The following is a 57,671-nucleotide window of genomic DNA, read 5'->3' on the forward strand; positions in this document are numbered from 1 at the left end:
TTGAAGCCATCCGCCAAATGAAAGAGAGGGTGTCCCGAAAGCAACGGGGACACCCTCTCTCTATTTGCACCGAACACTTCCACAGATCTGATATCGGAGACCTTTCCCGCGGTTTATAAAAAGACGCGCTTCACTTTATCCCAGAACGAATTGTCTTTCAGCCGTACGGTTTTGATGACCCGATCGCTCAGGCGGATGTCGATTTGTTCGATATGTTGGATGCTAAGCGCCTCGTTGTCGAGGCCGATGATCGGAAAATGGCTCGTTTCTTCCGACATTTTCAGCGTCAGTTTCCGCTCGCCGCTTAAAATGAACGGCGAACCGAGCGTCCGGTAGCGGTTACTGTTGAGCGAAGCGAGCTCGCTCACTTGGAAACACGGCAAGAGCGGATCAACCACTGCTCCGTGCACCGACTTATTGTAGCCGGTGCTGCCGGTTGGGGTCGAGACAATAATGCCATCGCCGCGGAAGGTTTCAAAATGCAAGTCGTCAATAAAGACATCGATGGCCATCGTTTTAATGATTTGCGAACGAATGGAACATTCGTTTAGGCAGAAAAAGGAGGCGGTGCCATCGATCGTCACTTCGATGATTGGGTAACGCCGTACTTCTAATTTCCAGTTTCTCGCCGCTTCAACGATATAATCGATATGATCAATTTGGAAATCACAATAAAATCCGCGTGTCGGTAACGTTGACACACCGACGTATAAACGGTCGGGGTGAAACCCGGTTTGCCGGACCGCCTGCAAAAACGCTCCATCATCGCCGATGCTGACGATAATATTCGCTTCTTGAGCGTCGTCGACCACGACAAACGGCCCGCGTTCCGCCCGTTCAATGAGCGGCTTTACCCGTTCGACCAACTCGTCATCCCGCTTATAAAAAAAATAAAGGCGATTACGTTCCATGTCCATCTTTGCGCCCTCCTATTGGCATCATGCTTAAACCGATGTACAATGAATATTGTACCACGTTTTCCATGATTATAAAAATATGGACAGTCCATGCAAAGGGGGAAGAAAATGAATCGAAAACGGTGGACGGCATTGGCGATTGCTGCCGCGTTATTTATTATTTCTGTGCTTGTTAATGCCGTTGGTATCTTGCTGTCTGATAAGTCCGAAACATGGTCGAAAAATTGGTTGTCGCTTATGGAAGATTCATTTAGCGAGGAAGTGATCGAAGACGGCGATCCGTTGAAAAAAATCGTTGTCTTGGAGGTGAACGGTGTCATTGAAGATACGGGCGAAGCGGAAACGTTCTTTTCCTCGTCGTTTTATAATCATCAAGCGTTTTTGAAAATGATTAAACAGGTGAAAGAAGATGACAGCGTCAAGGCGATCGTATTGCGCATCAACTCGCCGGGCGGCGGAGTCGTTGAAAGCGCGGAAGTTCATAACCAGCTGTTGAAATTGAAAAAAGAGACGAAGAAGCCTATTTATGTGTCGATGGGAGCGATGGCAGCCTCCGGTGGCTATTACATCGCCACAGCGGGTGATAAACTTTTTGCCAGCCCGGAGACGATCACGGGTTCGATCGGCGTCATTATGCAGAGCATCAATTACGAAGGGTTGGCGAAAAAATACGGCGTCGAACTCGTCACGATCAAAAGCGGCCCATACAAAGACATCATGAATCCAGCGCGCAAAATGACGGATGCGGAGCAGGAGATTTTGCAACGGCTGATCAACCAATCGTATGAGGGGTTTGTCGATGTCATTGTTGAAGGAAGAAAGTTGTCGGAAGAAGCGGTGCGCAAACTGGCTGATGGCCGCATTTACGACGGCCGCCAAGCGAAAGCGCTCCAGTTGATTGATGAGTTTGGCTATTTGGATGATACCATTGCAGCACTGAAAAAAGAACATCGGCTTTCCGGTGCTCAAGTCGTGAAATATGTCAGTGATACTCCGTGGAGTTCATTGTTTGGCGTGATATCGAACAATGCTAAGCCAGAAACGGAAGCGTCCGAGCTCATTCGCTTGTTGTCGCGTCCGTCATCGCCACGGCTTATGTATTTATTTAGTGAGTAAAGGAAGTGGGAAGATGACTGATACGCAAGCCATGGCGCCGTCTGCAGCCGAAAGCCTGCCGGTGGAAACAGCCCCCCGCTACGGCGGGTTTTGGCTTCGCTTTTGGGCATATTTGCTTGACATCATCGTCGTTTCAAGCATCAACCGGCTGATCGTTTGGCCGCTGTTTCGCTTGTTCGACTGGCCGTTAGAGAGAGATCATTTGTTTGCGCCGGCTGCGGTGGTGGCGGCGATCATTTTTTACGCTTATTTTGTCTTAATGACGAAAACGTTCGGACAGACGCTTGGCAAAATGGTGTTCGGCTTAAAAGTCGTCGATGAGCGGGGCGTGCCGCTTACATGGCTGACGGTGCTGTTCCGCGAAGTGGTTGGCAAGTTTATTTCGAAAAAACTGTTGTTCATCGGTTTTTTGTTTGTCGCTTTTTCGGAAAAGAAAAAAGGGATGCATGATCAGTTTGCCGATACGATCGTCATTCGCGATTGACGGTCTTTGGTTTGTATCGGCTGATCATCAATGATATCGACCTGCCGCTCCGGCAGGTTTATTTTTTTTCCATATGGTGACAATGATATGGTGAAAGGAAGTGCGGACATTGAGAGGAATAATCATAGCTGTCGTGGTGGTTGCTCTTTTTCTCCTTCTTGTCGCATGGATGAAAGTCGCGGTGACGGTTGTCTTCCGCCATGCTAAAGACGATGATGAGTATAAAATTGTTGTGCGCACGCTATTTGGTCTCATTCGTTACACGATTCGCATTCCGCTCATCAAGCTCGAAACCGAATCGGAGTCGCCCGGTGTGACGTTTGTCCATAAAGAAGGTGTTGGGGGGACGCGAACGAAAAAGGAGAAGAAAAGCAAATGGACACCGAGAGACATTGCTCATTTCTTTCGTCAAGTCAAGCAATTTCTCAAGCAAGTCGTCGACTTGCATGAAATTATGAAACAGTTTTACCGTCATGTAACGATTACCAAATGGGAATGGAGAACAACGATCGGCACCGGCGATGCAGCGTCAACCGGATTGATCGCCGGGCTTGGTTGGTCGTTGAAATACACCATCATTGGTGTGGTGAGCCGCTACACGAAGATGAAAACGGTACCAGTGATTATGATCGTTCCTTCGTATGACCGAGCGGTTTCGGAAACAGCGTTTTTATGTATGTTTCAGTTTCGAATCGGGCATGCTATGTTAGCAGGATTGCGAGTGGTCAAACATTGGAACGGACGACGCTTGCCGAAACGAAAGCCGCTTGCGGCCAAACAGGCAAATGAAGGCTATTAGGAGGAATGAGCATGACGAACCATCCAATCCAAGGGTTAATGACAACAGCGATGGAAAACTTAAAACAAATGATTGACGTCAATACGATTATCGGCGATCCGGTCGAAACGCCTGATGGCAGCGTTATTTTAACCGTGTCGAAAGTCGGGTTTGGGTTTGCTGCCGGCGGCAGCGAGTTTATGCTCGACGGCCAGCAAAACGGCCAAGGAGCTCAAGCTGGCGCAAACGGGCAAAGCGGGCAAAACGGACAAGCCCAAGGGAGCGGGCATCCGTTTGGCGGCGGCAGCGGCGGTGGTGTCTCCATTACCCCGATTGCGTTTCTTGTCGTCAATTCGTCAGGGGTCAAACTTCTCCATTTGGATGAAAGCACGCACTTATACGAGAAACTACTTGATGTCGCCCCGCAGGCGTTTGAGAAAATTCAAGCGATGTTGAAGAAAAACAAGAAAGACGAGGCATCCTCTGCTTCGGCAAATGACTTTGACATTTAGCTGGGCGCTGGACACGTTTTTGTCCGGCGCTTTTTCTAAGTTGTGGAAACCGAAAACAACAGTCTCTGTTGTTTCATCAGATGCTACAAACTATTTTTTGAATGTTCATTCAAATTAACTTTCTAGCGAAGGCAAAACGATTGCAAAAATCTTTTCCGTGTTCTAATATGGAAATAGTACATATTTTTTCTTAAGGGGAGAGAAATGATGGCTAATGTGACGTTTAAAGGAAATCCGGTCACGCTCGTCGGAAACGAAGTGAACGTCGGTGACAAGGCGCCGGATTTTACGGTGCTTGACCAAAACTTGCAAGAAGTAACGCTCGCCGATACGAAAGGACACGTCCGCTTAATCAGCGTCGTTCCGTCGCTTGACACTGGGGTTTGTGATGCGCAGACGCGCCGATTTAACGAAGAAGCGGCGAAGCTTGACAATGTGAAAGTGTTAACCATCAGCGTCGATTTGCCGTTTGCACAAAAACGGTGGTGCGGCGCTGCCGGCATTGACAACGTCCAAGTATTGTCCGACCATCGCGACGTTTCGTTCGGACAAGCGTACGGCGTCTTGATCAAAGAACTGCGCTTGCTCGCCCGCGCGGTGTTTGTCATCGACAGCAATGATACGGTGACGTACGTAGAATACGTGCCGGAAGTGACGAACCATCCGAACTACGAAGCCGCGATTGAAGCAGCAAAAGCAGCGAAATAATGGAAAAAGGCCCCGATCCGTTCGGGGTCTTTTCTTTCCTGCCGACGCTTTTCTTGCCGCACAGGGGGAATCCGGCGTACAATAGCAAAAGGAAATGGCCAGAAAGGTGGGATATACGGAATGATGACGCCAGTTGAGCGGCTGTTCACTGTATTGGATGAAACAGCTCATATTTTGCAGGAAGAATTGCAATGCACGTATTTAGAAGCGGTCGCCGAAACAGGAGAAAATTTGTTTCACGGCGACGTGTTGCAAGACGAAGTGAGTGAATTAAATGCTAAACGGTTGAAAAAACAATATCGCGAACTCATGCTCGACCGGTTTCAAAATGAGGAAATCCGCAAGGCGTTCCAGCTCGCCGTCTTAAAAGGGATGCGCCAACATATCCAGCCGCACCACCAAATGACCCCGGATGCGGTCAGTTTATTTTTGGCGTATTTAGTCCGTCGGTTTACACGCCCGCATTTGGCGCTTACCATCCTTGACCCGGCCGTTGGCACGGCGAATTTATTGACGGCGGTGCTCAACGGTCTTAGTGGCAAACAGGTGAAAAGTTATGGCGTCGATGTGGACGACTTGCTCGTCAAACTCGCGTATGTCAACGCGAACTTGCAAAAACACTCGCTGCAGCTGTTTAACCAAGACAGCTTACGCCCTCTTTTTGTCGAACCGGCCGACGTCATCGTCTGTGATTTGCCGGTCGGCTATTACCCGGATGATGACAATGCGTCTCGTTTTGCTCTAAAAGCGGAAGAAGGGCAGTCATACGCGCACCATTTGTTGATTGAACAAAGCTTGCGGTACACAAAAGACGGCGGTTATTTGTTTTTCCTTATTCCTAATACGTTATTTTCGAGCCCGCAAGCAGAACAGCTGAACCAGTTTCTAAAAGAGACGGCCATCGTCCAAGGCGTGCTGCAGTTGCCGTTGTCGATGTTTAAACATGAACAAGCAGCGAAAAGTGTATTTATTTTGCAAAAGAAAGGACCGATGGCCAAGCCGCCAAAAAACGTGCTGCTTGCCGAGCTGCCGCGCTTTTCGAACAAGACGGCGATGCAGGCAATGATGGAAAAAATCGAGGCGTGGATCGCCAACGAGAAGGGAAGTTGACGGCCTCCAAAAAGGGAGGCCGTTTTCATTTTTCGCAACATAAAAACTTTTTGTTGCAACCGATTACTGAAGGGGGAAGCGCTTGAAAGAAAAACAAGGGGGGCATACAATGAAAAAGGCATAGTGAAATAGCGCCCAAGCGCGCACACTAAAGATAGGTGCGATCGGATTTCGTAAAAAGGAGCTGTTTGGATATATGGCGAAAGTGTTAGCCATTAACGCAGGTAGTTCATCGTTGAAATTCCAATTGTTTGAGATGCCGGCGGAAACGGTGTTGACGAAAGGGGTCGTCGAGCGCATCGGTTTTGACGACGCGATTTTCACCATTGTTGTGAACGGGGAAAAACAACAGGAAGTGACCGCCATCCCGAACCATGCCGTGGCGGTGAAAATGCTGTTGGATAAATTGATTCGCTACGGCATTATTCGGTCGTTTGAGGAAATCGACGGCATTGGCCATCGTGTCGTTCACGGCGGGGAGAAGTTCAGCGACTCCGTGTTAATTACCGATGAAGTCATGAAACAAATCGAGGAAGTTTCCGAGCTCGCCCCGCTCCATAACCCGGCCAACCTCGTTGGCATTCGGGCGTTCCAGGAAGTGTTGCCGAACGTGCCGGCGGTGGCCGTGTTTGATACGGCGTTCCACCAAACGATGCCGGAACAATCATTTTTGTATAGCTTGCCGTATGAGTATTATACGAAATTCGGTATTCGAAAATATGGATTCCACGGCACGTCGCATAAATACGTCACCCATCGTGCCGCCGAATTGCTCGGCCGGCCGATCGAACAGCTGCGCCTCATCTCGTGCCATTTAGGAAACGGCGCGAGCATCGCGGCGGTGGAAGCAGGAAAATCGATTGACACGTCGATGGGCTTCACTCCATTAGCGGGCGTAGCGATGGGAACGCGTTCTGGTAACATCGACCCGGCGCTCATCCCGTATATTATGGAGAAAACGGGAATGACGGCGGATGAAGTGATTGAAGTGCTGAACAAACGAAGCGGCATGCTCGGCTTGTCCGGCCTTTCAAGCGACTTGCGCGACCTCGAAAAAGCGGCATCGGAAGGGAATGAACGGGCAGAGCTGGCGCTTGAAGTATTTGCTAGCCGAATTCATAAATATATCGGTTCGTATGCTGCGCGCATGTGCGGTGTCGACGCCATCATTTTCACCGCCGGCATCGGCGAAAACAGTGATGTCGTGCGCGCGAAAGTGTTGCGCGGTCTCGAATTCATGGGGGTTTACTGGGATCCGGCATTAAACAAAGTGCGCGGCAAAGAAGCGTTCATCAGCTACCCGCACTCGCCGGTGAAAGTGCTCGTCATCCCGACGAACGAAGAGGTTATGATTGCCCGTGATGTGATGCGGTTGGCGCATTTGTAATAGAGCCGGATAGCGCAAAATAAAATGAAGCGGCTCTCTCCTAGCTTCTAGGAGGGAGCCGCTTTTTCGTTGGTCGAAGCGTTTGGCAGGATACCTGCTGTTTTTTGCTATACTTATGGATGAAGACGATAAGCGAAGGAGAGACGAACGATGAGCACGATCGAACATAAGCAAGAAGCCCCGAAAACCGTCCGCTGCAAAGTCGTGACGATCAGCGATACGAGAACGGAAGAAACCGACCGGAGCGGCCGGCTGATGATCGAGTTGCTGACCGAGGCGGGGCATGACGTTGTTGGCTATGACATTGTGAAAGATGAGGAAGCCGCCATTCGCGAGGCGGTGCTCGACGGCTGCCGTCGCACTGATGTCGACGCAGTGCTCACAAACGGCGGCACTGGCATCGCCAAGCGCGACGTGACGATCGAAACGGTGAGTGCGCTGCTCGAGAAGGAGATCGTCGGCTTTGGCGAATTGTTCCGCTTTTTAAGTTATACGGAAGACATTGGCTCGGCGGCGATGCTGTCGCGCGCCATCGCCGGTGTGGCGATGGATACCGCCATCTTTTGCACTCCTGGTTCAACCGGAGCGGTGCGCCTTGCGATGATGAAGCTCATCTTGCCGGAACTTGGACATGTCATGAGGGAGATTCGAAAAGACCGGTAAAGGAAAACGTGTCCGTTCGGTAAGAACGGACACGAAGTTTGATCACACGTTTTTCTGTTTTTCCCTTTCTTGATTGCGAAGGATAAACCGCTGGATTTTTCCGCTCGGCGTTTTCGGAAGTTCGGTGACAAATTCGACTTCGCGCGGGTATTCGTGCTTCGATAAGCGTGTTTTGACGAACAATGACAGCTCTTCGGCCAGCTCGTCCGATGGAGCATAGCCCTCTTTCAGCACGACAAACGCTTTGACGATTTCCCCTTTAATAGGATCCGGTTTGCCGACGGCGGCTGCTTCGACGACGGCTGGATGCTCAAGGAGGCAGCTTTCAATTTCGAACGGTCCGATGCGGTAGCCGGCGCTTGAGATGATATCGTCAGCCCGCCCTTGGAACCAAAAATACCCGTCTTCGTCTTTGTTCGCCAAGTCACCGGTCAAAAACCACCGGCCGACAAGCCGTTCGGCTGTCTTTTCAGGATCTTTCCAATATCCTTTAAAGACGTTCGGAATGGAATCGATGTTAAAGGCAATTTGCCCAACTTCGCCGTCAGCGACCGGGGTTCCATCTTCACCGAGCAAGGCGATGTCAAAGCCCGGAAGCGGGCACCCCATCGAGCCCGGGCGGATGTCCATCGCAGCAGCGTTGAGATTTCCAATCAGCATCAACGTTTCCGATAAGCCATAATGGTCGTGGATCGTGACACCTAAGTGCTCTTGGAAAAAGCGAATGACTTCCGGATTGAGCGGCTCGCCGGCTGAGCTCATCGCGCGCACTTTCAGGTGATAGCGGCCGATGACATCGGCACCGGCTGCGGCCATCGCCCGGTAGGCGGTCGGAGCGTACGCAAAGTTCGTGACGCCGTATTTTTCCATCAGTGAATAGCATGTTTCTGGTTTAAACGGTCCCTCATAAAAGACGATTGGCACCCCAAACGCCATCGGGGCAAAGGTGCAGAAAATCAACCCGTACGCCCAACCTGGGTCGGCCCCACCGAAAAAGACATCATCATCCCGCAAATCGATGGCATAGCGCATGTATGGATAAATATTGATCAGCACGTTATGCGGCCACATGGTGCCTTTTGGCATTCCAGTCGATCCGGACGTATATTGGATGGCAAGCAGATCATCGGCCGTCGTTTCTTCGAGCGAGTGCTCGGTCGATTCTTTCGAAAGCGTTTTCCAAAATGGGGAATCTTGGCTATCTTCGCGCTCATCATCGACGACAAAAATGTGTTCGAGCGTCGGCATTTTTTCCTTTGCCGGTAGTTTGGCGCGTTGTTCCTTGTTCGTCAAAATCACTTTCGCCTCGGCATGGTTGATGCGATATTCGATCGCCTGTGGGCCAAACGCGGTAAAGAGCGGCACGTACACGGCGCCGACTTTCCAAGCTGCCAAAATATAAACGACAAGCGCAGGGTTTTTCGGCATGAGCGCGCAGACGCGATCCCCTTTTTTCACTCCTAGTTTGCGGAACACATTCGCCATTTGGTTGGACCAATCGCGTAATTGTCGATACGTGATCGTTTTCTGCTCTCCTAAAGCGTTTTCATAAAAGAGCGCAATGCGATTCGGATCATTGGCATAGCGGTCGCATACTTCATGGGCGACGTTGAATCGGCTGTGGGGATCTCCATCATAATGAGCAAATACGTGATCCCAGGAAAACGATTGGATGAGTGAGACTGGTGATACGTTGTTAACCATCTTGATCCCTCCGTTGTTTGAAAAAGACTTAAATTAATAATAATAGAAAAATGTATAAAATTCAATATATTATTGTTAGATAACACCGATAGTAATAAGAGAATCTGTTTAGGAACAATTTGTGTTAGGGTGCTGAACTTGGCAGAACCAATGAGGGTGGTATTCATTTCTTGGCTGGTGTCCCTAGCGGCTCGTTCCTTTTTTGCATAAGCAACATTTCGAGCGATGATGCTGGAAGCTCCTCCTTTTTGCTTCCTCTTGGATTTCGAGGATAAAAAAATTCTCCGATTTTTATCGGAGGATGCGAAAAGAAAACGGCGTTCTTGCCGATTTGGTAGTGATGAATGGATCAGTCAGGACGTTGGAAGGGAAGTCATCAAGGAAATGATGAGGGATTTGAGCAAGCGATTGTAGCAATCACCGACAATAAGAAAGAATACGTCATCGTTAACGGAGCTAGTATTGCAGGTAGGGAATTAGAAAATGGTGAAGTGAAAGGGAGCGATCAAAACAAATGAAATGGTAGACGAGCAATGATAACCGAATTTTCACACAAAACCGGGCAATGATATAGTAAAATTAGAGAGACGGGGGATGGGGAAATGAGCTTTTTTTGGGTGGGATTTCTATTTTGGTTATTCATCGGAGCCTCAATTTTCCTTCTCATTTGGGGAGGGCTGAGAAAAAGGGCGATTCATTTGGTAAGTAGTGCCTTATTATTTTTACCGATTGCGTATTATTTCAGCGGAGCGGAGAATGCGTTCAAGTGCCTGATGTTTTATCCTATGTTCCCATTGTTGCTTGCTATATTTTTTATACATAAAAGCTCTTGATCCACTAATATGATTGCTATGGAAGGCTGATGAAAATCGCTGTTTCTTGGCGTCATTGATGCTGGAGAACTTCAAATAGTAGAAAGGACTTTGATAGGCTCTTGGCGAGTGGGATAAAAACGCTGAAGAGGAGTTCCCTAATTTGAGCACTCCTCCTCGTCTTTCAGGCATGACTAAAATTTTATTTGTGCCAACGTATTCTCTGTCAGCGCAGCGAAATCCGCTACATCTGTTCACTTCTCTTTCCGTTACGCTTGTCTGCTGTCTTTAAAAGAACACCAAACGGTCTTGGCACTCATTCGTGAGGGCATGTCACCGTTTTTCACCTTGTTTTTCTTCTGTGAGTGATGAAACGGATGGCACGGTGCGATACCAAATCCACAAATCGTTGATAATCGAGGCGAGTTCGGCGATGTCAGCATTGAGCTGGCACGAGCGCGCAAAATCGGCTTCGTGGCTAAGCGCATCTTGTTTTTCATTGATTTGCCGCTCCAGCGTCGCGATGCGGTCAGGGATGGAGCCACGGATGGCTTCCCACTCGAGCAAAATCGCTTCCTGTTCTTCGGCGCTGTAGTCTTCCCAACGTTTGTCCAACTGCGGCACGCGGATGCCGAGCCGTTTGTCATCGATAAATTGGCGGTTCATCTTATCCCCTCCCTGTTTCTATTATACGAAAACATACGACAGCTCGGAGTCGAATTTTTATGCTTTTATTTGAATAAGTATTGAAAAATCATTGGAAAGCTGATAAAGTGATAGTGTATTAGATTGAATATTTATTTATGTTTAAGTATATTTATGTGAAAAAGAAAGGGGAACAACCATGGCAAATCCAAAATTGGTGCTGGCGTATTCCGGCGGTTTAGATACATCGGTGGCGATTAAGTGGTTGCAGGAGCGCGGGTATGATGTGATCGCGTGCTGCTTGGACCTTGGAGAAGGGAAAGATCTCGATTTTGTGAAAGAAAAAGCGCTCAAAGTCGGAGCAATCAAATCGTACGTCATCGACGTCAAAGACGAGTTTGCGAACGAGTACGCGCTCATCGCCTTGCAAGCAAACGCGCTGTATGAAGGAAAATATCCGCTCGTCTCGGCACTGTCCCGCCCGCTCATTGCGAAAAAATTGGTGGAAATCGCCGAGCTTGAAGGCGCGGTGGCAGTGGCTCACGGTTGCACGGGGAAAGGGAACGACCAAGTGCGTTTTGAAGTGTCAATCAAAGCATTGAATCCGGATTTGGACGTGATCGCGCCCGTTCGTGAATGGAGCTGGTCGCGTGAGGAAGAAATCGAATACGCGAAAAAACACGGCATTCCGATCCCGGTTGACCTTGATAGCCCGTTTTCGATCGACCAAAACTTATGGGGACGCAGCAACGAATGCGGCATTTTGGAAGATCCGTGGGCTGCACCACCGGAAGAGGCGTACGAGCTGACAGCTTCGCTTGAGAATGCGCCGGACGTGCCGGATGTTATCGAGATCGGCTTTGAGCAAGGCGTGCCGGTGACGCTAAACGGGAAAGCGTACCCGCTTGCACAGATGATTTTGGAGCTGAACGCCATCGCCGGCAAGCATGGTGTCGGCCGCATCGACCATGTCGAGAATCGCCTTGTTGGCATTAAGTCGCGTGAAGTGTACGAATGCCCAGGCGCCATGACATTGATCAAAGCGCATAAAGAGTTGGAAGACTTGACGCTTGTGCGGGAAGTTGCCCATTTCAAGCCGCTCATCGAGCAAAAAATCGCCGAAGTCATTTACAACGGCCTCTGGTTCTCGCCGCTCAAAGATGCGTTGGTCGCGTTTTTGAAAGAGACGCAGAAAAACGTGACCGGCGTTGTGCGTGTGAAGCTGTTTAAAGGCCATGCGATCGTCGAAGGGCGCAAATCGCCATTCTCGCTCTATGATGAAAAATTGGCAACGTATACTTCAGAAGACGAATTTGATCATCAAGCAGCCGTTGGCTTCATTTCGCTGTACGGCTTGCCGACGAAAGTCAACAGCATTGTGAATAAGCAAAACAAATCATCGGTGTCGACGGGTCAATAAAACATCGGGAAAAGGAAGGAGGAAGTCGCATTCCTCTGCGGCGTGATGTGTGAAAAAGCTTTGGGGTGGACGATTTACAAAAACAGCGGAAGAATGGGTCGATGAGTTTGGCGCATCGATCCCGTTCGACCAAGAGCTCGTTGAAGAAGATATTGAAGGCAGCCTCGCTCATGTGACGATGCTCGGCGAGTGCGGCATTTTGCCGGCCGAGGACGTCGAAAAAATAAAAGACGGGCTTCTGCGCTTGCTCGAAAAAGCGAAGCGGGGAGAGCTGGAGTTTTCGGTCGCGTATGAAGACATTCACTTAAACATCGAAAAAATGTTGATCGATGACATCGGCTCAGTCGGCGGCAAGTTGCATACCGGACGGAGCCGGAACGACCAAGTGGCGACCGATATGCATCTATACTTGCGCAAGCGCGTCAAAGAGATTCTCAGCTTGATCCGCGGGCTGCAGCGGGCGCTTGTGTCTCAAGCCGAGAAGCATGTCGAAACGATCATGCCGGGGTATACGCATTTGCAGCGGGCGCAGCCGATTTCGTTCGCCCATCATCTGCTTGCGTATGTGTGGATGTTAGAACGTGACTATGAGCGCTTTTCCGAGTCGCTGAAACGGATCAACCGCTCGCCGCTTGGCGCCGGGGCGCTCGCCGGCACGACGTTCCCGATCAACCGGCAGCGGACGGCGGAGCTCCTTGGTTTTGAAGGCATTTACGAAAACAGCTTAGATGCTGTAAGCGATCGCGATTTTATCATCGAATTTCTAAGCAACAGCTCGATGCTCATGATGCACTTATCGCGGCTAGCGGAGGAGCTCATCCTTTGGTCAAGCCAAGAGTTTCAGTTCGTTGAGCTTGATGACGCGTTTGCGACCGGCAGCAGCATCATGCCGCAAAAGAAAAACCCGGACATGGCCGAGCTTATCCGCGGCAAAACCGGGCGGGTCTACGGGCACCTAATGGCCTTGTTGACGGTGATGAAAGGGCTGCCGCTTGCCTACAACAAAGATATGCAAGAAGATAAAGAAGGCATGTTCGATACGGTGAAGACGGTCATCGGTTCGTTGAAAATTTTCACCGGCATGATTGAGACGATGAATGTGCGCGTGGATGCGATGGAGAAGGCGACAAAACAAGACTTTTCGAACGCTACGGAGCTCGCCGATTATCTGGCGGCCAAAGGCATGCCGTTCCGCGAAGCGCATGAGGTCGTCGGCAAGCTCGTCTTGCATTGCATCGAACAAGGCGTTTTTTTGGCCGATTTGCCGCTTGAGGTGTATAAGGAAGCGTCGCCGCTGTTTGAAAAAGACATTTATGACGCGTTGAATTCGCGTACGGCGGTCAATCGCCGCAACAGCGCCGGCGGAACCGGTTTTGCGGAAGTGCGCGCGACGCTCGCCAAAGTGAAAGAGAGACTAGGCACCCTGTAACATGACGGGGTGCTCTTTTTTTGGACAGGGCCGGAACATGTGCGGTTTCTTTCTCTCTCTATGTGCATGAGTTTTGTTCGTACCACTATTCTTTTGGTGTCCGAACGACCAACACATCGCATTTTGCATAGCGGACGATGTTTTCCGATACGCTGCCGATTAAGAACCGCTCGACCGCGTTCAGACCCGTCGCCCCGCAAATGATTAAGTCGGCTTTGTATTTGGGAGCGACGTCCTTGGCGATTTTCACTTTCGGCGAGCCAAACTCAATGTCGGTCTCCACGTCGTTGAGTCCTGCGGCGATGACCGCATTTTTATAACGTTCGAGCAGGTCGTTGGCGTACTGCTCCGACCGTTCGGCAAGAGAATAATCATGCGCCTCGACAGTCGTAAAGCCGCGCAAATCGATAATATGGGATAAAATGAGCTTCGCTTTGTTTCGTTTCGCAATTTCGATCGCTTTTTTCAACGCCCATTCTGCTTCTTTCGAGCCGTCAACAGCAACGACAATCGTTTTGTATGTTGTCGTCACGTTCTCCACTCCCCTTGGATATAAATGTTACTTCTATATGTAGTATACCCTCCTCGTTCTAGCGGGAAACTAGACCATATATTTCGATTTTGTGAACAAGGAGGAAAAATGATGGAAAAGCGGTACAACGGCTGGTCATACGATGAGGAGGAAGTACGGACGATTACGCAGCAAATTACTGAGTCGTATGAGAGCGGTATGATTGATGATGACGATGCATCGTATTATGACCCGCGCCGGGAAGTCGGCGAATAACCATAGCGACAACGCGCTATGGTTATTTTTTTATCATCGTGCCCCGGGAAGACCTCACTTCGACCCCATGAGGATAAGTGGGAGATGAATCCGTCATCACCCACTGTGGAGCGCACGAGGCTGGCGTGGTTGACAGCCTGCCGTGGGACGGGTGTTCCCGACACTCTCCTCTCTAAGCGTAAACGTCGGTGGCAGAGCGTTCCAATTCTCTCCTGTTTGTAGTAAAGTAAAAATGAGACAGGCGAATAGCGGCAAGGAGGGAGAACAGTGCGGCACGCCTTAATCACGGCTGGAGCGAAAGGGCTGGGTCGAAAAGTGACGGAGCTGCTGCTGGACAAAGGTTATTCAGTGACGGTTAACTACCGGAGCGATGAACGGGCAGTGCACTTGCTTCAAGAACGGTATAAGGACGCGAGCGATCGTCTCCAATTTGTGCGCGGCGATGTGACCAACAAAGACGATTTGGCGGCATTGGTTGACGCGGCCATGGAACGGTTCGGCCGCATTGATTTCCTCATTAACAACGCGGGACCATACATTTTTGAACGGAAAAAGCTGGCCGATTATACGGAAGATGAATGGTACGAGATGGTGGAAGGCAACTTGAGCTCGGTGTTCCATTTGGTAAGGCGGACGATTCCGATTATGCGGAAACAACGGTTCGGTCGCATCATTACGTATGGGTTCCAAGGAGCGGCCGATGCCCCGGGATGGGTGCATCGTTCGGCCTTTGGCGCTGCGAAGGTCGGGCTTGTGTCATTGACGAAAACGATCGCTCTCGAAGAGGCGGAATACGGCATCACCGCCAACATGGTCTGTCCAGGCAACATCGTTGGCGACATGAAAGAAGCGGACATTCAAGATGCCCGCACCAAGCGTGATGAGGAAACGCCCATCGGACGGCCTGGGACGGGAGAGGATATCGCTCGTGTCATCGCCTTTTTGTGCGAAGACGATTCGGACTTCATCACCGGCGCTGTCATTGATGTCACCGGCGGAGCGAACGTCATCTATCGCCACTTTTTCCGGTGATCGCAATGCCGTCTTCTTTTGCTGTTTGCTTTCCGGTTGAACAGGGAACAATAAAAGAGGAAGTGGCAAGGAAAAAGGAGGAAAATGAACGGTGAAAATTGGCGTTCCAAAAGAAATCAAAAATAATGAAAACCGTGTCGCCATTACACCGGCTGGCGTCATGACGCTTGTGAAAGCCGGGCATGACGTCTATGTTGAAACGAATGCCGGCGCCGGATCGGGCTTTTCAGATGCCGAATATGAACAAGCCGGAGCGGTGATCGTACCGAACGCCGAAGACGCGTGGGCGGCGGAGATGGTGTTGAAAGTGAAAGAACCGCTGCCTGAGGAATTCCGTTATTTTCGGCCTGGGTTGATTTTGTTTACGTATTTGCATTTGGCAGCGGCCGAAGAGCTAACAAAAGCGCTTGTTGAACAAAAAGTCGTCGGCATCGCCTATGAGACGGTGCAGTTGGAGAATGGCTCCCTGCCGCTATTAACCCCGATGAGTGAAGTCGCAGGCCGCATGTCGGTGCAAGTCGGTGCCCAGTTTTTGGAGAAACCGCACGGCGGCAAAGGGATTTTGCTTGGCGGTGTACCCGGAGTGCGACGCGGCAAAGTGACAATCATCGGTGGGGGAACGGCTGGGACGAACGCAGCAAAAATCGCCGTCGGCCTCGGGGCGGACGTGACGATTTTGGACATCAACGCCGATCGGCTGCGTGAGTTGGATGATTTGTTTGGCGACCATGTGACGACGTTAATGTCCAACCCATACCATATCGCGGAATGTGTGCGCGAATCAGATTTGGTCGTCGGCGCGGTCTTGATCCCGGGGGCGAAAGCGCCAAAGCTCGTCACCGAAGAGATGGTTCGCTCGATGGCCCCGGGCTCGGTACTTGTCGATATTGCGATCGACCAAGGGGGCATTTTTGAAACAACCGACCGAGTGACGACGCATGACAACCCGACATACGTCAAGCACGGCATCGTCCATTACGCCGTCGCCAACATGCCGGGCGCTGTCCCGCGCACCTCGACGTTTGCGCTTACGAACGTCACGATCCCATACGCCTTGCAGATCGCCAACAAAGGCTACCGCGCTGCGAGTCTTGACAATCCGGCATTGTTAAAAGGAATCAACACGCTAGACGGGCACATCGTGTACGAAGCGGTAGCGGCGGCTCACAATATGCCGTATACGGATGTTCATCAGGTATTAGGGTAATGAAATGGTGGCGGGGCGCCCAGTGATTCCCGAAAGAGAAGGTGCAAGAAACAAAGCCAATAAACCGCAAAGCTGCCCAACTCGGCCTTGCAGCAGGCCGGCGGGCAGCTTTCGCTGTTTAGACAAGAGAATCAGTTTCTAAACTCCGCACGTTAAACGATGATCAGTTCTTTTGAAAACGATGTCAGCACCTGACCCCCGCTGTCGGTGACAGCGATGTCATCCTCAATGCGCACGCCGCCGATTGCGGGGACGTAAATGCCTGGTTCGATCGTAAACACCATCCCTGGGACAAGAAGCTCTTCGTTTGCGCCATGGAGGGATGGGTGTTCGTGGACCTCAATCCCTAAGCCGTGGCCGACGCGATGGGTGAAGTACGGACCATAGCCGGCCTGTTCGATGACGCTGCGGGCGGCGCGATCGATGGCGCCCAAAGCTGTTTGCGGGCGGCAAGCATCAATCGCCGCTTGTTGGGCGCGCAGGACGGTGTTGTAAATGAGTCGTTGTTCGTCGCTTGCCGTTTGACAGACGACAGTGCGGGTGATGTCCGAACAATAGCCGTCAACGATGACTCCCAAATCGAATAAGACGAAATCGCCCGAAGCGACCGCTGCCGATCCCGGCACGCCGTGCGGATCGGCCGTGCGCGCGCCTGTCAGCACGGTTGTCGGAAACGACATTCCTTCCACGCCGAGCTTTTTCAGTTCATATTCGATCACAGCGACGAGCTCGAGCTCTGTTACGCCGGGGCGGATGGCCGATACGCCGATTTCAATCGCTCGGTCGGCGAGTTCGGCTGCCTGGCGCAACCGTTTCATTTCTTGCTCGTCTTTGATAAGGCGAAGCTGACGCAGTGTTTCTTCAGCGTCGAGCCATTGGACGTTGGGAAACAGCGCCGAAAGCCGCTCGAAACGCGCGAATGACAAATGGCTTTTCTCGACGGCGATGGTGTTTGCTTTAATCGCTCGTCCTTGCAGATGGCGGTGAATTTCTTCCCACGGGTCGGTGCTGTCATCATAGCCGATCACCGCATACCCCCAACCAGCCCGGCGGGCGCGGGCGGTTTCCATTTGCGGGCAGACGAGCACGGGCTCGCCGTCAGGAAAAACGAGAAGCGCGAGCAGCCGCTCGTGCGGGTCGCACCAAAATCCGCTTAAATAAAAGACGTTGGCGCTTGACGTGATGAAGGCAAATGAATCATCATGATGTTGAAGCCATAATGATAACGATTTCAGCCGTTGATTCATCGTTCCATTCCTTCCTTTTTTCGCTATCGTTCATTTTGAGCGTACCAAGAAACGGGCAAATTGTAAATGGATAAGCGGGAAAAGAAGGAAATGAACGCGCGGCGGCGAACCATGTTTAAGTGGAAAGGAGAGATGTGACTATGAAAATCAGCTACCATGGCCATTCAGTTGTTCGCATTGAAACAAACGGAAAAACGATTTTGATCGACCCGTTCATCACCGGCAACACAACGACCGACTTGAACGCAGCCGATGTGAAAGCGGACGTCATTTTGTTGACGCACGGGCACGGCGACCATGTGGGTGATACGGTCGAGATTGCGAAGCGGAACAATGCGCTCGTCGTAGCGACGTTCGAGCTGGCGACGTATTTAAGCTGGCAAGGGGTCGAGACGTTCGGTATGAACATCGGTGGGGCGCGCGAATTTGACTTTGGCACGGTGAAGTTCACACAGGCATTTCACAGCTCCGGCTTTGTGACAGAAGACAAACAAATCATTTATTTAGGCATGCCGACTGGCATTTTGTTCACCGCCGAAGGCAAAACGATCTACCATGCCGGTGACACCGGACTGTTTTCTGACATGAAACTGATCGGCGAGCGTCATTCGATCGATGTGGCGTTTTTGCCGATCGGCGACAGCTTCACGATGGGACCGGAAGATGCGGCGGTGGCTGCCGAATGGCTTGGGGCGAAGCTGGTCGTGCCGATCCATTACAACACGTTCCCGCCGATCGCACAAGATCCACAACAGTTCGTGTCGCTTCTCCCGCCGGGCGTCGGACGCGCCTTGCAGCCGGGCGAAAGCATCGAGCTGTAACCGCCTGTTCCTTGCAGTACAAACCGCTTTTAGCCGCTGTTCATTGAGGGGAAAGGAATTGACCTTTCCTCTCTTTTTGTCAACAGGACGACATGCTCCTTTGGTCAAACGGGTGGATGCGCGGTGATGCGGTTGGAGTGATTGGTGATTGCCGGTTGTGTTTTTTGATGAGCCACATCCTTCGCATAGCCCCTTCCCGTTGAATCGCTGCCGTTGTGCCCGTTATAATGAAAGTAACAATATGCAAAGGGTGAAGGACCGTTGGCGACAAAACATGAGCAAATTTTGCAATACATCCATCAGTTGCCGATTGGCGAGAAAATTTCTGTCCGCCAGATCGCCAAAGAAATGGGCGTGAGCGAAGGCACAGCGTATCGAGCGATTAAGGATGCGGAAAACAAAGGATATGTGAGCACGATTGAGCGCGTCGGCACGATTCGGATCGAGAAAAAGCGAAAGGAAAACATTGAAAAGTTGACGTATGCGGAAGTTGTTAACATCGTCGACGGACAAGTGCTCGGCGGGAGAGAAGGATTGTATAAGACGCTCAACCGCTTTGTCATCGGTGCGATGCAGCTGGAAGCGATGATGCGCTATACCGGAGCGGGCGATTTGTTGATTGTCGGCAACCGGACAAAAGCGCATGAGCTGGCGCTTCAAGCTGGGGCGGCAGTGCTCATCACCGGAGGGTTTGATACGGCCGATCACGTCAAAAAACTTGCCGACGAGCGGCAGCTGCCGATCATCTCGACGAGCTACGATACGTTTACCGTGGCGACGATGATCAACCGTGCCATTTACGACCAGTTGATTAAAAAAGAAATTGTGCTCGTCGAGGATATTATTATCCCGCTGGAAAAAACCGCGTACTTGCGCGTCAACGACCCGATTGAGCGGTGGTATGTATTAAACAAGGAAACGCGCCATAGCCGCTTCCCGGTTGTCGATGACGATTGGAAAGTACAAGGGATTGTGACGGCGAAAGACGTACTTGATATGGATCGCCAGCTGCCGATCGAAAAAGTGATGACGAAGCAGCCGATTACGGTGAATGGAAAAACGTCGGTCGCTTTTGCTTCCCACATTATGGTGTGGGAAGGGATCGAACTTCTTCCGGTTGTGGATGATCACCACCGGCTGCAAGGGATTATTAGCCGACAGGATGTGTTGAAAGCGCTGCAGATGGCACAGCGTCAGCCGCAAGTCGGCGAGACGATCGAAGACCTTATCACCGCCCAGTTTCGTGAGTCAGGCGACAAAGAGACGTTGTTTCGCTGCGCGATCACCCCGCAAATGACAAGCTATTTAGGGACGCTCTCGTATGGTGTGTTTACGACGATCGTCACCGAAGCGGCGGCACGGATGCTGAGGGCGTACAAACGCGGGGATTTAGTGATGGAAAACATAACCATTTACTTCATCAAGCCAGTGCAAATCGACAGCACGGTCGATGTGAAGGCGAAGTTGCTTGAACTCGGGCGCAAATTCGGGAAAGTAGATGTCGAGGTGTATAACGAAGGGGCGATCGTCGGCAAGGCGATGATGATGTGCCAGCTGATCGACCGATAGACGGTGAAGGCAAACGAAGGGGATGAGGCGATGCCAACGATTCGACCATCCCTTTTTACTTCTGAGAAAGGACGCAAAGCAAGGCGAGGATATCGGTTTGTATGTTGCCAGAGGATGAAGGAGAGGAGCTGTTGCTCCTAGAGTGAGGCATCTCAACGATTTAGCGCCACCGATGGAAGACGGGGGAGAGGAGTAAAAAAATGGAAAATCATTTCGCCTTAAAAGAGCATTTACAGCAATTAGAGGAACGATTGTTAGACCCGAACATTCGCACAACACCAGCAGAGTTGGAAAAGCTGCTTGCAGATGATTTTTTTGAATTCGGAAGTTCGGGGAATGTCTGGTATAAAAAAGATTTCGTTGGCGAGGGTGGACTTAGTGCGACAGAAATGACTCTTTATGATTTTCATATACACCCTTTAACAGAACATGTGGTGCTAACAACATATCGTGTCAAAGATGAAACAAGAAGGCAACATACGTTGCGCAGTTCCATTTGGAAGCAGGTAGATGGGAGATGGCAAATGTTTTTCCATCAAGGAACGATCATACAATCGTGGTAGCCGTCCGATGAAACGAACACGTGCTTTAGATTGATGAAAACATCGCACTCTATGGAACCAATCGCAGCAAAAGCACAGTGAGAGGGGCAAACGGAAAAACTCGCTCATTTTGCACAACCATCGACCTTTTTGAGAAAAAGGAGCGCACGCCTAGACCATGCTGTCTGCGGTGCACTCCTTGATTTTTATCCCCGTTTCGCCGCTTCTTCCGCCTCTTGCGCCGCCTGCGGCAAATAATGACGGTAAGCGCGGTAGCCGGCCCAAGCGCTGCCCAAGCCTAAGGCGATAAAAATGGCGGAGATGATGTACGTTAATGTTGTTGAATACAAAAACAGTTGGTTGATGCCGAACAATGCGACAAACAATCCAAGTGCCATGCTCGATTTTGCTGAGTAAAACTGGCGCTCCATCGGGCGCTGCGCACGGACATAGCGGATTTTATAATAGACGTAAAACGAAAAGGAAAATATAATGAAAATAACCAGTGCTGGCATAGATGATCCCTCCGTTGTCCATTTCTTTTCCCATTGTACATAGAAACGGAAAAAAAGGCCAGCGGTTGAAAATGACAGGTAATCCAAAAGGGGAAGAACGATGAGAGAACAATGCCGACAAATTTTAGATGCGATTCGCCAATTTGACACGATCATCATTCACCGCCATGTGCGTCCAGATCCGGATGCGTACGGGTCGCAAGGTGGATTGGCGGCGCTGCTTCAAGCGTCATTTCCGGAAAAACGGGTGTATGCAGTCGGGACAGATGATCCGTCATTGTCATTTTTGCGGAAAATGGATGTCATTGACGACGATGTGTATGAACAGGCGCTTGTGATCGTCTGCGATACGGCCAATGAGGAGCGGATTTGTGACGGCCGCTACCGGCTTGGACGGAAACTCATCAAAATCGACCACCACCCGAACGACACGCCGTACGGTGATATGATGTGGGTCGATACCACAGCCAGCTCGACAAGCGAAATGATTTACGAGTTCTATTTGGCGGGGAAAGATCACGGGCTGACGATGACGGTGGAGGCGGCACGCTTAATCTACGCCGGTATTGTCGGGGATACGGGCCGCTTTTTGTTTCCGCGCACGAGTGAAAAAACGTTCCGTTACGCCGGGGAGCTCATTTCGTACGGCTTTTCGCTCTCAGAGTTGTATGACGGGCTGTATCGAACAAGCTTGCCGCTCGCGCGTTTGAGCGGTTACGTGCTGTCGAATTTCACGATCGACGAAGGAGTGGCGGCGGTGAAAATGCCGCGGGCGCTTCTTGAGGAGTACGGCGTTGCTCCGCTTGAAGCGTCGCAGCTTGTCGGATTGCTCGGCAATATCGATGGCATTGTTGCCTGGGTGTTTTTCATTGAGGAAGAGAAGGAGATTCGCGTCCGCTTCCGGTCAAAAGGACCGATCATCAATGTTGTCGCCAAACAGTACGGCGGCGGAGGCCATCCGCTTGCGGCCGGTGCTTCCATCGCTTCATGGGAAGAAGCTGACCGTATTGTTGAAGATGTGAAAGCCGTCTGTCGGGCCGAGCGGTAAAGGAAGGAGTTGTTCTTCCGGAAAAAGCCCATATGCGCCGATATGGTCATGAGAAAAGGTGTCCCGACCTTTGGGGACACCCTCTTTTGCCGCCGGCGGACAATGGCGCGCCACCAGGAGATTGATTACGGGAGCGGCGTTAATTTGACTTCGACCGCTAAGATGGTGAAAATCGTGAGTGTATGAATTTGAAGACGGTATGGTTTTTCGTGGATCGTATACGTTTTGTTTTCGATGGCCCGTTTGATCAAATCACGGCTGTTGTACACTGTTTCAATGTCTTTTGTAATTAAATGGGACAAGTCTTCTTTGACGCTGTCTTCGATGCGAAACGTCGTGTACGAGTCAAGCTTGTACTGCTTAGCGTTGGCGAGATGGACGGAAACGTCTTGTACGGTCAGCTTTTTTTTCATTTCTTTGTTGTAATGGATATAGTCCTCTTGCCAAATGCGAATTTCATTTTGTAAATCAGCAATCTGCTCATTGAGCTCGTTGACATGCCGCGCTTGTTTTTCCTGCAGGACGCCGAAAATATATAAAAAGACAAACCAACTAATCAGCGCTCCGATCGCTGCGCCGGCGAAAAAGCGCTGCCATGATGGGGATTGGTAATGCGGAGAAATTCTCATGGCGAAATGTGCTCCTGCGTCAGCCACGTAATGATCGCTACCCCTGTTTGCGCGCCGCCCATGGCAGACAAAATCAACAAAAATTGCCGTACGATGTCTTTCGTTTCCCCAAGAAACAGCCCCCGCTCGACGACATAAAACGTATCAAACGTCCCGCCGATGGCGGCCACCACCGCCCAAATGCGCAAATCGCCGGCGAACCGATACATGGCTGTCAGCGGCTGGCCGCCGCTCAAAAAAGCGCCGAGCGCGCCGATGATGGCGCCGCCGAGCAGCACGCCGACCGCGATGAAATAGCTTTGAATAAACGCTGGCAAAAAGGCCACTTTTTCGTTCATCTGTTTCCCCGCCCTTTCTTTTCTTTTACTATGTATATCAACAAGTTGGACGGAGTATGTAGCTGAAAGAGAAGTTTTCGCCCGTAAAGTGTACGGATGAAGGAGGGATGGCAATGACGTTCGTCCACTTGCACGTGTTAAGCGGATATAGCTTGTTTCAAAGTACGGCCACGGTCGAGGCGCTTGTGGCAAAAGCAAAACAGCTAGGCTACCGGGCTTTAGCGCTCACCGACCATCAGGTGTTGTATGGTGCCATTCCGTTTTATCGGGAGTGTCAGCGCCACGGGCTCCGACCGATCATCGGCATGATGGCTGATGTTGTCCTTGACGGGGACAGCGGGGCGTTTCCGCTCGTCTTGCTCGCGGCCAATGAGGAAGGATACCGCCATTTAATTGAGATAAGCACAGCGGTTCAAATGGGGGAAGAAAAGCATGTTCATGAAGCCGCCCTCCGCCGCTTGAGCGGTGGAATCATTGCCATCACTCCGGGGCTGAACGGGCGGGTTGAATCGTTTCTCGCAGCCGGAGAAGTTGCGCAGGCCAAAGAAACGTTGCTTCGCTATCGACAGCTGTTTGCCGGCTGTTTATATATAGCCATCCAGCGCGGCGAGCGGACGCGCGCTCCGTATGAAAGTGCGCTGTTGAGGCTGGCTGAAGAGACCGGTGTCCCGGTGGTTGCGACGAACGAGGTTCGCTACGTTGAGCGCGAAGATGCGCTCGCATGGCGCTGCTTGGAGGCGATTGGTGACGGTGTGCCGCTTGCGCATATTCCGGAAGAGGATGAGCGGTATTTAGCCGCGCCGGATGAGATGGCTCGCCGGTTTGCCGACTTGCCAGAGGCGCTTGAAAACAGTATGAATATCGCCAATCAGTGTGAGCTCCATATCGAGTTCGGCCGCTGGCGGCTGCCGAAGTTTCCGGTGCCGGACGGAGAGACGGCGGATAGCTATTTGCGCCGCTTGTGCGAACAAGGGCTCGCCCGCCGCGTGCCATCGGCGGATGCGCGCTACCGGGAGCGGCTTGAGCATGAGCTGCACATCATTCAAACGATGCGGTTTAGCGACTATTTTTTGATCGTCGCTGATGTGCTCGCCTACGCTCGTCAACGCGGCATTTTGACCGGCCCGGGCCGCGGTTCGGCGGCCGGATCGCTCGTCGCCTACGCTTTGTCGATTACCGATGTCGATCCGATCGAATACGGGCTCTTGTTTGAACGGTTTTTAAACCCGGAACGGGTGTCGGTGCCGGATATCGACTTAGATTTCCCTGATGATCGCCGTGAAGAAGTGATTCGCTATGTCGTGGAAACATACGGGCGTGATCACGTCGCGCAAATTATTACGTTCGGCACGTTCGGCGCCAAAGCGGCGCTCCGCGAGACGGCGAAGGTGCTTGGCGTCTCTGGGCGCGAAGCGGAACGAGTTATGGCGCTGTTGCCGAACAAACAAGGCGTGACCATCAGCCAATGGCATCGTGAATCCGCTGCTTTCCGCCGTGCGCTCCGTGCCCTCCCTGACGGAGAGCGATGGCTTACGATCGCGAAAAAGTTGGAAGGATTGCCACGCCATACGTCCATCCATGCTGCAGGCGTCATTATCAGTCCAGATCCGCTTATGCGTCATGTGCCGCTGCAGCCGAGCCATGGCGAGTGGCCGCTCACGCAATACGCCATGGGGGCATTGGAAGCACTCGGTTTATTGAAGATTGACTTTCTCGGCTTGCGCACGTTGACTCTGCTCGGGCAAATGGTGCGCCTGATCGAAAGGCAGACGGGAAAGCCGTTTGATGTGCGCACGTTGCCGCTTGATGATGAAAAAACGTACGCCCTGCTTAGTGCCGGGGATACAAGCGGCGTTTTTCAGCTTGAATCAAGCGGGATGAAGCGCGTACTTGCCGAATTGCGGCCGTCGACATTGGAAGAGATCGTCGCCGTCAATGCGCTGTACCGGCCGGGGCCGATGAACATGATCCCTACTTATATCCGGCGCAAGCGCGGCGAAGAGGCGATTTCGTATCTCCATCCGGACCTTGAGCCAATTTTAGCGCCGACATACGGTGTTCTCATTTATCAAGAACAAATTATGCAAATCGCTGCCCGGATTGCTGGATTTTCGCTTGGCAAAGCGGATGTGCTCCGGCGGGCGGTGGCGAAAAAGGAAAAAGCGCTGCTCGCTGAACACCGGGAGGCGTTTGTGGCCGGCTGCGTAGCGAACGGCTATCCAGCGCCGATGGCCGAAGAGTTGTACCGGCAAATCGTTCGCTTTGCCGATTACGGTTTCAACCGGAGCCATGCCGTCAGTTATACGCTGCTGTCGTATGCGTTGGCGTATATAAAAGCCCATTATCCGCTTTGCTTTTATGCGGTCATGCTCTCGAACGCTTCCGGTGACCGGGAAAAAATGGTGCTTTATAGCTACGAGGCGGCGCGAAAAGGCATCGCACTTTTGCCGCCGTCGGTCAATCGAAGCGGCTACCGGTTCGCCGTTGAAGGGGAGGCGATCCGTGCGGGATTGGCAACGGTGAAGCATGTCGGCTCGGCGGCGAAGCTCATCATTGATGAGCGGAAGGAGAACGGGCCGTTTGCGGACTTTTTTGATTTTGCCGTTCGTCTGTTGCCAAAAGGGTTGGCGCGTTCGGCGCTCGAGGCGCTCATTTCCGCCGGTGCGTTTGACGAGTTGGGTGAGGAGCGGGGTTCACTTTTGGCTAGTATTGAGATCGCCATCGAACACGTGCAACTGATGCGGCCATATTTAGAAGCCGGAGGGCTGTCGCTCAAGCCGAAATATGCGGATGCGCCGCCGTTGTCACCGGCCGAGCGGCGGCAGCGGGAAAAAGAACTGCTTGGCTTCGCTGTCACTCCGCATCCAGCCGCCGTCTGCCGCCCTTTATTTCAAGCGGTCCGGGCGGTGCCTGCGGCTGAGGTGCACGGTTCGCCGGTCGTTGTTGGCGGCTGCATCGCCGAGTTACGGAAAACGAGAACGAAATTTGGAGAAGAAATGGCATTTATAACGGTGAGCGATGAAAGTGGAGAATTGGAGGCGGTCGCTTTCCCATCCGTCTATGCCCGTGCGGCTGGTGAGCTTGAAGAAGGGAATTTTGTGCTGCTCGCCGGAACGGTGGACATGCGCGCCGGACGGCGCCAGCTCGTCCTCCGCCGGGCGGAACGCCTGCCGGCGTCGGCGCTGTACATTCATGCGAGCCTTGCAGACAGATCTCGGCTTTCCGCGCTGAAGCTGTTGCTTGAGCAGCATCGCGGCAGCACTCCGGTTTATTTGTACGATGAGACGAAGCGGTCGCTCCTCCGCCTGCCGGAGCGGTATGGCGTCGCTTTGACCGCGCCGCTGATCGATGAACTGATCGCCTTGTTCGGCGCTCGTCGCCTAGCTGTTAAATAAATCGCCCTTTACTATTTCGCTATTTTATTATATCGTATAACCATTAGGTGGTCAGACCAGTATGGAATTGAGAAGTGAGGAAAAGCCGCCGATTCTCGTCACCCATCGTTCCCAAGGTCGGTAAAGATTCAGTTTTCGACTTTAGAAATCTTTTTGCTAGTAAATCGCCGGGAGGGATCTTCGTTGAACGACGAGAAAGTGTATGCTGAGACGTTGAAACATATTCACCGTCTCATTGTTCAGGATGGCCTCGCCCCCGGCGATAAGCTGCCGTCGGAGCGGGAGTTGGCCGAACGGCTTGGAGTCGGTCGTTCGTCAGTGCGCGAGGCGCTGCGGGCGCTCGAATTTCTCGGCCTGATTGAAACGCGGCGCGGCGAAGGAACCTATATGTGTGAGATCGGCAGCCATCAGCTAGTCGATTTGCTGGCGATGTTTTTGCTTGAAAATGAACGGGCAAAAGCCGATTTGGCGGAAACGAAATGGCTTGTCGAACGGCTGTTGCTTGAACTCTTCTGTCAGCGTCAAGGTGAGGAAGCCATAGGAAGGCTTGAAAAAACCGTTCGTCAAAAACCGATCGATTTCGAGCGGTTTTTTCAGACGATCGCCGAAGCAGCTGGCAATTACTTGCTTGTCCGCATTTGGCGGGCGTTGTCCGCGTTTGCGGCCGCCTTTGCGCCGAAGCCGTCGCTTGCGGATTCATTTTATGACCAGCTGCTAGCAGCATTGAAAAAGCGTGATTCGGCGGAAGCCATCGCCGTATGGGAGGCGCACCGGCCCTGGCCATTGTCGAAAAAGAGCTGACACCGTTTGACAAACAATCGTACGTATTTTCGATAAAGTAGTAGAGAGGCGAAAACGCAAAGGAGGGGCTCCCTCGTGTGGAAAGATTTATTTGTGAAAAAGAAAAAATATGCGGCAATCCCTTCCGAGCCGTTGAGGCCTGAAGTGCCGGAAGGCGTAATGACGAAATGCCCGCAATGCAAAAAGATCATGTATACAAAAGAATTAGTGAAAAACTTGCGCGTTTGCTTAAGCTGTGGCTACCATCATCCCATGCCGGCGCGCGAACGGATTGAAAGCGTACTTGATGAAGGCAGCTTTCGCGAGTATGACGCCGGCATGACATCGGTCAACCCGCTCGGGTTCCCGGGTTATATAGAAAAACTGGAAGCAGATCGGCGCAAATCCGGATTGAACGAGGCGGTCGTCACCGGCGAGGGGACGCTTGAAGGCCATCCGCTTGCCATCGCGGTGATGGACTCATCGTTCCGCATGGGCAGCATGGGATCGGTTGTCGGTGAAAAAATCGCCCGCGCCGTCGAACGGGCGCACGAACAGCGGATGCCGTTTCTCATTTTTACCGCTTCCGGCGGCGCCCGCATGCAAGAAGGAGTGCTAAGCCTGATGCAAATGGCGAAAACGAGCGCGGCGCTCAAACGATTCAGCAACGACGGGGGCTTGTTTATTTCCGTCATGACCCACCCAACGACGGGCGGCGTATCGGCAAGCTTCGCCTCGCTTGGCGATTACAACTTCGCCGAACCTGGCGCGCTCATCGGTTTTGCCGGCCGCCGCGTCATCGAACAGACGGTGCGCGAAGAGCTGCCGGAAGACTTCCAGACAGCGGAGTTTTTGTTAAAGCACGGGCAGTTGGATGCCGTCATTCATCGGCATGAGCTGAAGGAGAAGCTCGCCGTCGTGTTGGCGATTCACGCAGGAGGAGGGGAATCAGGATGGTGGCGGAATTAGAATTTGAAAAGCCGCTCGTCGAGTTGCGCCGCAAAATTCAAGAGCTGAAAGAGTTTATGAAAACGGCAGACGTCGATTTGTCGTCGGAAATTGAAAAGCTGGAGGCGCGCCTCACCAAGCTTGAGAACGAAGTGTACGCGAATTTGACGCCGTGGGATCGCGTGCAAATCGCCCGCCATCCGCAGCGGCCAACGACGCTTGATTATATTGAGCGGCTGTTTACGAACTTTTTCGAATGCCATGGCGACCGCTGTTTTGGTGATGATGAGGCGATCGTCGGCGGCATTGCGGATTATGATGGGCTTCCGGTGACGGTGATTGGCCACCAGCGCGGTAAAGATACGAAAGAAAACTTGCGCCGCAATTTCGGCATGCCGCATCCGGAAGGCTACCGGAAGGCGCTTCGGCTCATGAAACAAGCGGAAAAATTTTCCCGGCCGATCATTTGCTTTATTGATACAAAAGGCGCCTATCCAGGCAAAGCGGCTGAAGAGCGCGGCCAAAGCGAAGCGATCGCTCGCAACTTGTTTGAAATGGCAGGATTGACGGTACCGGTCGTCTGCATCGTCATCGGTGAGGGCGGAAGCGGCGGAGCGCTGGCGCTTGGTGTCGGTAACCACATTCATATGCTTGAAAACTCAACGTACTCGGTCATTTCACCGGAAGGAGCGGCCGCTATCTTATGGAAAGATGCGTCATTAGCCCAACGGGCAGCGGAAACGATGAAAATTACCGCTCATGACTTAAAGACGCTCGGCGTCATTGACGAAATCATTCCAGAAGTGAAAGGCGGCGCCCATCGCAATGCCGACGAGCAGGCGAAAGAAATTGACCGCGTGCTGCGCGCTTCGCTGAAGCAGCTGTTGGCGCTCGACGGTGAGGCGCTCGTTGAACAGCGCTATGAAAAATTTAAACAAATGGGCCAAGTATCGTTTTTACAAGAAACGATTCGGGCAAGATAAGGAAAAAGCTGTCTCCATTTGTGGGACAGCTTTATTCTGTCTAGAAAAATTCATTAATGTAAGCCATTTCAGTGAGGGCTTCGATATTGTGTTCCTTAGATGTTCATGGTACATTAGGAATGTTCAAGAGCGACAGACGTATGAGGTCGGACGTGTTGAATTCCATGTAAATGAGGTGGAAAATCATGAAACGGATTGGTGTATTGACAAGCGGCGGCGACTCGCCGGGGATGAACGCCGCCATTCGTGCCGTCGTCCGCAAGGCGATTTATCACGGCGTGGAAGTGTATGGCGTCTACTACGGCTATGCGGGGCTGATTGCCGGCAACATTAAAAAGTTGGAAGTCGGCGATGTCGGTGATATTATCCATCGCGGCGGCACCATGTTATATACGGCTCGCTGTCCGGAGTTTAAAACAGAAGAAGGGCAGAAAAAAGGGATTGAACAGTTGAAAAAGCATGGCATTGAAGGGCTTGTCGTCATCGGTGGCGACGGTTCGTACCAAGGGGCAAAAAAGCTGACTGAACATGGTTTTCCGTGCGTTGGGGTACCAGGAACGATTGATAACGACATTCCAGGTACGGATTTTACGATCGGTTTTGATACGGCGCTGAATACAGTCATTGATGCCATTGACAAAATTCGTGATACGGCAACCTCACATGAACGGACGTACGTCATCGAAGTCATGGGTCGTCATGCCGGCGACATCGCCTTATGGTCCGGTCTTGCTGGCGGGGCGGAAACGATTTTAATTCCAGAAGCGGACTACGATATGAACGACGTCATCGCCCGGTTGAAACGCGGCCATGAGCGTGGCAAGAAACATAGCATTATCATCGTTGCTGAAGGGGTTGGCAGCGGTGTTGACTTCGGCCGGCAAATTCAAGAGGCGACCGGATTTGAAACGCGCGTCACTGTTTTAGGCCATGTGCAGCGCGGCGGGTCGCCGACAGCGTTTGACCGTGTGCTAGCTAGCCGTCTTGGCGCCCGTGCGGTAGAGTTGCTGTTGGAAGGAAAAGGAGGACGCTGCGTCGGCATTCAACAAAACCAGCTTGTCGACCATGACATTGCCGAAGCGTTAGCGCAGAAACATACCGTCGATCAGCGGATGTACTTACTGTCGAAAGAATTGTCCATCTAATTCCCGAGGGGAAAGGAAGAGGAAACGATGAAGCGGAAAACGAAAATCGTCTGTACCATTGGGCCGGCAAGTGAAAGTGTGGACAAGCTTGAACAACTGATTGAAGCGGGAATGAACGTAGCACGCCTGAATTTTTCGCATGGCGATCACGAGGAACATGGACGGCGCATTGCCAACATTCGTGAGGCAGCGCAGCGAACGGGCAAAACGGTCGCCATTTTGCTTGATACGAAAGGCCCGGAAATCCGGACGCACAATATGGAAAACGGCGCGATCGAACTAAGAGAAGGAGCGAAGCTGGTCATTTCGATGAGCGAAGTGCTCGGCACGCCAGAAAAGATCTCGGTCACTTATCCGGGATTGATCGATGACGTATCTGTCGGGTCGAAAATTTTGCTCGACGATGGGTTGATCGCCCTTGAGGTCAATGCAGTTGACAAGCAAGCCGGAGAAATTATCACGACCGTTTTAAACGGCGGCGTGTTGAAAAACAAAAAAGGGGTCAACGTCCCGGGTGTACGCGTCAACTTGCCGGGGATTACCGAGAAAGACCGGGCCGATATTTTGTTTGGCATTCGTCAAGGAATCGACTTTATCGCTGCCTCGTTCGTTCGCCGAGCGTCCGATGTGCTCGAAATTCGCGAGCTGCTTGAAGCGAACGATGCCCTCCATATCCAAATTATCGCCAAAATTGAGAATGAAGAAGGCGTCGACAACATCGACGAAATTTTAGAAGCAGCCGACGGCCTCATGGTGGCCCGCGGTGATTTAGGCGTCGAAATTCCGGCTGAGGAAGTGCCGCTCATCCAAAAGTTGTTGATCAAAAAGTGCAATATGCTCGGCAAGCCGGTCATTACAGCGACGCAAATGCTTGATTCGATGCAGCGCAACCCGCGGCCGACGCGGGCGGAAGCAAGTGACGTCGCCAACGCCATTTTTGACGGCACAGATGCTGTCATGCTTTCTGGGGAAACGGCGGCTGGTCAATATCCAGTTGAAGCGGTCAGAACGATGCACCAAATTGCACTCCGCACCGAACAGGCGCTTGAGCACCACGATATTTTGTCCCAGCGCACAAAAGAAAGCGCGACGACGATTACCGATGCCATCGGGCAGTCAGTCGCTCATACAGCCTTAAATTTAGATGTAGCAGCGATCGTCACGCCGACGGTGAGCGGGAAAACGCCGCAAATGGTGGCGAAATACCGCCCGAAAGCACCGATTATTGCTGTCACCTCAAACGAAGCGGTATCGCGCCGGTTGGCGCTCGTATGGGGCGTCTATACGAAAGAAGCGCGGCATGTGAACACGACGGATGAAATGCTCGATGTCGCCGTCGATGCCGCGGTGCGTTCCGGTTTGGTGAAGCACGGTGATTTAGTCGTCATCACCGCCGGGGTTCCGGTCGGTGAGACCGGTTCGACGAACTTAATGAAAGTGCACGTCATCAGCGACTTGATCGCGAAAGGACAAGGCATCGGCCGCAAGTCGGCGTTTGGCAAGGCCGTTGTGGCGAAAACAGCGGAAGAAGCGTGTCAAAAAATGGTCGAGGGTGGCATTTTAGTCACCATCAACACCGATGCCGATATGATGCCGGCAATTGAAAAGGCGTCGGCGATCATTACCGAGGAAGGCGGATTGACAAGCCATGCCGCGGTTGTTGGCCTAAGCCTTGGCATTCCTGTCGTTGTCGGGGTGAACAATGCGACAAGCTTGTTTAAAGACGGGCAAGAAATTACGGTCGACGGAGGGTTTGGTGCTGTCTACCGCGGCCACGCAAGCGTCTTGTAATATCGTTTTTTATGATCGAAAAAACAGCCTTGGCCATAAAGCCAAGGCTGTTTTTATGAGGATGGTTTACCGATGATAAAACGCCAGATGTCGTGAAAGACGTTGGCACTATGGAGCGTGCGGATAATGACGAGAATGACCGGGCCAGCGATCAAGCCGAGAAAGCCGAGCAGCTTGAAACCAACAAACAAGGCAATGAGCGTCGCGAGCGGGTCGAGACCGATCGATGAGGAAAGAACTTTCGGCTCCATAATTTGCCGCTGGACGAGCACGACGATATACAAAACGCCAAGCCCGATCGCAAACGGGATGTCGCCGCTGACCGCCGCGTAAATAATCCAAGGCACGAACACAATCCCCGTCCCTAAGTAAGGCAAAATATCGACGAATCCGATGATTAAGGCGATTGTAATAGCGTAATCGACGCGCAAAATGAGCAAGCCGATCAACACGATGACGGTCGTAATCGAAATGAGCGTCGCCTGTGCTTTAATAAAGCCAAACAGCGCCCGCTTCAAGTCAAGAAACACCGTTTTTCCGCTTGTGCGGGCTTTCGCGGGCAGCCATTGCTGTACCATCCGCATGAGACGGTGCCAGTCTTTGCTGATGAAAAAGGTAGCGAGCAGCGAAAAAATAAAAACTGTCGCCGCGTTCGGCAGCCAGGCGAGGAGCTGCGGAATGTTTTGCAACACGCGCTGGATGAATTCGCCGACTGTCGTCGCAATTTGCGTTCCGACCGCCTGGATGTTTTGCATGATTGTATCCTGCTGATTATCATTTAAACTTTTAAACAGGACGGCTAAGTCTTGATAGAGTGGGATGAGCTGATTGGCCGCAAACGACTCCATGTACGCGATGAGCGCCTGGAATTTTTCCGGCACGACGTCGGCCAAGTATTGCGTTCCCGAAACGATTTCGGCAATTAACAGAATCACGATTCCCGCAACAGCGGCAAACAGGACGATCAGCGTCACGCTGACGGCGAGCCAGCGCGGCATTTTCGTCTTTCGTTCCAAAAAATTGACGAGCGGATTGATGAGAAGAGCGATAAAAAAGGCAATAATAAACGGGTACGTCACCGTCGAGACATAATAGGCGGCCATGAGGCCCAACACAACGACGGCGATGACAATGAGAAAGCGCAAAAAACGGTCGATATAGACTCGGGACAATGTTTCACCCCCAACGGTTTTCCATACTGATATATTACATGTTTCTTTACGAAGAAGCAAAAAGACAAGTTTCATAGGAAAGGACGGACGCTTATGAATGAACCAGTATTATTTTTGCTTTTGCTTTTGGCGATCGGGGTGATCGCAAAAAATCAGTCGCTCATCATCGCCATTGCGGTGCTGTTGGCCATCAAACTGTTCGGGTTGGAAGCGCGGCTGTTGCCGGCCATTCAGGCGAAAGGAATCAACTGGGGGGTTACGGTCATTACGGTTGCAGTGTTGGCGCCGATTGCCACCGGAGAGATCGGGTTTAAGCAGCTCATCGGCTCGCTGCAGTCGGCGTCGGCCTGGATTGCACTCTTATCTGGCATTTTTGTGGCGTTAATTGCCAAAGGAGGGGTGACGCTTTTGGCCAGTGACCCGCACATCACCGCTTCACTTGTGTTGGGTACGGTCATTGCCGTATCGCTGTTTCACGGGGTGGCAGTCGGACCATTAATTGGCGCAGGAATTGCCTATGTGGTTATAAAAATGGTAGAATATTTTTGAAGCTGGGCGAGGATCATTATTCCTGTGTAATAATCTTTTGACAAATGGATGCATTACCGTTCACAAAAATCTGATAATTGTTTATAATAATAGGCGTAAGCTAGTTTTCGGCCCAAGCGACATGTAGCGTTGTCACAACAAGGCGGCAGCCGATGTGTCAATGTAAGCACTTTCTTGTGTATGTCTGTTTTTGCATCCATTTCGAGCAAGCGCTCACCAGCCGTCTAGTGGCAAGGCAGGAATTATGAAGAAAAGGGGAGATTCGTATGACAGTAACCCGCGGTTTAGAAGGGGTTGTGGCGACAACCTCAAGCATCAGCTCGATCATCGATGATACATTGACGTATGTCGGCTATAACATTGATGATTTAGCCGAAAACGCTTCCTTCGAAGAGGTCATTTATTTGCTTTGGCATCGGGTGCTGCCAACAAAAGAGCAACTGGCGGAACTGAAGCAGCAGCTTGCGGAGAATGCGGAGATTCCGAACGAAATCATTGAGCATTTTAAATTATACCCGATCGATAAAGTGCATCCGATGGCCGCGTTGCGCACGGCGATTTCGCTCCTCGGCCTGTATGATGAAGAGGCGGATGTTATGACGAAAGAGGCAAACTACCGGAAAGCAATCCGCCTGCAGGCGAAAATCCCGACGATCGTCACCGCATTTGCCCGCGTGCGCAAAGGATTGGAACCGGTTGCGCCGCGCAAAGATTTAAGCTTTGCTGCGAATTTCTTGTATATGCTCACCGGTGAGGAGCCGAATGAAATTGCGGAGGAAGCGTTCAACAAGGCACTCGTGCTGCATGCTGACCATGAGCTGAACGCATCGACGTTCACGGCGCGTGTCTGCGTGGCGACGCTGTCGGACATTTATTCTGGCATTACTGCAGCGATCGGCGCCTTGAAAGGGCCGCTTCACGGCGGGGCGAACGAAGCGGTCATGAAAATGTTGACGGAAATCGGCACGATCGACAACGTTGAGCCGTACATCCGCGGAAAACTGGCCAATAAAGAGAAAATTATGGGGTTTGGCCACCGCGTCTACCGGAAAGGCGACCCGCGCGCCAAGCATTTGAAAAAAATGTCGGAAAAACTGACGAAGCTTGTTGGTGAACCGCACTGGTATGAAATGTCGACGAAGATTGAAGAAATCGTCACATCGGAAAAAGCGTTGCCGCCGAACGTTGACTTTTATTCCGCCTCGGTTTACCATTGTTTAGGAATCGACCATGATTTATTTACGCCGATTTTTGCCGTCAGCCGGACATCGGGATGGTTAGCCCACATTTTAGAGCAATATGACAACAACCGTCTCATCCGTCCGCGTGCGGAGTACACCGGCCCGAGCAAGCAAGTGTACGTGCCGATTGAACAGCGCGGTTAAACAAGTGGACAAGGCGCTGAAGGCCAACCTTCACGCCTTTTCAATAAAAAATGGCATTGGGGGTTTTACTCGTGACGCAAGGGGAAAAAATTACTGTCACCAATGGTGTTCTCAACGTTCCAAACAACCCGATCATCCCGTTCATTGAAGGGGACGGAACGGGTCCGGACATTTGGGCAGCCGCTTCGCGCGTGCTCGAAGCAGCCGTTGAAAAAGCGTACAAAGGCGAGAAGAAAATCGTCTGGAAGGAAGTGCTTGCTGGTGAAAAAGCGTACAAGCTGACGGGCAACTGGCTTCCAGATGAAACGCTTGAGACGATCCGCGAATACATAATCGCTATTAAAGGGCCGTTGACGACGCCGGTTGGCGGCGGCATCCGTTCGTTGAACGTTGCGCTCCGCCAAGAGCTGGACTTGTTCGTCTGCCTGCGTCCGGTTCGTTACTTCCAAGGTGTTCCGTCGCCGGTAAAACGTCCGGAAGATACCGATATGGTCATTTTCCGCGAAAATACGGAAGACATTTACGCCGGTATTGAGTATGCAAAAGGGACCCCAGAAGTGAAAAAAGTGATTGACTTTTTGCAAAACGAAATGGGCGTGCGCAAAATCCGCTTCCCGGAAACGTCCGGTATCGGCATCAAACCGATTTCTGAAGAAGGAACGAAACGGCTCGTGCGCGCGGCAATCAACTATGCGATCGAACACGGCCGCAAGTCGGTTACGCTCGTCCATAAAGGGAACATTATGAAGTTCACTGAAGGGGCGTTTAAAAACTGGGGTTATGAGCTGGCTGAACAAGAGTTCGGCGACAAAGTGTTCACGTGGGCACAATATGACCGGATCGTTGAAGCAGAAGGAAAAGAAGCGGCGAACAAAGCGCTTGCTGACGCGGAAGCGACCGGTAAAATCATCATTAAAGACGCCATCGCCGACATCTTCCTGCAGCAAATTTTGACGCGTCCGCGCGAATTTGATGTCATCGCGACGATGAACTTAAATGGCGATTACATTTCAGATGCACTCGCAGCCCAAGTCGGCGGTATCGGCATCGCACCAGGAGCGAACATCAACTATGAAACCGGTCACGCCATTTTCGAAGCGACGCACGGCACGGCGCCGAAATATGCTGGTTTGGACAAAGTCAATCCGTCGTCGGTTATTTTGTCCGGCGTCATGATGTTTGAGCATCTCGGCTGGAACGAAGCAGCTCAATTGATCATTCAAGCAATGGAAAAAACGATCGCGTCCAAAGTGGTCACGTACGATTTCGCCCGTCTGATGGAAGGGGCAACCGAAGTGAAATGTTCGGAATTTGCTGATGCGCTCATCCGCAATATGGACTAACCTTTAACGAAGGGGATGGCAAACGATGGCGATGAAACGGAAAAAAATTTCGGTCATTGGCGCCGGATTTACGGGAGCGACGACGGCGTTCCTTTTGGCGCAAAAAGAGCTTGGCGACATCGTGCTTGTCGACATTCCGCAGCTTGAGAATCCGACGAAAGGGAAAGCGCTCGATATGCTCGAGTCAAGCCCGGTACTCGGCTTTGACGCGAACATCGTCGGTACGTCGGATTACGCTGACACGGCTGATTCTGACATCGTCGTCATTACGGCCGGCATCGCCCGCAAGCCGGGAATGAGCCGCGACGACTTAGTGACGACAAACCAAAAAATCATGAAACAAGTGACGAAAGAAGTCGTCAAATACTCGCCAAACTGCTACATCATCGTCTTGACGAACCCAGTCGATGCGATGACGTATACGGTCTTTAAGGAATCCGGATTCCCGAAAAACCGCGTCATCGGTCAATCGGGCGTCCTCGATACGGCACGCTTCCGTACGTTCGTCGCCCAGGAGCTGAACATTTCGGTGAAAGACGTCACCGGGTTTGTGTTGGGCGGCCATGGCGATGACATGGTGCCGCTCGTCCGCTACTCGTACGCCGGCGGCATTCCGCTTGAAAAACTTATTCCAAAAGACCGTCTTGACGCCATCGTTGAGCGGACGCGCAAAGGCGGCGGCGAAATCGTCAACCTGCTTGGCAATGGCAGCGCCTACTATGCGCCGGCTGCCTCGCTTGCCGAAATGGTCGAGGCGATTGTCAAAGATCAACGCCGCATTTTGCCGGCGATCGCCTACCTTGAAGGCGAATACGGCTATGAAGGCATTTATTTGGGGGTGCCAACGATCCTAGGTGGCAACGGCATCGAGAAAGTGATTGAGCTCGAGCTGACCGAGGATGAAAAAGCGGCACTCGCCAAATCGGTTGAGTCGGTCAAAAACGTCATGCGCGTATTAGAATAACCGCAAGGCAAAAATTCGGGCGTTGTCCCGAATTTTTGCACCTTCATTTTGAAAGCGTTTTCCAAATCGAGGGGGGTGGGAACGTGTTAAAAAAACGGAAGTTGGGGAGAACAATCAGGGAAATCCAACCTGGAGAAAAGCTTGTCTTCCAGGCGGCCATTGAAGATAAAGATTTGCTTCTTTATCTCGGGCTGACCGATGATGCGAATCCGCTTTACATTCAGCATGACTACGCCTCACAAACACCGCTCGGGAAGCCGATCGTTCCGACCGTCATGTTGACGGGGATGATTACGTCAGCAGTCTCCAAATATTTGCCGGGTCCGGGAAGCTACATTACGCGGCAGGATCTTCGTTTTCTCCGTCCGGTGTATCATTATGAAACGCTCGAATTTTTGCTTGAAGTGGCAGAGGTGGATGAGGCGGGGCATTGTGTCACATTGAACGTGACAGCGACGCGCGGTGCGGAGACGGTGCTTGATGGCACGTTGTCCGTCTGTCCGCCGCACGCACTTCCGCGCTTCGATGGCCGTGTGCTAGAAAATTTTTGATAAAAAAGGCGTCGCTAGGACTGTTTTTCTAGGCCGTATCATTCTTGGTAGCAAACGATATTTATCTTCTGTCAAAGAGACAAACCAAATGCCAGGGGCTGTTCTTCACGGGTGAACCGACCGTTGGAAGAACAGCCTCTTTCATTTTTTGCCGAGTAAAAGCGTGAGTTATGGTATGATAAAAATGAGAAACATTGGACGAGATGGAGGCGTGGCATGGGCAAAAAAATTTTAGTTGTCGATGACGAGCAGCCGATTGTGACTCTTTTGTCTTACAATTTGGAGAAAGCCGGTTTTCAAGTCGTAGCCGCCTATGACGGCGAAGAGGCGCTGGAGAAAGTGGCGTTTGAGCAGCCGGCGCTGATCATTTTGGACTTGATGCTGCCAAAGCTTGACGGTGTCGAAGTATGCAAACGGCTTCGCCAGCAGCAAATCATGACGCCGATTTTAATGTTGACGGCACGGGACGATGAATTTGACAAGGTGCTCGGCCTTGAGCTTGGCGCAGATGATTACATGACGAAACCGTTCAGCCCTCGCGAAGTCGTTGCGCGTGTGAAGGCGATTTTGCGCCGCACGGATCTTGCTCAACCGGCCGCTGAACCGAGCGAACGACTTGTCATCGGCGATCTGGAGATTTTCCCAGAGCGTTACGAAGCGGCAGTCGGCGACAAGCCGCTTGAGCTGACGCCGAAAGAATTTGAGTTGCTCCTTCACTTAGCGCGGCATAAAGGGCGGGTGTTGACGCGCGATCAACTCCTCAGCGCGGTATGGAACTACGATTTTGCCGGCGATACACGCATTGTCGATGTCCATATCAGCCATTTGCGCGAGAAAATTGAGGAAGATACGAAAAAGCCAGTATACATTAAAACGGTGCGCGGTCTCGGCTATAAATTGGAGGAACCGAGGCGGGTATGAATAGCTTCCGCAACCGGTTGCTGTTTTGGCTCGTAACACTTATTGTCACCGTCTTGATCGCCCTTGGCCTTTTGCTCGGTCAATTGCTGAAAGACTTTTATGCTGAGACGATGAACAAACGGATGGAAAAGGAGGCAAAAGCGCTCGCCATTTTGCTTGAAAACGAACCACTTGAGCGAATTCGCCTCGATTTGAAGGAAATGGGGGATGAGCTGTCGTCGCGCATCACTGTGCTTGATCGACACCAGCGGTTGCAGTTTGATAGCGGGCGCATCGCGGCGATCAGCGACGAAGACCACGAGCGCATTATCCGCACCATTTTGCGTAAAAAGCAGTTCCCTCGCTTTTCGGTGATCGAAAAAGCGAACGATGTGTACTACTATATTGCCCCGTACGGGCACGGCAGCGGGCGAGGCGGGTATGTCATTTTAAGCACGCCGACGAGTTCGCTGAAAAAAGTGAGTCAGCAAATTTGGGGAGTGCTCGTGAGCAGCCTCGGCATGGCGCTCATCGTTATTGTCGCTTTGGGCTGGAAAATCGCCAACCAATATATGAGGCCGATTGAGGCGGCCACAAAAGTGGCGTTTGAGCTCGAAAAAGGCAATTATGCTGCCAGGGTTCCCGATGGCGAGTATAAAGAAGCCGGCATGCTTGTCCGTTCGATCAACCGGCTTGCCCGCAACTTGCAGGAAATGAGCCGGGCGCGGGAAATCCAAACCGACCGGCTCCATACGCTTATCGAAAATGTCGGCAGCGGCTTGTTGTTTATCGACCATCGCGGGCATATCCATTTGATCAACCGCGCGTTCCAAACGTATTTTCATCTTGATTCGTCCGATTGCTTGTACCGTCCATATGCCGATGTGTTGCCGCACCGTGACATCATCAAATTGATCGACGATATTTTTATCACCGAAACGGCGATGCGCCGGCACATGCGGTTGACGATTGGCATTGAGCGGAAGCATTTTGATGTATACGGCGCTCCGATTATCGGAACGAATGCCGAGTGGAAAGGGATCGTCGTAGTGTTCCATGACATTACGGAATTGAAGCGTCTGGAGCAAATTCGCAAAGACTTTGTCGCCAACGTTTCACACGAGCTGAAAACGCCGGTCACCTCCATTAAAGGGTTTGCCGAGACGCTGCTTGACGGAGCGATGAAAGACGAAGAGGCGTTAGAGCATTTTTTGACGATCATTTTAAAGGAAAGCGAGCGGCTGCAAACACTCGTTGAAGAATTGCTTGATTTGTCAAAAATTGAGCAGCACGGATTTCAATTGCAGCTCGAAGACGTGGACGTGGCCGAAGTGATTGCCGAGGCGGCAGCCGTGTTTCGTCAAAAGGCGGAGGAAAAGCAAATTGACTTGCGCGTTGAGGCGTTGCCCGGGCTTGTCATCCGCGGCGATCGAAATCGGTTGAAGCAGATTTTGATTAACTTGCTTGCCAACGCTCTCGCTTATACGCCAGAACATGGACAAGTCGCCGTCGAAGCGGAAGAAAAAGAGAAGGAAGTGCTCATTCATGTGAAAGATACCGGTATTGGTATCGAGGAGAAGGAAATTCCTCGTATTTTTGAGCGCTTTTATCGCATTGACAAAGCGCGCAGTCGTGATTCCGGCGGAACAGGCCTAGGCCTTTCGATCGTCAAACATTTGGTGGAGGCTCATCACGGCTATATTACAGTAGCAAGCGAAGTGGGGCGCGGCACAGTGTTTACGATCCATTTTCCAAAGCCGGAGCGGTAGCCGGCTTCTTTTTTATGAGAAGCGGTTTGCATGGTACAATAGAACAAGGAGCGTTCGAGGAGGGATGAGATTGAAGAAAAAACTCGTCTTAATTGATGGCAACAGCGTGGCATACCGCGCCTTTTTTGCCTTGCCACTTTTGCATAACGACAAAGGCATTCATACGAATGCGGTTTACGGGTTTACGATGATGTTGAACAAAATTTTGGTGGAAGAACAACCGACCCATTTACTTGTAGCGTTTGACGCCGGAAAAACGACGTTCCGGCATGAAACGTTTCAAGAGTATAAAGGCGGACGGCAACAAACTCCCCCGGAACTGTCCGAGCAGTTTCCGCTGTTGCGCGAGCTATTAAAAGCGTACCGCATTCCCGCTTATGAACTTGATCATTACGAAGCGGACGATATTATCGGGACGCTCGCTGCCCGCGCTGAGCAAGAAGGGTTTGAAGTGAAAATCATTTCCGGCGACCGCGATTTAACCCAGCTCGCCTCCCGTCATGTGACGGTCGATATTACGAAAAAAGGGATTACCGACATTGAGCCGTATACGCCAGAGACCGTTCACGAAAAATACGGCCTGACTCCGGAGCAAATAGTGGATTTAAAAGGATTGATGGGCGATAAATCCGACAACATCCCGGGCGTGCCCGGCATCGGGGAAAAAACGGCGGTCAAGCTGCTGAAGCAATTTGGTACGGTGGAAAATGTGCTCGCATCGATCGATGAGGTGAAAGGGGAAAAACTGAAAGAAAACTTGCGCCAACACCGGGATTTAGCTCTCTTGAGCAAACAGCTGGCGTCCATTTGCCGCGACGCCCCGGTTGAGCTGTCGTTAGATGACATTGTCTACGAAGGACAAGACCGCGAAAAAGTCATCGCGTTATTTAAAGAACTCGGGTTTCAGTCGTTCTTGGAAAAAATGGCCGCGCCGGCAGCCGAAGGGGAGAAACCGCTTGAGGAGATGGAGTTTGCCATCGTTGACGTCATTACCGAAGAGATGCTTGCCGACAAGGCAGCGCTTGTCGTTGAGGTGATGGAAGAAAACTACCACGATGCCCCGATTGTCGGAATCGCACTAGTGAACGAGCATGGGCGATTTTTTATGCGCCCGGAGACCGCGCTGGCTGATTCGCAATTTTTAGCATGGCTTGCCGATGAAACGAAGAAAAAAAGCATGTTTGACGCCAAGCGGGCAGTCGTTGCCTTAAAGTGGAAAGGAATTGAGCTTCGCGGCGTCGCCTTTGATTTATTGCTCGCTGCCTATTTGCTCAATCCGGCTCAAGATGCCGGCGATATCGCTGCGGTGGCGAAAATGAAACAATATGAAGCGGTGCGGTCGGATGAAGCGGTCTATGGCAAAGGCGCCAAGCGGTCGCTTCCGGACGAGCAGACGCTTGCTGAGCATCTCGTTCGCAAAGCGGCAGCCATTTGGGCGCTTGAGCAGCCGTTTATGGACGATTTGCGGAACAACGAACAAGATCAATTATTAACGAAGCTTGAGCAGCCGCTGGCGGCGATTTTGGCTGAAATGGAATTCACTGGGGTGAACGTGGATACAAAGCGGCTTGAACAGATGGGTTCGGAGCTCGCCGAACAACTGCGTGCCATCGAGCAGCGCATTTACGAGCTAGCCGGCCAAGAGTTCAACATTAACTCGCCAAAACAGCTCGGAGTCATTTTATTTGAAAAGCTGCAGCTACCGGTGCTAAAGAAGACGAAAACAGGCTATTCGACTTCGGCTGATGTGCTTGAGAAGCTTGCACCGCATCATGAAATCGTCGAAAACATTTTGCATTACCGCCAGCTTGGCAAACTGCAATCAACGTATATTGAAGGATTGTTGAAAGTTGTGCGCCCTGATACCGGCAAAGTGCATACGATGTTCAACCAAGCGCTGACGCAAACTGGGCGGCTCAGCTCGGCCGAGCCGAACTTGCAAAACATTCCGATTCGGCTCGAAGAGGGGCGGAAAATCCGCCAAGCGTTCGTCCCGTCAGAGCCGGACTGGCTCATTTTCGCCGCCGATTACTCACAAATTGAATTGCGCGTCCTCGCCCATATCGCCGATGACGACAATCTAATTGAAGCGTTCCAACGCGATTTGGATATTCACACAAAAACGGCGATGGACATTTTCCATGTGAGCGAAGAGGAAGTCACGGCCAACATGCGCCGCCAGGCAAAGGCCGTTAACTTCGGTATCGTTTACGGAATTAGCGATTACGGATTGGCGCAAAACTTGAACATTACGCGCAAAGAAGCTGCCGAATTTATCGAACGTTACTTCGCCAGCTTTCCGGGCGTAAAGCAGTATATGGAAAACATTGTGCAAGAAGCGAAACAGAAAGGATATGTGACAACGCTGTTGCATCGGCGCCGCTATTTGCCTGATATTACAAGCCGCAATTTCAACGTCCGCAGTTTTGCAGAGCGGACGGCCATGAACACGCCAATTCAAGGAAGCGCCGCTGACATTATTAAAAAAGCGATGATTGATTTAGCGGCACGGCTGAAAGAAGAGCAGCTTCAGGCTCGTCTTTTGCTGCAAGTGCATGACGAGCTCATTTTGGAAGCGCCAAAAGAGGAAATTGAGCGATTATGCGAGCTTGTTCCGGAAGTGATGGAGCAGGCCGTTACGCTCCGCGTGCCGCTGAAAGTCGACTACCATTACGGTCCAACATGGTATGATGCCAAATAAGGGGTACGGGGGCGGAAACGGGCCGGCCAATCATAGAAAAAGAACGTCTCCCAGCCGGGCTGATGCGAATGGGAAAAAGCTTTTGCCCGGTTGCGGGGCAAGTCGACATCAACAAAGAGAAGCCGTCTTTGCTTGAGTCGGGACGCCGGGTGAACGACAGGGAAGAAAAAGGCTCTCTGCCCGGCGAGCCTGCATTTTGTGATTGTACAGGCAAACGAGCAAAGAAAGGAGGGAACGTGATGCCAGAATTGCCGGAAGTGGAAACGATTCGCCGCACGTTGCTGCCGCTTATTGTTGGCAAAACGGTCGGGGATGTGCAAATTTTTTGGCCGAACATCATTCGTCATCCACAAGATCCGGAGGCATTTGCCGCAAGGCTTGTTGGACAGACGGTGCGCGGCATCGATCGGCGAGGGAAATTTTTGAAGTTTTTGTTTGACCAAGATATGCTTGTTTCCCATTTGCGCATGGAAGGGCGTTACACCGTTGCTGATGCACACGAACCGCTTGACCCGCACACGCACGTCGTGTTCCGCTTCACTGACGATAGTGAACTCCGTTATCGCGATGTGCGCAAGTTCGGAACGATGCATGTGTATGCCAAGGAGGAGGGAGACCGCCAGCCGCCGCTTGATCAATTGGGGCCGGAGCCGCTTTCCCCGGCGTTTTCTCCAGCCGTATTGGCGGAGAGGGCCGCGAAAACGAAACGGACTGTGAAAGCGTTGCTGCTTGACCAAACCGTCGTCGCTGGATTTGGCAACATTTACGTCGATGAATCACTGTTTCGCGCTGGCATTCTTCCCGAGCGGCAGGCCGCTTCACTGACAGACGAAGAAATCAAGCGGCTGCATGAACAGATGGTCGCCACCATCGGTGAGGCCATCATGAAGGGGGGAAGCACGGTGCGAACGTACGTCAACACGCAAGGGGAAACGGGTACGTTCCAACATAGCTTGTTCGTATATGGCCGCAAAGGGGAGCCGTGCAAACGGTGCGGAACCCCGATTGAAAAAACGGTCGTCGCCGGCCGCGGCACGCACTATTGCCCGCACTGTCAGCGGTAGGCGACAAACGAAAAAGGAGAGAAATCAAATGGCAGTAACCATCGGGTTGACTGGGGGAATCGCGAGCGGGAAAAGTACAGTCAGTGCCATGATGCGCGAACTCGGCCTTCCGGTCATTGACGCGGATGAGGCGGCGCGAGCTGTCGTTGAACCAGGAGAAGAGGCGTATCGGCAAATCGTTGCTACCTTCGGTCCAGACATTTTGCAGATGAACGGTGAGATCGACCGGGCAAAACTCGGAGCGATCGTCTTTAACAACGAACAAGAGCGGAAAAAGCTGAACGCCATCGTCCATCCGGCTGTGCGCCGGAAAATGCTTGCGGAAAAAGAGGAGCTCATTCGTTCCGGAGCAAAAACGGTCGTCTTGGATATTCCTCTCTTATTTGAAAGCGGACTGACCGATTGGGTTGATAAAGTGCTCGTCGTTTACGTTGATGATGACGTTCAGCTTCGTCGCCTCATGGCGCGAAACGGCTTCACCGAGGAGGAAGCGATCGCCCGCATCCGCGCTCAGTGGCCGCTCGAAGAAAAAGTAAAACGTGCTGATGCAGTTATCGACAATAACGGAACGGTGGAACAGACGCGTCGACAGTTATTGTCGATTTTACAACAATGGGACGCCTTGGAAAAATAGGCGTCTTTTTTGTTTGTTTTTTGTCATTTTGCTCTCCACATTCTCGAAAAATATGATATACTATTTATACAGATTGCGATAAATAGTATAACATATATGAGAGGAGAACAAGGTGAATGAAGGCGAAAGTGGCGATTAACGGATTCGGACGAATTGGACGGATGGTTTTCCGGAGAGCCATCAATTCTCCTGATCTCGATATTGTGGCGGTCAATGCCAGCTATCCGCCCGAAACGTTAGCCCATTTAGTGAAATACGACTCGAACCACGGCAAATTTGACGGGGACGTCACCGCCTTAGAAGACGGCCTGCTTGTCAACGGAAAAAAAGTGAAGCTATTGAACTCGCGCGATCCGCAGCAACTGCCGTGGAAAGAGCTTGATATCGATATCGTCATTGAAGCAACTGGAAAATTTAATTCTCGTGAGAAAGCGAGCCTCCACTTAGACGCTGGGGCGAAGCGTGTCATTTTAACCGCTCCGGGCAAAAATGAGGATGTCACAATCGTCGTTGGCGTCAACGAACAGATGCTTGATATCGAACGTCATTTCATCATTTCGAACGCTTCGTGCACGACGAACTGTCTCGCTCCTGTCGTGAAAGTGCTTGATGAGGCGTTCGGAATTGAAAACGGGCTGATGACGACCGTTCACGCCTATACGAACGACCAAAAAAATATTGACAATCCGCATAAAGATTTGCGCCGCGCCCGCTCATGCGCACAATCGATCATTCCGACGACGACTGGGGCGGCGAAAGCGCTTGGCTTAGTGTTACCGCATTTGAAAGGAAAACTTCACGGCATGGCGCTGCGCGTCCCGACGCCAAACGTCTCGCTTGTCGATTTGGTCGTCGATGTCAAACGGGATGTGACGATTGATGAAGTGAACGAGGCGTTGCTTCGCGCGGCTAACGGCCCGCTGAAAGGAATTTTAGAATTCACGATGGAACCGCTTGTGTCGATCGACTTCAACACGAATCCGCATTCAGCGATCATTGATGGTTTGTCGACGATGGTGATCGATGGACGGAAAGTGAAAGTGCTCGCTTGGTATGACAACGAATGGGGCTATTCGTGCCGCGTCGTCGACTTAGCGCATCTTGTCGCTGCTAAGATGAACGAACATCTTCACGTCAATGCGTAACCACTTCGCCGGCCATCCGCCGGCGTTATTTTATCACCTTGAGTCAAGGTATCCCCGCTTCTCAGTGTGATGGTACGTAGGAGGGCGTTCGCTGACTGGTTGCTTGAACATTCGCCGCAAGGCTTATCCAATCCGTTTCCAAAAAGCGTCCAAGCCGATGTTGAGCGGCTTGGGCGTTTCTTGTTTTTCTCATGTAAAAAAATTAAAAAAGGCTGTTGCAAAAAACCCCTAAACAAAGTATACTATGTCTCGTGAACTTCTTAACGGCAAAGGTAATGTGACTACTTAAAGGGTTAGGACCTCTTAGGACTAACTTTCCCCCGTGGTAGTTATACATGCCATTTTGCAAACGACAATCTGTTTTTTATTTGAGAAAATTGGTTAAAAGGGGGATTCTTTGCATGGATACGATGGGTCGTCACGTTATCTCGGAACTCTGGGGATGCGACTTTGACAAACTGAATGATATCGATTTTATTGAAAAAACATTTGTTGACGCCGCACTAAAATCAGGGGCGGAAATTCGTGAAGTCGCGTTCCATAAATTCGCTCCACAAGGCGTAAGCGGAGTTGTCATTATTTCGGAATCTCATTTAACAATTCACACGTTCCCTGAACATGGCTATGCGAGTATTGATGTGTATACATGCGGCCATTTAGACCCGACGATTGCCGCTGACTACATCGCAGAACAGCTCGGCGCACAAACGCGAGAAACGATTGAACTTCCGCGCGGCATGCGTCCAATCGAAGTGAAAAAGGCGCACGCGCTGTAATTCCATAACGACGGAACCGAAAGGAGCGTAAGCGGAACGCTCCTTTTTTTATTCTTCGACGGTACAACAGCGGTGAAAATCATGGTATGATGGAAGAAAAAGAACGACTAGGGAGACGTGGCTATGAGCGTGTGGAAGAAGTTGAAGTATGCGTTGACGAACCATTGTGAAACGCGGGAAACCCATGAAGATTCCGAGCTGCGCAGCCATTATTACAAGGCGACCAACCGTGCTGTCATCGAAGCAGTCAAAGAGCTGCTTTCGTCGTTACCTAACGCCGAGCTGCTTTCCGTTTCCGAGGAGCGAGGCGAGCTTTGTGCTCAGACACGGCGGGGCAAAAAGTTGTTTATTGTTGCTACCGTCGTTTCGGTTCGTCCGTTTGAAACAGCGGTCGACTTTTCAGTGACGACGGAGACGAAGGTGTTGCCGTTTGATTTTGGCTCCAGCCGGGCAGTGATCCTCGAATTGTACCGGAAGCTTGATGCCCGTCTGCCGTATATCGGCTCCGGGTTAAACGGCTAACTATGGCTTGTCTGCTTTTCTCCATTCCGGTATGATAGAAAATAAGAAGACAAACGGAGTGAATGTTATGCGGTGTCCGTCATGCCATCATCAAGGCACGCGCGTGCTTGATTCGCGTCCAGCCGAGGAAGGCCGTTCGATCCGTCGTCGGCGGGAGTGTGAACGGTGCCATTATCGGTTTACGACGTTTGAGCGGATCGAGGAGCCGCCGCTCATTGTCGTGAAAAAAGAAGGGACGCGCGAAGAATTCAGCCGGGAAAAAATTTTGCGTGGCTTGATTAAAGCGTGTGAAAAACGGCCGGTGGCGTTGGAAGAACTGGAAAAAGTGACGCAAGAAATCGAGCGAGAGTTGCGTAATCAAGGCGTATCGGAAGTGAAAAGCGAAACGATCGGTGAAATGGTCATGGAGCGGCTGTCGCGCATCGATGAAGTGGCTTATGTCCGTTTTGCTTCCGTCTATCGCCAGTTTAAAGATATTAATGTATTTATTGAAGAACTAAAAGAGTTGATTAAAAAAGGACAGCGGTAAAAGGGCTTTCGCGTTAGGCAGCAAGCCCTTTTTTCAACGTTTTTTCGGGCAGGAAAGGAGAGAGGCGGGTTGAAACGAATACGACGAAATGGAAGGTTGGGACGATGGAACATCATTGGAAAGAACTGATTGCCGTCGACCGGTACATGGTACAAAGCCGCGGAGTATTGCATGATGTGGATCGAAAAGTATTGACGATGCTCTATCAGCCGCTCATTGGCTATCGCGCGCTCGCGCTTTATATGACGCTTTGGGGGGAACTTGAGCTGCTCGGCGGCCGGGAAGCGACTCACCATCGGCTGATGGCGCTTATGCAATGCGGGCTGCCGGACATTTATAGTGAACGGCTCAAACTTGAAGGAATCGGACTGTTGAATACATACGTCCGTGTTTGGGAAAAGGAAGAGCCGAAACAGTTTCTTTATGAATTGCGTCCGCCGCTGGCGCCCGATCAGTTTTTCCGCGACGAAATGCTCGGTGTCTTTTTGTATCGGCAAGTCGGTCGCCATTTGTTTGCCCAACTGAACGAGTTTTTTGCCCGCCCCTCGATTGACGAGACGAAGTTTACCCGAGTGACACGTTCGTTTTCTGACGTCTTTTCAGCCGTCCAAGCCGAACAAATCGTCGCCGGTTTTAGCGAAGAAGCCGGACATGAACTCGAGCCGCCGGACGGAAAGGTGCATATTGGGCGGGACGGGGCATCGTATACGCTCGATGACGACGTGTTTGATTTTGAACTGTTTTTTGCCGGACTGTCGAAACAATTGGTGCCGCGTCGAGCAGTGACGGCAAAAGTGAAAGAAGCAATTAAAAAGTTGGCATTTTTATACGGCATTCCGCCGCTTGAAATGCAAAAAATCGTTCTTGGTGTCATCGATCCCGCTTACCATATCGATATTGATGCGTTGCGTCAAGCGGCGCGTGAATGGTATGAGCTTGAGCATGGCGGTGCCGCACCACGGCTTGTCGAGCGGGTGCAGCCGCTCGCCCATCGGACGATGGAGAATGTTGAACCACGCACGAAGGAAGAGCAGCTGATGAAGCAGCTCGAAACGATTTCTCCACGTCAGCTGTTGAAAGAAATTTCAGGTGGTGCTGAACCGTCGCTAGGGGATTTGCAGTTGATTGAAGACGTTATGTTTCAGCAGCAGCTTCTTCCTGGTGTTGTCAACGTGTTGATTTATTACGTTATGCTGCGGACGAATATGAAACTATCAAAAAAATATGTCGAAAAAATCGCCAGTCATTGGGCGCGCAAAAAAGTGCGGACGGTCAAAGAGGCCATGGAGTTAGCCAAAGAGGAAGCAAAGACATACCAACAGTGGGCGAATGAAAAAGAAAAAGGGGTACGGCCAGTGCGAAAAGTCGTGCGCACAGAAATTGTTCCTGACTGGCTGAAGATGGATTACAGTCAACCGGACGATGACGATTTTGATGTGGAACAGGCGCGCAAAGAGCTTGAAGAACGGCTGAAAAAATATCGTGATGGATCGTAGGTGTAAAAGCAATGGAACGAGTAAACCACTTGTTGCAGCGGTTGCTTGGCAACCAAGGGTTTAAGCAGCGTTATGAACAAATGAGGACCTATATTTTGACACATCCGGACGTGCAGCCGTTTTTGCGGGCACACGAGCGGCAGTTGTCAAACGACATGGTTGACCGCAGTTTGATGAAGCTGTATGAATTTATTGAGCAAAGCCAGCACTGCCGCCAATGCCCAGGGCTCGAGCAATGCCCGAACATGCTGCCGGGATACCGTCCGAATTTGGTGGTCACCGGTGGACGGATTGACACCGAGTATGACCGCTGCCCGAAAAAGGTGCAGGATGACGAGCGAAGACAGCAAGAATCGCTGATTCAAAGCATGTTCGTACCGCGTGAAATTTTGCACGCCTCGCTGTCTGATATTGATCTTAGCGATAATGGGCGGATTAAAGCGATCAAGTTCGCCGAGAAGTTTGTGACAGAATACCAGCCAGGAAAAAAAATGAAAGGGTTATATTTGCACGGATCGTTTGGCGTCGGCAAAACGTATTTGCTTGGCGCGATCGCCAACGAGCTTGCCAAACGAAACATCCCATCGCTCATTGTCTATGTACCGGAGCTGTTTCGTGAGCTGAAACATTCGCTCCAAGATCAGACGATGAACGAAAAGCTGGATTACGTGAAAAAAGTGCCGATTTTGATGCTTGATGATCTTGGTGCTGAGTCGATGTCAAGCTGGGTGCGCGATGACGTGCTCGGTCCGATTTTGCAATACCGGATGTTTGAAAACTTGCCGACCTTTTTTACATCCAACTTTGATATGCAGCAGCTTGCCCATCATTTAACGTATTCGCAGCGCGGCGAGGAAGAGAAAGTGAAGGCGGCGCGCATTATGGAACGGATTCGCTATTTGGCATACCCGATTGAGCTGACCGGGCCAAACCGTCGCGAGCAAAACGGTTAATAGGCGTACTAGGATCCCGCAGCAACGTTCTCTTACGATCGGCTTCCAAAAGTAGGACGCCGATTTTTTTGTCTTGCCGCCCTTCAGGTGAAACGCCGTTAAGCTTGGCTCTTTTTTTAGTCTAAACAGCTGGTTGTCCCCATATATATAAACCAAGCATTGATCTCGAATTAAGGGGGGACAGCGGGTGATCGAAATCCATTTTGACGAGGCAAGCGAGGCGGAGAAACTGTTTTGGCTGCTGAACAAACGGAAACAGGATGCCTGTCCGCTGTTTCACGCCGCTTACGATGGATGCAAAACCGTGGCGGTTTACATACATGGCGAGGAGAAGCACGTGCTTGAGGAGCATATCATACCAGCCATGACGGCGTTTGTGAGGAGGGTTGTGGAAGACAGGTTGCTCTTATCGATCATCTCCGACGTCTTTTATTTCCGTGATGTGGAGGAGCAACAGCAAATTTTAGCGCTCGCCCATTCGTTTTTAGAAGGTGAGCGGCGCGACTACCGGAAAGGCGGGGAGTTTGCCGCTTCGCGTGCAGTGCTTCTGCGCAGCGCATTCGCTTCCTTTTTGCGTGACGGATTGTCGTTTTCGTTTTCTTCATTCGTTACATTCCGCTTAAAGTCGTATATGGAGCGCCTCCAGCATTACGTCGAGCTGGCGATTGATGAATACAAACTAGAACAGGAATACCAAAACTTTGTGCAAATGCTGCGTGACTGCCTTGCCACCCGGACGCCGCAATGGCCGCGCCTCTACTTAGTACATGACCCGCCACACTTTTTGTTTTATGACAGCAGCCGACGGGAATTGTCGATGGCTGAAGTAAAACAAATGATTGATCGCCATCTCGTCTTCAGCCAGCCGATGTATATCGATTCTTCCGTTCTGGCGCCGCTTATTTCGCTTGCTCCGGCTGAAATCGAGCTGTACACGGATCATCCGGATGATGGCATGGTGCAGACGATGCAAAACGTGTTCCAAGAGCGGCTTCGTCTTCGGCGTCGCGCTGATTTTGCCCATCTGTTTACCGCTAACGCTGGAAATCGAGAAGAATCTTGATTTTTCCTGTTGTTTTCGCTATAATGGCGTCATAAAAGTGAACGAAAACAAGCGATGATGAGGACATGGGCGCATTTTTACGGTTTCCAGAGAGGGAAGGCGTTGGCTGGAACCTTCCTAACACGAAAAATGTGCTTACCCCCTCAGAGCTGCGGCAGCGAACGCGACGTCTAGTAGTTGCCGCCGGTCGACGGCCGTTATATGTGTTGAGCCATGGCTTTGTTTTTGCCATGGGAAGAAGGGTGGAACCACGACAAAAACTCGTCCCTTTATGAGGGAGGAGTTTTTTTATTTTGACATTAAGGTAAAGGAGTGAACTTCATGCCAGACGTTATTCGCATTACGTTCCCGGACGGGGCGAAAAAGGAGTTTCCGAGCGGAACGTCAACTGAGGACATCGCTGCCTCGATCAGTCCGGGATTGAAGAAAAAAGCGATTGCCGGGAAACTGAACGGCCGGTTTGTTGATTTACGCACGCCGCTTCAAGAAGACGGCGAGCTTGTCATTATTACCCAGGACATGCCTGAGGCACTTGATATTTTGCGTCATAGCACCGCCCATTTAATGGCGCAAGCGATCAAGCGGCTGTATGACAACGTCAAGCTTGGCGTCGGCCCGGTCATTGAAAACGGCTTCTACTATGATATTGATATGGAACATAAGCTGACGCCGGATGATTTGCCGAAAATTGAGGCGGAAATGCGCAAAATCGTAAAGGAAAATCTTGACGTTGTTCGCAAAGAGGTGAGCCGTGACGAGGCGATTCGCCTGTATGAAAAAATTGGTGATCACTTGAAACTGGAGCTCATCAACGATATTCCGGAAGGCGAGACGATTTCCATTTACGAGCAAGGCGAGTTTTTCGATCTTTGTCGGGGTGTGCACGTGCCGTCGACCGGGAAAATCAAAGAGTTCAAGCTGCTCAGCATCTCGGGGGCCTACTGGCGCGGTGACAGCAACAACAAAATGCTGCAGCGTATTTACGGTACGGCGTTTTTCAAAAAAGAAGATCTGGACCATTATTTGCAGTTGCTCGAAGAGGCGAAAGAGCGCGATCATCGCAAATTGGGCAAAGAGCTTGAGCTATTTACGACATCACAAAAAGTCGGACAAGGACTGCCGCTTTGGTTGCCGAAAGGGGCGACGATCCGTCGCTTGATTGAACGGTACATTGTCGATAAAGAAATCGCCCTTGGTTATGATCATGTATATACGCCGGTGCTCGGCAGTGTGGAGCTGTATAAAACCTCAGGACACTGGGACCATTATAAAGAAAACATGTTCCCACCGATGGAAATGGATAACGAAGAGCTCGTGCTGCGGCCGATGAACTGCCCGCACCATATGATGATTTATAAAAGCAAGCTTCATAGCTACCGTGAGCTGCCGATCCGCATCGCCGAGCTCGGCACGATGCATCGCTACGAAATGTCCGGGGCGCTTACTGGACTGCAGCGTGTCCGCGGCATGACGCTCAACGACGCCCATATTTTCGTGCGCCCGGATCAAATTAAAGACGAGTTTAAGCGCGTCGTTAATTTGATTTTGGAAGTATACAAAGACTTTGGGCTGGACGAATATTCGTTCCGCCTGTCGTACCGCGACCCACAAGATAAAGAAAAATATTACGACGACGACGAGATGTGGGAAAAGGCGCAACGCATGCTGCGCGAGGCGATGGATGAACTTGGCCTCGATTACTACGAAGCGGAAGGGGAAGCAGCGTTTTACGGACCGAAGCTCGATGTGCAAGTGCGCACGGCACTCGGCAAAGATGAGACGCTGTCGACTGTACAGCTTGACTTCCTCTTGCCGGAGCGGTTTGACTTAACATATATCGGCGAAGATGGAAAACCGCACCGCCCGGTCGTCATCCACCGCGGCGTTGTTTCCACGATGGAACGGTTTGTCGCCTTCTTGATCGAAGAATACAAAGGGGCATTTCCAACGTGGCTCGCCCCGGTGCAAGTGGAAGTCATCCCGGTATCGTCGGAAGCCCATCTCGATTATGCGTATGAAGTGAAACAAGCGCTGCAAGTAAACGGCTTCCGCGTCGAAGTCGACGAACGGGATGAAAAAATCGGCTATAAAATCCGCGAAGCGCAAATGCAAAAAATTCCTTATATGCTCGTTGTCGGCGACAAAGAAGCGGCCGAGCGAGCGGTCAACGTCCGCCGCTACGGTGAAAAAGAAAGCGAGACTGTGGCGCTTGACAAGTTTATCGCGATGCTAGAAGAAGATGTGCGGCAAAAACGAGTGAAAAAACGATGAGTCAACAGCGGCCCGTAGGCGGCATGCCCGCCTGCCGGGCTGCTTTTTTCAGGTGAACAGCTGCGCTGCCTCAGAAACGGGAACACGAAGGGCAACAAAACTTTTTGTCACAAATCAAAAGTTTTCTCTTGTCAACGAAACAATGATCCGCTATAATAAAGGACGTTGTGTTTATCAAGAATGGATCCTTGACATGCCATCACCAAGGTGGTATAGTGTATAAAGTGAAATGATTGCTTGTTTGTAACGAAAGCAGAAGCACCCGCTTCTCACCTGACCGACGCTTAAGTGGCTGTTGGCAGGTTGTTACGGTTCGTCAATGGTTTATTCGAACATCGTGCGCGGGTGTCTTGTGCATCCGCGCTTTTTTGTTAGGAGCGGGATTCTGCCGACAAACAAGACAGTCGGAAAAAACCTTGGAGGTGGCTCATTATTAGCAAAGATTTTATTATCAACGAACAAATTCGTGCCCGCGAAGTGCGCTTAATCGATCAAAACGGCGATCAGCTCGGCATTAAGTCGAAGCAGGAAGCGCTCGAGATCGCGGCAAGACGCAACTTGGACCTTGTGCTTGTCGCCCCGAACGCCAAACCGCCTGTTTGCCGTATCATGGACTACGGCAAATTCCGCTTTGAGCAGCAAAAGAAAGAAAAAGAAGCGCGCAAAAAGCAAAAGGTGATCAACATTAAAGAGGTGCGCCTCAGCCCGACAATTGAGGAACACGACTTTAATACGAAACTACGCAATGCGCGCAAGTTTTTAGAAAAAGGCGATAAAGTGAAGGCGACGATCCGCTTTAAAGGGCGGGCGATCACCCATAAAGAAATCGGGCAGCGCGTCCTTGACCGCTTCTCGGAAGCATGCGCTGATATCGCGGTCGTCGAAACGGCGCCGAAATTGGAAGGGCGCAACATGTTTTTAGTGCTGGCACCGAAAAATGACAACAAGTAAGGAGGAACTACGATGCCAAAAATGAAAACTCACCGCGGCTCGGCCAAACGGTTCAAAAAAACGGCGAGCGGCAAATTAAAACGCGGTCATGCGTATACGAGCCACTTGTTTGCTAACAAAACGAAAAAGCAAAAACGTCATCTTCGCAAAGCGGCGCTCGTTTCGCCTGGCGATTTCAAACGCATTCGTCAAATGCTTGACAACTTGAAATAATGACCGATCAGTAGGAGGGAAAAATTATGCCACGCGTAAAAGGTGGACCAGTGACGCGCAGACGTCGCAAAAAAGTATTAAAGCTTGCGAAAGGGTATTTCGGCGCGAAACACGCGTTATATAGAGTTGCTAACCAACAAGTTATGAAATCTCTCATGTACGCGTATCGCGACCGTCGTCAACGGAAGCGCGATTTCCGTAAATTATGGATCGCGCGTATCAACGCGGCAGCTCGCCAAAACGGCTTGTCCTACAGCCGCCTCATGCACGGCTTGAAACTGGCCGGTGTAGAAGTAAACCGGAAAATGCTTGCTGACTTGGCGGTAAACGACCAAGCAGCGTTCGCTCAACTCGCTGACTTGGCAAAAGCGAACTTGAATAAGTAATACGAATGGCCATCCTGAACGGGGATGGCCGTTTTTATTTACATAGGAAATGGAGTGAGGGAGGGGCCTTATGATACAATATGCAATAGCCGTCAATCTTCTCGCTTTTTTTGCCATGGGGCTTGATAAATATAAGGCGAGACGCCATCGTTTTCGCATCGCCGAGCGGACGCTTTGGCTGCTGGCGTGGTTGGGTGGAGCTTTCGGAGCTATGGCGGGCATGTATACGTTTCGCCATAAAACGCGCCATCGCGTGTTTCGATACGGCTTGCCGCTGTTGGCAGCGGCGGAGTTCGTTGTTTATTGGCTGTGGATGAGGTAGAAAGGGGAGGAGAGAATGAACTGGCCTTTGCTTTACGACATGCAACGCGAGTTAGACACACGCATTGAAACGCAGCACGGCCTAGAGGCTGAAGATTTGTTTGCGCGCAAGCATCTTGCTTTTCTTGTTGAACTTGGTGAGCTGGCGAACGAGACACGCTGTTTTAAGTTTTGGAGCGTTAAGCCGTCTTCACCGGCAGAGAAAGTGCTTGAAGAGTACGTCGATGGGTTGCACTTCCTTTTGTCGCTCGGACTCGAATGCGGGTTGTTCTATGAAAGTGAAACGTCTCCTTCGGCACAACGGCCGCTAGTTGAACAGTTTCTCGCCGTGTTTCGCGCCGCTGACCGGTTCGGGATGACGAAAGCGAGTGCGGATTATCACGAGCTGTTTACCGAATATTTGTGCCTTGGCGCGGCGCTCGGTTTTTCGCCAGATGAAATCACCGCCGCGTACCGTCGGAAAAATGAAGTGAACCATCAACGGCAAAACGAACGGTATTAAGCTTTTTTGGAGAGCAAATGATTGAATTTTGCCAACCGCCAGCTTTTTCAGGTATAATGAAAAAGTGGACAAAAACGGAAAGGGGTGTCAAGATGGCAAAGTTGGACGAAACGTTGACAATGCTGAAAGCGTTGACGGATGCAAAAGGTGTCCCGGGCAATGAACGGGAAGCGCGCGAAGTGATGAAAACATACATAGCCCCATATGCGGACGAAGTAACGACCGACGGTCTCGGCAGCTTGATCGCCAAAAAAGAAGGAAAAGCTGGCGGACCGAAAGTCATGATTGCCGGCCATTTGGACGAAGTCGGCTTTATGGTCACGCAAATTGATGATAAAGGATTCATCCGCTTCCAGACGCTCGGCGGCTGGTGGAGCCAAGTGATGCTCGCCCAACGAGTGACCATCGTAACGAAAAAGGGCGACATCACCGGTGTGATCGGTTCGAAGCCGCCGCACATTTTGCCGCCGGAGGCGCGCAAAAAACCGGTTGATATTAAAGATATGTTCATTGACATCGGTGCGAAGAGCCGTGACGAAGCGATGGAGTGGGGCGTCCGCCCAGGCGATATGATCGTACCGTATTTTGAGTTTACCGTGTTGAACAATGAAAAAATGCTGTTAGCCAAAGCGTGGGACAACCGGATCGGCTGTGCGATCGCCATTGATGTGCTCAAGCAGCTGAAAGGCGTTGACCACCCGAACACGGTGTATGGTGTCGGCACGGTACAGGAAGAAGTCGGTTTGCGCGGGGCGCGCACGGCTGCCCAATTCATTCAACCGGACATCGCTTTTGCCGTTGACGTCGGCGTGGCAGGCGATACGCCAGGTGTCTCGGAAAAAGAAGCGATGGGCAAGCTCGGCGCCGGCCCGCACATTGTCCTATACGATGCAACGATGGTGTCGCATCGCGGTTTGCGCGAATTTGTCATCGAAGTGGCGGAAGAGCTGAACATTCCGTATCACTTTGACGCCATGCCAGGCGGCGGCACGGACGCGGGGGCGATTCATTTAACCGGCAGCGGTGTCCCGTCACTGACGATTGCCATT

57 protein-coding genes and 2 other annotated features (1 of these 59 only partly in view) are annotated in these 57,671 nt (G+C 51.4%); of the genes, 48 read left to right on the forward strand and 9 right to left on the reverse strand.

The genetic code is table 11. The annotated features are described in order from the left end of the window. Window positions 1-113: 113 nt before the first annotated feature. Complete coding sequence (locus DSM465_RS0102955) at window positions 114-917, reverse strand: NAD kinase (RefSeq protein ID WP_029760603.1); 804 nt, start codon at window positions 915-917, stop codon at window positions 114-116. Window positions 918-1,025: 108 nt separating this feature from the next. Here DSM465_RS0102955 and sppA point away from each other — a divergent pair, with 108 nt between their 5' ends. The 8 genes from sppA to DSM465_RS0103000 all read left to right on the forward strand — a co-directional run bounded on the left by sppA (window position 1,026) and on the right by DSM465_RS0103000 (window position 7,675). Beyond that, window positions 1,026-2,033, forward strand: coding sequence for a signal peptide peptidase SppA (gene sppA, locus DSM465_RS0102960; RefSeq protein ID WP_008880891.1), 1,008 nt, complete (start codon window positions 1,026-1,028; stop codon window positions 2,031-2,033). A gap of 31 nt (window positions 2,034-2,064) precedes the next feature. Further along, window positions 2,065-2,517, forward strand: a complete 453-nt coding sequence (locus DSM465_RS0102965; RefSeq protein ID WP_223812938.1) for an RDD family protein — start codon at window positions 2,065-2,067, stop codon at window positions 2,515-2,517. A gap of 169 nt (window positions 2,518-2,686) precedes the next feature. Continuing rightward, window positions 2,687-3,316 (forward strand): DUF2953 domain-containing protein, encoded by a 630-nt coding sequence (locus DSM465_RS0102970; RefSeq protein WP_087960381.1) that lies wholly within the window; start codon window positions 2,687-2,689, stop codon window positions 3,314-3,316. Between the two features lie 11 nt (window positions 3,317-3,327). Next, window positions 3,328-3,807, forward strand: coding sequence for a GerW family sporulation protein (ytfJ, locus tag DSM465_RS0102975; RefSeq protein ID WP_029760604.1), 480 nt, complete (start codon window positions 3,328-3,330; stop codon window positions 3,805-3,807). A gap of 207 nt (window positions 3,808-4,014) precedes the next feature. Then, window positions 4,015-4,515, forward strand: coding sequence for a thiol peroxidase (gene tpx, locus DSM465_RS0102980; protein WP_008880887.1), 501 nt, complete (start codon window positions 4,015-4,017; stop codon window positions 4,513-4,515). Between the two features lie 120 nt (window positions 4,516-4,635). Continuing rightward, the gene (locus DSM465_RS0102985; RefSeq protein ID WP_008880886.1) at window positions 4,636-5,625 is read left to right on the forward strand and encodes a class I SAM-dependent methyltransferase; all 990 of its coding nucleotides are present in this window, start codon (window positions 4,636-4,638) and stop codon (window positions 5,623-5,625) included. 196 nt (window positions 5,626-5,821) lie between these two features. Further along, a complete protein-coding gene (locus tag DSM465_RS0102995; RefSeq protein ID WP_008880885.1) occupies window positions 5,822-7,012 on the forward strand; it encodes an acetate kinase in 1,191 nt (396 codons plus the stop codon). A gap of 150 nt (window positions 7,013-7,162) precedes the next feature. Next, window positions 7,163-7,675, forward strand: a complete 513-nt coding sequence (locus DSM465_RS0103000; protein ID WP_029760605.1) for a MogA/MoaB family molybdenum cofactor biosynthesis protein — start codon at window positions 7,163-7,165, stop codon at window positions 7,673-7,675. 42 nt (window positions 7,676-7,717) lie between these two features. Here the strand turns inward: DSM465_RS0103000 and DSM465_RS0103005 are convergent, their stop codons facing one another. Beyond that, window positions 7,718-9,379: an acyl-CoA synthetase gene (locus DSM465_RS0103005; RefSeq protein WP_011887971.1), complete on the reverse strand. Its 1,662-nt coding sequence runs from the start codon at window positions 9,377-9,379 to the stop codon at window positions 7,718-7,720. 344 nt (window positions 9,380-9,723) lie between these two features. Here DSM465_RS0103005 and DSM465_RS19390 point away from each other — a divergent pair, with 344 nt between their 5' ends. Beyond that, window positions 9,724-9,897, forward strand: coding sequence for a hypothetical protein (locus DSM465_RS19390; RefSeq protein ID WP_155121011.1), 174 nt, complete (start codon window positions 9,724-9,726; stop codon window positions 9,895-9,897). 627 nt (window positions 9,898-10,524) lie between these two features. On the opposite strand, the gene DSM465_RS0103020 is transcribed toward DSM465_RS19390, so the two are convergent. Beyond that, window positions 10,525-10,857 (reverse strand): hypothetical protein, encoded by a 333-nt coding sequence (locus tag DSM465_RS0103020; protein ID WP_008880881.1) that lies wholly within the window; start codon window positions 10,855-10,857, stop codon window positions 10,525-10,527. Between the two features lie 178 nt (window positions 10,858-11,035). On the opposite strand from DSM465_RS0103020, the gene DSM465_RS0103025 reads away from it, so the two are divergent. Together DSM465_RS0103025 and argH are read left to right on the forward strand one after the other, a co-directional pair. Then, complete coding sequence (locus DSM465_RS0103025; protein ID WP_008880880.1) at window positions 11,036-12,256, forward strand: argininosuccinate synthase; 1,221 nt, start codon at window positions 11,036-11,038, stop codon at window positions 12,254-12,256. A 49-nt stretch (window positions 12,257-12,305) separates the two neighbouring features. Continuing rightward, window positions 12,306-13,685 carry an argininosuccinate lyase gene (gene argH, locus DSM465_RS0103030; RefSeq protein WP_029760606.1) on the forward strand — a complete coding sequence of 460 codons (1,380 nt, stop codon included), beginning with the start codon at window positions 12,306-12,308 and terminating at the stop codon, window positions 13,683-13,685. A gap of 85 nt (window positions 13,686-13,770) precedes the next feature. On the opposite strand, the gene DSM465_RS0103035 is transcribed toward argH, so the two are convergent. Further along, on the reverse strand, window positions 13,771-14,217 hold the full coding sequence (locus tag DSM465_RS0103035) for a universal stress protein (protein WP_029760607.1): 447 nt from the start codon (window positions 14,215-14,217) through the stop codon (window positions 13,771-13,773). A gap of 111 nt (window positions 14,218-14,328) precedes the next feature. On the opposite strand from DSM465_RS0103035, the gene DSM465_RS19520 reads away from it, so the two are divergent. The 3 genes from DSM465_RS19520 to ald all read left to right on the forward strand — a co-directional run bounded on the left by DSM465_RS19520 (window position 14,329) and on the right by ald (window position 16,711). After that, complete coding sequence (locus DSM465_RS19520; protein WP_008880876.1) at window positions 14,329-14,472, forward strand: hypothetical protein; 144 nt, start codon at window positions 14,329-14,331, stop codon at window positions 14,470-14,472. 267 nt (window positions 14,473-14,739) lie between these two features. Further along, window positions 14,740-15,504, forward strand: coding sequence for an SDR family oxidoreductase (locus tag DSM465_RS0103045; protein ID WP_011887965.1), 765 nt, complete (start codon window positions 14,740-14,742; stop codon window positions 15,502-15,504). A gap of 91 nt (window positions 15,505-15,595) precedes the next feature. Beyond that, the gene (gene ald, locus DSM465_RS0103050) at window positions 15,596-16,711 is read left to right on the forward strand and encodes an alanine dehydrogenase (RefSeq protein WP_029760608.1); all 1,116 of its coding nucleotides are present in this window, start codon (window positions 15,596-15,598) and stop codon (window positions 16,709-16,711) included. Between the two features lie 152 nt (window positions 16,712-16,863). Here ald and DSM465_RS0103055 read toward each other — a convergent pair whose 3' ends face one another. Continuing rightward, window positions 16,864-17,958 carry a M24 family metallopeptidase gene (locus DSM465_RS0103055; RefSeq protein ID WP_029760609.1) on the reverse strand — a complete coding sequence of 365 codons (1,095 nt, stop codon included), beginning with the start codon at window positions 17,956-17,958 and terminating at the stop codon, window positions 16,864-16,866. Window positions 17,959-18,098: 140 nt separating this feature from the next. Here DSM465_RS0103055 and DSM465_RS0103060 point away from each other — a divergent pair, with 140 nt between their 5' ends. The 3 genes from DSM465_RS0103060 to DSM465_RS0103070 all read left to right on the forward strand — a co-directional run bounded on the left by DSM465_RS0103060 (window position 18,099) and on the right by DSM465_RS0103070 (window position 20,911). Further along, window positions 18,099-18,779 (forward strand): metal-dependent hydrolase, encoded by a 681-nt coding sequence (locus DSM465_RS0103060; protein WP_008880872.1) that lies wholly within the window; start codon window positions 18,099-18,101, stop codon window positions 18,777-18,779. A gap of 261 nt (window positions 18,780-19,040) precedes the next feature. Then, window positions 19,041-20,348: a CBS domain-containing protein gene (locus tag DSM465_RS0103065; RefSeq protein WP_029760610.1), complete on the forward strand. Its 1,308-nt coding sequence runs from the start codon at window positions 19,041-19,043 to the stop codon at window positions 20,346-20,348. Window positions 20,349-20,548: 200 nt separating this feature from the next. Next, window positions 20,549-20,911, forward strand: a complete 363-nt coding sequence (locus tag DSM465_RS0103070; RefSeq protein ID WP_008880870.1) for a nuclear transport factor 2 family protein — start codon at window positions 20,549-20,551, stop codon at window positions 20,909-20,911. A 185-nt stretch (window positions 20,912-21,096) separates the two neighbouring features. On the opposite strand, the gene DSM465_RS0103075 is transcribed toward DSM465_RS0103070, so the two are convergent. Next, complete coding sequence (locus tag DSM465_RS0103075; RefSeq protein WP_008880869.1) at window positions 21,097-21,405, reverse strand: YtpI family protein; 309 nt, start codon at window positions 21,403-21,405, stop codon at window positions 21,097-21,099. 100 nt (window positions 21,406-21,505) lie between these two features. On the opposite strand from DSM465_RS0103075, the gene DSM465_RS0103080 reads away from it, so the two are divergent. Further along, window positions 21,506-22,453 (forward strand): DHH family phosphoesterase, encoded by a 948-nt coding sequence (locus DSM465_RS0103080; protein WP_008880868.1) that lies wholly within the window; start codon window positions 21,506-21,508, stop codon window positions 22,451-22,453. A gap of 125 nt (window positions 22,454-22,578) precedes the next feature. Here DSM465_RS0103080 and ytrI read toward each other — a convergent pair whose 3' ends face one another. Then, window positions 22,579-23,082: a sporulation membrane protein YtrI gene (ytrI, locus tag DSM465_RS0103085; protein ID WP_008880867.1), complete on the reverse strand. Its 504-nt coding sequence runs from the start codon at window positions 23,080-23,082 to the stop codon at window positions 22,579-22,581. After that, the gene (locus tag DSM465_RS0103090; protein WP_008880866.1) at window positions 23,079-23,420 is read right to left on the reverse strand and encodes a YtrH family sporulation protein; all 342 of its coding nucleotides are present in this window, start codon (window positions 23,418-23,420) and stop codon (window positions 23,079-23,081) included. Before DSM465_RS0103090 ends, ytrI begins: the two co-directional genes overlap by 4 nt. 113 nt (window positions 23,421-23,533) lie before the next feature. Here DSM465_RS0103090 and dnaE point away from each other — a divergent pair, with 113 nt between their 5' ends. The 6 genes from dnaE to pyk all read left to right on the forward strand — a co-directional run bounded on the left by dnaE (window position 23,534) and on the right by pyk (window position 32,462). Further along, a complete protein-coding gene (dnaE, locus tag DSM465_RS0103095; protein ID WP_029760611.1) occupies window positions 23,534-26,815 on the forward strand; it encodes a DNA polymerase III subunit alpha in 3,282 nt (1,093 codons plus the stop codon). Between the two features lie 183 nt (window positions 26,816-26,998). Further along, the gene (locus DSM465_RS0103100; protein ID WP_008880864.1) at window positions 26,999-27,616 is read left to right on the forward strand and encodes a FadR/GntR family transcriptional regulator; all 618 of its coding nucleotides are present in this window, start codon (window positions 26,999-27,001) and stop codon (window positions 27,614-27,616) included. A gap of 75 nt (window positions 27,617-27,691) precedes the next feature. Further along, on the forward strand, window positions 27,692-28,564 hold the full coding sequence (accD, locus tag DSM465_RS0103105; protein ID WP_008880863.1) for an acetyl-CoA carboxylase, carboxyltransferase subunit beta: 873 nt from the start codon (window positions 27,692-27,694) through the stop codon (window positions 28,562-28,564). Further along, window positions 28,549-29,526 carry an acetyl-CoA carboxylase carboxyl transferase subunit alpha gene (gene accA, locus DSM465_RS0103110; RefSeq protein ID WP_008880862.1) on the forward strand — a complete coding sequence of 326 codons (978 nt, stop codon included), beginning with the start codon at window positions 28,549-28,551 and terminating at the stop codon, window positions 29,524-29,526. The genes accD and accA overlap by 16 nt, the downstream gene beginning before the upstream one ends. A gap of 185 nt (window positions 29,527-29,711) precedes the next feature. Beyond that, window positions 29,712-30,671, forward strand: coding sequence for a 6-phosphofructokinase (pfkA, locus tag DSM465_RS0103115; RefSeq protein WP_008880861.1), 960 nt, complete (start codon window positions 29,712-29,714; stop codon window positions 30,669-30,671). A 27-nt stretch (window positions 30,672-30,698) separates the two neighbouring features. Beyond that, window positions 30,699-32,462 (forward strand): pyruvate kinase, encoded by a 1,764-nt coding sequence (gene pyk, locus DSM465_RS0103120; protein ID WP_008880860.1) that lies wholly within the window; start codon window positions 30,699-30,701, stop codon window positions 32,460-32,462. 53 nt (window positions 32,463-32,515) lie between these two features. Here pyk and ytvI read toward each other — a convergent pair whose 3' ends face one another. Then, window positions 32,516-33,634, reverse strand: coding sequence for a sporulation integral membrane protein YtvI (gene ytvI, locus DSM465_RS0103125; protein WP_029760614.1), 1,119 nt, complete (start codon window positions 33,632-33,634; stop codon window positions 32,516-32,518). A gap of 93 nt (window positions 33,635-33,727) precedes the next feature. Between ytvI and DSM465_RS0103130 the strand changes: the two genes are divergently transcribed. The 24 genes from DSM465_RS0103130 to DSM465_RS0103250 all read left to right on the forward strand — a co-directional run. Then, window positions 33,728-34,183 (forward strand): DUF441 domain-containing protein, encoded by a 456-nt coding sequence (locus tag DSM465_RS0103130; protein ID WP_008880858.1) that lies wholly within the window; start codon window positions 33,728-33,730, stop codon window positions 34,181-34,183. Window positions 34,184-34,449: 266 nt separating this feature from the next. Continuing rightward, a complete protein-coding gene (citZ, locus tag DSM465_RS0103135; protein WP_008880857.1) occupies window positions 34,450-35,568 on the forward strand; it encodes a citrate synthase in 1,119 nt (372 codons plus the stop codon). Between the two features lie 71 nt (window positions 35,569-35,639). Continuing rightward, entirely contained in the window at window positions 35,640-36,911 is a 1,272-nt protein-coding gene (gene icd / locus DSM465_RS0103140) for an NADP-dependent isocitrate dehydrogenase (RefSeq protein WP_008880856.1), read from the forward strand. A 25-nt stretch (window positions 36,912-36,936) separates the two neighbouring features. Further along, window positions 36,937-37,875, forward strand: coding sequence for a malate dehydrogenase (gene mdh / locus DSM465_RS0103145; RefSeq protein WP_008880855.1), 939 nt, complete (start codon window positions 36,937-36,939; stop codon window positions 37,873-37,875). An 83-nt stretch (window positions 37,876-37,958) separates the two neighbouring features. Beyond that, a complete protein-coding gene (locus DSM465_RS0103150) occupies window positions 37,959-38,426 on the forward strand; it encodes a MaoC family dehydratase (RefSeq protein WP_011887956.1) in 468 nt (155 codons plus the stop codon). Window positions 38,427-38,642: 216 nt separating this feature from the next. Next, complete coding sequence (locus tag DSM465_RS0103155; RefSeq protein WP_008880853.1) at window positions 38,643-39,347, forward strand: response regulator transcription factor; 705 nt, start codon at window positions 38,643-38,645, stop codon at window positions 39,345-39,347. Beyond that, window positions 39,344-41,095: a two-component system histidine kinase PnpS gene (gene pnpS / locus DSM465_RS0103160; protein ID WP_029760616.1), complete on the forward strand. Its 1,752-nt coding sequence runs from the start codon at window positions 39,344-39,346 to the stop codon at window positions 41,093-41,095. The genes DSM465_RS0103155 and pnpS overlap by 4 nt, the downstream gene beginning before the upstream one ends. A gap of 64 nt (window positions 41,096-41,159) precedes the next feature. Next, the gene (polA, locus tag DSM465_RS0103165) at window positions 41,160-43,796 is read left to right on the forward strand and encodes a DNA polymerase I (RefSeq protein ID WP_029760617.1); all 2,637 of its coding nucleotides are present in this window, start codon (window positions 41,160-41,162) and stop codon (window positions 43,794-43,796) included. Between the two features lie 239 nt (window positions 43,797-44,035). Beyond that, a complete protein-coding gene (mutM, locus tag DSM465_RS0103170; protein ID WP_008880849.1) occupies window positions 44,036-44,860 on the forward strand; it encodes a DNA-formamidopyrimidine glycosylase in 825 nt (274 codons plus the stop codon). Window positions 44,861-44,888: 28 nt separating this feature from the next. Then, entirely contained in the window at window positions 44,889-45,494 is a 606-nt protein-coding gene (gene coaE / locus DSM465_RS0103175) for a dephospho-CoA kinase (protein ID WP_008880848.1), read from the forward strand. A 116-nt stretch (window positions 45,495-45,610) separates the two neighbouring features. Next, entirely contained in the window at window positions 45,611-46,639 is a 1,029-nt protein-coding gene (locus DSM465_RS0103180; RefSeq protein WP_008880847.1) for a glyceraldehyde-3-phosphate dehydrogenase, read from the forward strand. Between the two features lie 401 nt (window positions 46,640-47,040). Further along, window positions 47,041-47,415 carry an adenosylmethionine decarboxylase gene (gene speD, locus DSM465_RS0103190; RefSeq protein ID WP_008880846.1) on the forward strand — a complete coding sequence of 125 codons (375 nt, stop codon included), beginning with the start codon at window positions 47,041-47,043 and terminating at the stop codon, window positions 47,413-47,415. Window positions 47,416-47,538: 123 nt separating this feature from the next. Next, on the forward strand, window positions 47,539-47,937 hold the full coding sequence (locus DSM465_RS0103195; RefSeq protein WP_008880845.1) for a hypothetical protein: 399 nt from the start codon (window positions 47,539-47,541) through the stop codon (window positions 47,935-47,937). A gap of 67 nt (window positions 47,938-48,004) precedes the next feature. Further along, the gene (gene nrdR, locus DSM465_RS0103200; RefSeq protein ID WP_008880844.1) at window positions 48,005-48,466 is read left to right on the forward strand and encodes a transcriptional regulator NrdR; all 462 of its coding nucleotides are present in this window, start codon (window positions 48,005-48,007) and stop codon (window positions 48,464-48,466) included. A 104-nt stretch (window positions 48,467-48,570) separates the two neighbouring features. Beyond that, window positions 48,571-49,962 (forward strand): replication initiation and membrane attachment family protein, encoded by a 1,392-nt coding sequence (locus DSM465_RS0103205; protein WP_011887949.1) that lies wholly within the window; start codon window positions 48,571-48,573, stop codon window positions 49,960-49,962. 11 nt (window positions 49,963-49,973) lie between these two features. Beyond that, the gene (dnaI, locus tag DSM465_RS0103210; protein ID WP_008880842.1) at window positions 49,974-50,915 is read left to right on the forward strand and encodes a primosomal protein DnaI; all 942 of its coding nucleotides are present in this window, start codon (window positions 49,974-49,976) and stop codon (window positions 50,913-50,915) included. Window positions 50,916-51,102: 187 nt separating this feature from the next. Next, complete coding sequence (gene ytxC, locus DSM465_RS0103215; protein WP_029760618.1) at window positions 51,103-51,978, forward strand: putative sporulation protein YtxC; 876 nt, start codon at window positions 51,103-51,105, stop codon at window positions 51,976-51,978. A gap of 45 nt (window positions 51,979-52,023) precedes the next feature. Continuing rightward, window positions 52,024-52,250 (forward strand) — a binding site (T-box leader). Window positions 52,251-52,299: 49 nt separating this feature from the next. Then, the gene (thrS, locus tag DSM465_RS0103220; RefSeq protein ID WP_029760619.1) at window positions 52,300-54,249 is read left to right on the forward strand and encodes a threonine--tRNA ligase; all 1,950 of its coding nucleotides are present in this window, start codon (window positions 52,300-52,302) and stop codon (window positions 54,247-54,249) included. Between the two features lie 244 nt (window positions 54,250-54,493). Then, window positions 54,494-54,625 (forward strand) — a sequence feature (ribosomal protein L20 leader region). 53 nt (window positions 54,626-54,678) lie between these two features. Beyond that, complete coding sequence (infC, locus tag DSM465_RS0103225) at window positions 54,679-55,200, forward strand: translation initiation factor IF-3 (protein ID WP_078172646.1); 522 nt, start codon at window positions 54,679-54,681, stop codon at window positions 55,198-55,200. A 12-nt stretch (window positions 55,201-55,212) separates the two neighbouring features. Then, complete coding sequence (gene rpmI, locus DSM465_RS0103230; RefSeq protein ID WP_011887945.1) at window positions 55,213-55,413, forward strand: 50S ribosomal protein L35; 201 nt, start codon at window positions 55,213-55,215, stop codon at window positions 55,411-55,413. Between the two features lie 26 nt (window positions 55,414-55,439). Next, window positions 55,440-55,799: a 50S ribosomal protein L20 gene (rplT, locus tag DSM465_RS0103235; RefSeq protein WP_011887944.1), complete on the forward strand. Its 360-nt coding sequence runs from the start codon at window positions 55,440-55,442 to the stop codon at window positions 55,797-55,799. A 70-nt stretch (window positions 55,800-55,869) separates the two neighbouring features. Further along, window positions 55,870-56,121: a DUF1294 domain-containing protein gene (locus DSM465_RS0103240; protein ID WP_011887943.1), complete on the forward strand. Its 252-nt coding sequence runs from the start codon at window positions 55,870-55,872 to the stop codon at window positions 56,119-56,121. Between the two features lie 15 nt (window positions 56,122-56,136). After that, the gene (locus DSM465_RS0103245) at window positions 56,137-56,622 is read left to right on the forward strand and encodes a dUTP diphosphatase (RefSeq protein ID WP_011887942.1); all 486 of its coding nucleotides are present in this window, start codon (window positions 56,137-56,139) and stop codon (window positions 56,620-56,622) included. Window positions 56,623-56,714: 92 nt separating this feature from the next. Further along, window positions 56,715-57,671 carry the 5' portion of a M42 family metallopeptidase gene (locus DSM465_RS0103250; RefSeq protein ID WP_011887941.1) on the forward strand. It continues 129 nt past the right edge of the window, so the window shows 957 of its 1,086 coding nt (coding positions 1-957); its start codon is at window positions 56,715-56,717; its stop codon lies off the right edge, out of view.

It is taken from the genome of Geobacillus thermodenitrificans subsp. thermodenitrificans DSM 465 (assembly GCF_000496575.1).
In the GTDB taxonomy this organism is placed as follows: domain Bacteria; phylum Bacillota; class Bacilli; order Bacillales; family Anoxybacillaceae; genus Geobacillus; species Geobacillus thermodenitrificans.

Bases quoted from the DNA above. Each gene is read 5' to 3' on its own strand.
- DSM465_RS0102955 (WP_029760603.1), bottom strand. From the start codon at position 917: ATGGACATGGAACGTAATCGCCTTTATTTTTTTTATAAGCGGGATGAC.
- sppA (WP_008880891.1), top strand. From the start codon at position 1,026: ATGAATCGAAAACGGTGGACGGCATTGGCGATTGCTGCCGCGTTATTT.
- DSM465_RS0102965 (WP_223812938.1), top strand. From the start codon at position 2,065: ATGGCGCCGTCTGCAGCCGAAAGCCTGCCGGTGGAAACAGCCCCCCGC.
- DSM465_RS0102970 (WP_087960381.1), top strand. From the start codon at position 2,687: ATGAAAGTCGCGGTGACGGTTGTCTTCCGCCATGCTAAAGACGATGAT.
- ytfJ (WP_029760604.1), top strand. From the start codon at position 3,328: ATGACGAACCATCCAATCCAAGGGTTAATGACAACAGCGATGGAAAAC.
- tpx (WP_008880887.1), top strand. From the start codon at position 4,015: ATGGCTAATGTGACGTTTAAAGGAAATCCGGTCACGCTCGTCGGAAAC.
- DSM465_RS0102985 (WP_008880886.1), top strand. From the start codon at position 4,636: ATGATGACGCCAGTTGAGCGGCTGTTCACTGTATTGGATGAAACAGCT.
- DSM465_RS0102995 (WP_008880885.1), top strand. From the start codon at position 5,822: ATGGCGAAAGTGTTAGCCATTAACGCAGGTAGTTCATCGTTGAAATTC.
- DSM465_RS0103000 (WP_029760605.1), top strand. From the start codon at position 7,163: ATGAGCACGATCGAACATAAGCAAGAAGCCCCGAAAACCGTCCGCTGC.
- DSM465_RS0103005 (WP_011887971.1), bottom strand. From the start codon at position 9,379: ATGGTTAACAACGTATCACCAGTCTCACTCATCCAATCGTTTTCCTGG.
- DSM465_RS19390 (WP_155121011.1), top strand. From the start codon at position 9,724: ATGGATCAGTCAGGACGTTGGAAGGGAAGTCATCAAGGAAATGATGAG.
- DSM465_RS0103020 (WP_008880881.1), bottom strand. From the start codon at position 10,857: ATGAACCGCCAATTTATCGATGACAAACGGCTCGGCATCCGCGTGCCG.
- DSM465_RS0103025 (WP_008880880.1), top strand. From the start codon at position 11,036: ATGGCAAATCCAAAATTGGTGCTGGCGTATTCCGGCGGTTTAGATACA.
- DSM465_RS19520 (WP_008880876.1), top strand. From the start codon at position 14,329: ATGGAAAAGCGGTACAACGGCTGGTCATACGATGAGGAGGAAGTACGG.
- DSM465_RS0103055 (WP_029760609.1), bottom strand. From the start codon at position 17,958: ATGAATCAACGGCTGAAATCGTTATCATTATGGCTTCAACATCATGAT.
- DSM465_RS0103060 (WP_008880872.1), top strand. From the start codon at position 18,099: ATGAAAATCAGCTACCATGGCCATTCAGTTGTTCGCATTGAAACAAAC.
- DSM465_RS0103070 (WP_008880870.1), top strand. From the start codon at position 20,549: ATGGAAAATCATTTCGCCTTAAAAGAGCATTTACAGCAATTAGAGGAA.
- DSM465_RS0103075 (WP_008880869.1), bottom strand. From the start codon at position 21,405: ATGCCAGCACTGGTTATTTTCATTATATTTTCCTTTTCGTTTTACGTC.
- DSM465_RS0103080 (WP_008880868.1), top strand. From the start codon at position 21,506: ATGAGAGAACAATGCCGACAAATTTTAGATGCGATTCGCCAATTTGAC.
- ytrI (WP_008880867.1), bottom strand. From the start codon at position 23,082: ATGAGAATTTCTCCGCATTACCAATCCCCATCATGGCAGCGCTTTTTC.
- DSM465_RS0103090 (WP_008880866.1), bottom strand. From the start codon at position 23,420: ATGAACGAAAAAGTGGCCTTTTTGCCAGCGTTTATTCAAAGCTATTTC.
- dnaE (WP_029760611.1), top strand. From the start codon at position 23,534: ATGACGTTCGTCCACTTGCACGTGTTAAGCGGATATAGCTTGTTTCAA.
- accA (WP_008880862.1), top strand. From the start codon at position 28,549: ATGGTGGCGGAATTAGAATTTGAAAAGCCGCTCGTCGAGTTGCGCCGC.
- pfkA (WP_008880861.1), top strand. From the start codon at position 29,712: ATGAAACGGATTGGTGTATTGACAAGCGGCGGCGACTCGCCGGGGATG.
- pyk (WP_008880860.1), top strand. From the start codon at position 30,699: ATGAAGCGGAAAACGAAAATCGTCTGTACCATTGGGCCGGCAAGTGAA.
- DSM465_RS0103130 (WP_008880858.1), top strand. From the start codon at position 33,728: ATGAATGAACCAGTATTATTTTTGCTTTTGCTTTTGGCGATCGGGGTG.
- citZ (WP_008880857.1), top strand. From the start codon at position 34,450: ATGACAGTAACCCGCGGTTTAGAAGGGGTTGTGGCGACAACCTCAAGC.
- mdh (WP_008880855.1), top strand. From the start codon at position 36,937: ATGGCGATGAAACGGAAAAAAATTTCGGTCATTGGCGCCGGATTTACG.
- DSM465_RS0103155 (WP_008880853.1), top strand. From the start codon at position 38,643: ATGGGCAAAAAAATTTTAGTTGTCGATGACGAGCAGCCGATTGTGACT.
- pnpS (WP_029760616.1), top strand. From the start codon at position 39,344: ATGAATAGCTTCCGCAACCGGTTGCTGTTTTGGCTCGTAACACTTATT.
- polA (WP_029760617.1), top strand. From the start codon at position 41,160: ATGAGATTGAAGAAAAAACTCGTCTTAATTGATGGCAACAGCGTGGCA.
- mutM (WP_008880849.1), top strand. From the start codon at position 44,036: ATGCCAGAATTGCCGGAAGTGGAAACGATTCGCCGCACGTTGCTGCCG.
- coaE (WP_008880848.1), top strand. From the start codon at position 44,889: ATGGCAGTAACCATCGGGTTGACTGGGGGAATCGCGAGCGGGAAAAGT.
- DSM465_RS0103180 (WP_008880847.1), top strand. From the start codon at position 45,611: ATGAAGGCGAAAGTGGCGATTAACGGATTCGGACGAATTGGACGGATG.
- speD (WP_008880846.1), top strand. From the start codon at position 47,041: ATGGATACGATGGGTCGTCACGTTATCTCGGAACTCTGGGGATGCGAC.
- DSM465_RS0103195 (WP_008880845.1), top strand. From the start codon at position 47,539: ATGAGCGTGTGGAAGAAGTTGAAGTATGCGTTGACGAACCATTGTGAA.
- nrdR (WP_008880844.1), top strand. From the start codon at position 48,005: ATGCGGTGTCCGTCATGCCATCATCAAGGCACGCGCGTGCTTGATTCG.
- DSM465_RS0103205 (WP_011887949.1), top strand. From the start codon at position 48,571: ATGGAACATCATTGGAAAGAACTGATTGCCGTCGACCGGTACATGGTA.
- dnaI (WP_008880842.1), top strand. From the start codon at position 49,974: ATGGAACGAGTAAACCACTTGTTGCAGCGGTTGCTTGGCAACCAAGGG.
- thrS (WP_029760619.1), top strand. From the start codon at position 52,300: ATGCCAGACGTTATTCGCATTACGTTCCCGGACGGGGCGAAAAAGGAG.
- rpmI (WP_011887945.1), top strand. From the start codon at position 55,213: ATGCCAAAAATGAAAACTCACCGCGGCTCGGCCAAACGGTTCAAAAAA.
- rplT (WP_011887944.1), top strand. From the start codon at position 55,440: ATGCCACGCGTAAAAGGTGGACCAGTGACGCGCAGACGTCGCAAAAAA.
- DSM465_RS0103240 (WP_011887943.1), top strand. From the start codon at position 55,870: ATGATACAATATGCAATAGCCGTCAATCTTCTCGCTTTTTTTGCCATG.
- DSM465_RS0103245 (WP_011887942.1), top strand. From the start codon at position 56,137: ATGAACTGGCCTTTGCTTTACGACATGCAACGCGAGTTAGACACACGC.